The 57671-nt window shown below is 33.4% G+C and carries 43 protein-coding genes and 1 pseudogene (1 of these 44 only partly in view); 27 read left to right on the forward strand and 17 right to left on the reverse strand.

The genetic code is table 11. The features are described from left to right. Positions 1 to 679 precede the first annotated feature (679 nt). Positions 680 to 1474, forward strand: coding sequence for a sensor histidine kinase (locus tag HM982_RS12580; RefSeq protein ID WP_179353595.1), 795 nt, complete (start codon positions 680 to 682; stop codon positions 1472 to 1474). On the opposite strand, the gene HM982_RS12585 is transcribed toward HM982_RS12580, so the two are convergent. From HM982_RS12585 to HM982_RS12610, 6 genes are all read right to left on the reverse strand, one after another. Beyond that, positions 1471 to 2172, reverse strand: a complete 702-nt coding sequence (locus tag HM982_RS12585; protein ID WP_179353596.1) for an RluA family pseudouridine synthase — start codon at positions 2170 to 2172, stop codon at positions 1471 to 1473. The two genes, HM982_RS12580 and HM982_RS12585, sit on opposite strands and share 4 nt — an antisense overlap. A gap of 27 nt (positions 2173 to 2199) precedes the next feature. Next, positions 2200 to 2553: a four helix bundle protein gene (locus tag HM982_RS12590; protein ID WP_179353597.1), complete on the reverse strand. Its 354-nt coding sequence runs from the start codon at positions 2551 to 2553 to the stop codon at positions 2200 to 2202. Positions 2554 to 2609: 56 nt separating this feature from the next. After that, complete coding sequence (panB, locus tag HM982_RS12595) at positions 2610 to 3428, reverse strand: 3-methyl-2-oxobutanoate hydroxymethyltransferase (RefSeq protein WP_179353598.1); 819 nt, start codon at positions 3426 to 3428, stop codon at positions 2610 to 2612. 196 nt (positions 3429 to 3624) lie between these two features. Then, positions 3625 to 5049 carry an L-serine ammonia-lyase gene (locus HM982_RS12600; protein WP_179353599.1) on the reverse strand — a complete coding sequence of 475 codons (1425 nt, stop codon included), beginning with the start codon at positions 5047 to 5049 and terminating at the stop codon, positions 3625 to 3627. A 139-nt stretch (positions 5050 to 5188) separates the two neighbouring features. After that, positions 5189 to 5725 (reverse strand): hypothetical protein, encoded by a 537-nt coding sequence (locus HM982_RS12605; protein WP_179353600.1) that lies wholly within the window; start codon positions 5723 to 5725, stop codon positions 5189 to 5191. A gap of 171 nt (positions 5726 to 5896) precedes the next feature. After that, positions 5897 to 9436: a choice-of-anchor I family protein gene (locus HM982_RS12610; RefSeq protein ID WP_179353601.1), complete on the reverse strand. Its 3540-nt coding sequence runs from the start codon at positions 9434 to 9436 to the stop codon at positions 5897 to 5899. Between the two features lie 269 nt (positions 9437 to 9705). On the opposite strand from HM982_RS12610, the gene dnaK reads away from it, so the two are divergent. From dnaK to HM982_RS12650, 8 genes are all read left to right on the forward strand, one after another. Then, positions 9706 to 11625 carry a molecular chaperone DnaK gene (gene dnaK, locus HM982_RS12615; RefSeq protein ID WP_179353602.1) on the forward strand — a complete coding sequence of 640 codons (1920 nt, stop codon included), beginning with the start codon at positions 9706 to 9708 and terminating at the stop codon, positions 11623 to 11625. A 653-nt stretch (positions 11626 to 12278) separates the two neighbouring features. Next, positions 12279 to 14375 (forward strand): ATP-binding protein, encoded by a 2097-nt coding sequence (locus tag HM982_RS12620; RefSeq protein ID WP_179353603.1) that lies wholly within the window; start codon positions 12279 to 12281, stop codon positions 14373 to 14375. 1 nt (position 14376) lies between these two features. Continuing rightward, the gene (locus tag HM982_RS12625) at positions 14377 to 14796 is read left to right on the forward strand and encodes a response regulator (RefSeq protein ID WP_179353604.1); all 420 of its coding nucleotides are present in this window, start codon (positions 14377 to 14379) and stop codon (positions 14794 to 14796) included. 187 nt (positions 14797 to 14983) lie between these two features. After that, a complete protein-coding gene (locus tag HM982_RS12630; RefSeq protein ID WP_179353605.1) occupies positions 14984 to 15499 on the forward strand; it encodes an outer membrane beta-barrel protein in 516 nt (171 codons plus the stop codon). Positions 15500 to 15556: 57 nt separating this feature from the next. Continuing rightward, positions 15557 to 16123, forward strand: a complete 567-nt coding sequence (locus tag HM982_RS12635; protein WP_179353606.1) for an RNA polymerase sigma factor — start codon at positions 15557 to 15559, stop codon at positions 16121 to 16123. Beyond that, the gene (locus HM982_RS12640) at positions 16110 to 16898 is read left to right on the forward strand and encodes a hypothetical protein (RefSeq protein ID WP_179353607.1); all 789 of its coding nucleotides are present in this window, start codon (positions 16110 to 16112) and stop codon (positions 16896 to 16898) included. Before HM982_RS12635 ends, HM982_RS12640 begins: the two co-directional genes overlap by 14 nt. Positions 16899 to 16918: 20 nt before the next feature. Next, the gene (locus HM982_RS12645) at positions 16919 to 17983 is read left to right on the forward strand and encodes a hypothetical protein (protein WP_179353608.1); all 1065 of its coding nucleotides are present in this window, start codon (positions 16919 to 16921) and stop codon (positions 17981 to 17983) included. A 124-nt stretch (positions 17984 to 18107) separates the two neighbouring features. Beyond that, entirely contained in the window at positions 18108 to 19394 is a 1287-nt protein-coding gene (locus tag HM982_RS12650) for a phenylacetate--CoA ligase family protein (RefSeq protein WP_179353609.1), read from the forward strand. A 1-nt stretch (position 19395) separates the two neighbouring features. On the opposite strand, the gene HM982_RS12655 is transcribed toward HM982_RS12650, so the two are convergent. After that, positions 19396 to 20061: an acetyltransferase gene (locus tag HM982_RS12655; RefSeq protein WP_179353610.1), complete on the reverse strand. Its 666-nt coding sequence runs from the start codon at positions 20059 to 20061 to the stop codon at positions 19396 to 19398. A 179-nt stretch (positions 20062 to 20240) separates the two neighbouring features. Between HM982_RS12655 and HM982_RS12660 the strand changes: the two genes are divergently transcribed. Continuing rightward, positions 20241 to 21467, forward strand: a complete 1227-nt coding sequence (locus tag HM982_RS12660; RefSeq protein ID WP_179353611.1) for a class I SAM-dependent rRNA methyltransferase — start codon at positions 20241 to 20243, stop codon at positions 21465 to 21467. Positions 21468 to 21665: 198 nt separating this feature from the next. Continuing rightward, positions 21666 to 22613, forward strand: a complete 948-nt coding sequence (locus HM982_RS12665; protein WP_179353612.1) for an NAD(P)H-dependent flavin oxidoreductase — start codon at positions 21666 to 21668, stop codon at positions 22611 to 22613. Here the strand turns inward: HM982_RS12665 and HM982_RS12670 are convergent. The 7 genes from HM982_RS12670 to HM982_RS12700 all read right to left on the reverse strand — a co-directional run bounded on the left by HM982_RS12670 (position 22602) and on the right by HM982_RS12700 (position 29291). Further along, entirely contained in the window at positions 22602 to 22961 is a 360-nt protein-coding gene (locus HM982_RS12670; protein WP_179353613.1) for a hypothetical protein, read from the reverse strand. The two genes, HM982_RS12665 and HM982_RS12670, sit on opposite strands and share 12 nt — an antisense overlap. A 153-nt stretch (positions 22962 to 23114) precedes the next feature. Continuing rightward, entirely contained in the window at positions 23115 to 23591 is a 477-nt protein-coding gene (locus HM982_RS12675) for a nuclear transport factor 2 family protein (RefSeq protein WP_179353614.1), read from the reverse strand. A gap of 276 nt (positions 23592 to 23867) precedes the next feature. Next, positions 23868 to 25043, reverse strand: a complete 1176-nt coding sequence (locus HM982_RS12680) for an ABC transporter permease (RefSeq protein ID WP_179353615.1) — start codon at positions 25041 to 25043, stop codon at positions 23868 to 23870. A gap of 3 nt (positions 25044 to 25046) precedes the next feature. Further along, complete coding sequence (locus tag HM982_RS12685) at positions 25047 to 26006, reverse strand: HlyD family secretion protein (protein ID WP_179353616.1); 960 nt, start codon at positions 26004 to 26006, stop codon at positions 25047 to 25049. A gap of 20 nt (positions 26007 to 26026) precedes the next feature. Continuing rightward, positions 26027 to 27400 carry a TolC family protein gene (locus HM982_RS12690; protein WP_179353617.1) on the reverse strand — a complete coding sequence of 458 codons (1374 nt, stop codon included), beginning with the start codon at positions 27398 to 27400 and terminating at the stop codon, positions 26027 to 26029. A gap of 88 nt (positions 27401 to 27488) precedes the next feature. After that, a complete protein-coding gene (locus HM982_RS12695) occupies positions 27489 to 28061 on the reverse strand; it encodes a Crp/Fnr family transcriptional regulator (protein ID WP_179353618.1) in 573 nt (190 codons plus the stop codon). 141 nt (positions 28062 to 28202) lie between these two features. Beyond that, positions 28203 to 29291: a heparan-alpha-glucosaminide N-acetyltransferase domain-containing protein gene (locus HM982_RS12700; RefSeq protein ID WP_179353619.1), complete on the reverse strand. Its 1089-nt coding sequence runs from the start codon at positions 29289 to 29291 to the stop codon at positions 28203 to 28205. Positions 29292 to 29875: 584 nt separating this feature from the next. On the opposite strand from HM982_RS12700, the gene HM982_RS12705 reads away from it, so the two are divergent. From HM982_RS12705 to HM982_RS12725, 5 genes are all read left to right on the forward strand, one after another. Continuing rightward, positions 29876 to 32716 (forward strand): TonB-dependent receptor, encoded by a 2841-nt coding sequence (locus tag HM982_RS12705; protein ID WP_179353620.1) that lies wholly within the window; start codon positions 29876 to 29878, stop codon positions 32714 to 32716. 11 nt (positions 32717 to 32727) lie between these two features. Then, positions 32728 to 34323, forward strand: coding sequence for a hypothetical protein (locus HM982_RS12710; RefSeq protein ID WP_218849840.1), 1596 nt, complete (start codon positions 32728 to 32730; stop codon positions 34321 to 34323). Positions 34324 to 34356: 33 nt separating this feature from the next. Further along, positions 34357 to 35919 carry a hypothetical protein gene (locus tag HM982_RS12715; protein WP_179353621.1) on the forward strand — a complete coding sequence of 521 codons (1563 nt, stop codon included), beginning with the start codon at positions 34357 to 34359 and terminating at the stop codon, positions 35917 to 35919. A gap of 86 nt (positions 35920 to 36005) precedes the next feature. Then, positions 36006 to 37274, forward strand: a complete 1269-nt coding sequence (locus HM982_RS12720; protein WP_179353622.1) for a purple acid phosphatase family protein — start codon at positions 36006 to 36008, stop codon at positions 37272 to 37274. Further along, the gene (locus HM982_RS12725) at positions 37274 to 39307 is read left to right on the forward strand and encodes an alpha-galactosidase (RefSeq protein WP_179353623.1); all 2034 of its coding nucleotides are present in this window, start codon (positions 37274 to 37276) and stop codon (positions 39305 to 39307) included. The genes HM982_RS12720 and HM982_RS12725 overlap by 1 nt, the downstream gene beginning before the upstream one ends. Before the next feature lie 97 nt (positions 39308 to 39404). On the opposite strand, the gene HM982_RS12730 is transcribed toward HM982_RS12725, so the two are convergent. After that, entirely contained in the window at positions 39405 to 42020 is a 2616-nt protein-coding gene (locus tag HM982_RS12730; RefSeq protein ID WP_179353624.1) for a glycoside hydrolase family 2 TIM barrel-domain containing protein, read from the reverse strand. Positions 42021 to 42174: 154 nt separating this feature from the next. Between HM982_RS12730 and HM982_RS12735 the strand changes: the two genes are divergently transcribed. Then, on the forward strand, positions 42175 to 46245 hold the full coding sequence (locus HM982_RS12735; RefSeq protein ID WP_179353625.1) for a hybrid sensor histidine kinase/response regulator transcription factor: 4071 nt from the start codon (positions 42175 to 42177) through the stop codon (positions 46243 to 46245). Between the two features lie 24 nt (positions 46246 to 46269). Here HM982_RS12735 and HM982_RS12740 read toward each other — a convergent pair whose 3' ends face one another. Next, positions 46270 to 47196, reverse strand: coding sequence for a mechanosensitive ion channel family protein (locus HM982_RS12740; protein WP_179353626.1), 927 nt, complete (start codon positions 47194 to 47196; stop codon positions 46270 to 46272). A gap of 286 nt (positions 47197 to 47482) precedes the next feature. Between HM982_RS12740 and HM982_RS12745 the strand changes: the two genes are divergently transcribed. Next, positions 47483 to 48859 carry an alanine/glycine:cation symporter family protein gene (locus HM982_RS12745; protein WP_179353627.1) on the forward strand — a complete coding sequence of 459 codons (1377 nt, stop codon included), beginning with the start codon at positions 47483 to 47485 and terminating at the stop codon, positions 48857 to 48859. Here the strand turns inward: HM982_RS12745 and HM982_RS12750 are convergent, their stop codons facing one another. Continuing rightward, the gene (locus HM982_RS12750) at positions 48860 to 49774 is read right to left on the reverse strand and encodes an AraC family transcriptional regulator (protein WP_179353628.1); all 915 of its coding nucleotides are present in this window, start codon (positions 49772 to 49774) and stop codon (positions 48860 to 48862) included. It abuts the gene before it with no gap. A 171-nt stretch (positions 49775 to 49945) separates the two neighbouring features. Between HM982_RS12750 and HM982_RS12755 the strand changes: the two genes are divergently transcribed. From HM982_RS12755 to HM982_RS12790, 9 genes and pseudogenes are all read left to right on the forward strand, one after another. Then, the gene (locus HM982_RS12755) at positions 49946 to 51445 is read left to right on the forward strand and encodes an aldehyde dehydrogenase family protein (protein WP_179353629.1); all 1500 of its coding nucleotides are present in this window, start codon (positions 49946 to 49948) and stop codon (positions 51443 to 51445) included. A gap of 72 nt (positions 51446 to 51517) precedes the next feature. Continuing rightward, positions 51518 to 51871, forward strand: a complete 354-nt coding sequence (locus tag HM982_RS12760; protein ID WP_179353630.1) for a DUF779 domain-containing protein — start codon at positions 51518 to 51520, stop codon at positions 51869 to 51871. A gap of 201 nt (positions 51872 to 52072) precedes the next feature. After that, positions 52073 to 52171: pseudogene (locus tag HM982_RS18725) on the forward strand (transposase-like zinc-binding domain-containing protein); the annotation flags it as partial. Positions 52172 to 52189: 18 nt separating this feature from the next. After that, positions 52190 to 52492 carry a helix-turn-helix domain-containing protein gene (locus HM982_RS12765; protein WP_179353631.1) on the forward strand — a complete coding sequence of 101 codons (303 nt, stop codon included), beginning with the start codon at positions 52190 to 52192 and terminating at the stop codon, positions 52490 to 52492. A 109-nt stretch (positions 52493 to 52601) separates the two neighbouring features. Then, positions 52602 to 53849, forward strand: coding sequence for a hypothetical protein (locus tag HM982_RS12770; RefSeq protein WP_179353632.1), 1248 nt, complete (start codon positions 52602 to 52604; stop codon positions 53847 to 53849). A gap of 12 nt (positions 53850 to 53861) precedes the next feature. Then, complete coding sequence (locus HM982_RS12775; RefSeq protein ID WP_179353633.1) at positions 53862 to 54122, forward strand: DUF4212 domain-containing protein; 261 nt, start codon at positions 53862 to 53864, stop codon at positions 54120 to 54122. Positions 54123 to 54153: 31 nt separating this feature from the next. After that, entirely contained in the window at positions 54154 to 55920 is a 1767-nt protein-coding gene (locus HM982_RS12780; RefSeq protein WP_179353634.1) for a sodium:solute symporter family protein, read from the forward strand. A gap of 111 nt (positions 55921 to 56031) precedes the next feature. Continuing rightward, the gene (locus tag HM982_RS12785; protein ID WP_179353635.1) at positions 56032 to 56226 is read left to right on the forward strand and encodes a hypothetical protein; all 195 of its coding nucleotides are present in this window, start codon (positions 56032 to 56034) and stop codon (positions 56224 to 56226) included. Continuing rightward, positions 56219 to 57671 carry the 5' portion of a sensor histidine kinase gene (locus tag HM982_RS12790; protein WP_179353636.1) on the forward strand. The gene runs 1235 nt beyond the window's last position, so only the first 1453 of its 2688 coding nucleotides appear in the window; its start codon is at positions 56219 to 56221; its stop codon lies off the right edge, out of view. Before HM982_RS12785 ends, HM982_RS12790 begins: the two co-directional genes overlap by 8 nt.

Consider the following 57671-nt stretch of genomic DNA (forward strand, 5'->3'; position numbering starts at 1 on the left):
ATGTATTGGATATTGTTCGCTTTATAACGCATTTAATTGAGTTAGTCGCCGCATTGTCGGGCTCCTATTATTGGTTAAGAACTAAAGAGGACTCCGTGCTGCCTTTTGTTTGGTTTTTATGGGTTACCGTTTTTATCGAAACGGTTGCCATGTATCCTTATTTATACAATTATTCTGATAATGCATTTGTTAATTGGCTAGAAAGTTCTGTATTGGAAAGGAATGTTTGGTTATACAATATTTATAATTTTTTGACCTTAATTCTTGTGGGTATTTTTATGATAAGAAACACGAATACATCCGTGTCTCATAGAATAATAAAAATAATTATAATTGTTTATTCGTTTTTTACAATTTGCTGCTTCTCAATAACAGGAAGTTTCTTTCTGATGTCATTACCCTATGATTTGGTGATTCAGACGTTTGCAATGTATATTATGCTATTGGTGTATTTACGGGAGTTAATAGCGAGTGACCAAATTTTATATTTCTATAAGTCACATGTTTTTTATCTCATTTTTTCAATTACCTTCTGGTTTATATGCTTAACACCGTTATTTATTTTTGACTCTTATTATAGGGCTATAAATGAAAGTTTTGTAGTGTTTAGAGGGCGTTTTTTATTTGTATCTAATATTTTACTTTATTCATGTTATACCTTTGCTTTTTTATACTCGCTATGGCAGAAAAGACAATTAGCAATGAAATCATTGCGCTAATTGCTTATGTTATTTTTTTTACTTTTTCGCTGTGTATTGTATTTATCATTTTCTTTACGACGTTTCAAAAACGTAAAAACCAATTATTACAAGATAAAATTCAACAACAACAAAAGTTTGATGAGGAGCTGATAAAAACCCAACAAGAGATTCAAGAAGAAACTTTAAAACATGTGGGACGAGAGCTGCATGATAATATAGGTCAAATGATGGTGTTGGCTAGTATGCAAATGAAAGTTGCTGCGGCTACTGTAAAAGATGAAACAAAGTTAAAAGTTGATAATGCTTCAGAAGCTTTAAAAAGCGCTTTAGATGAAGTTAGAGCTTTGTCTCGATCTTTAAATACTGATGTAATTTTTAATTTAGGTTTTCTTGAGACGGTAAAAAATGAAGTGGCACGTATCAATAAAACAGGACTTATAGTGTCTCACTTAACTACGGTAGGTCCCAAGGTTCAGTTTGAAAATAAGAAAGATGAAATTATTCTATTCCGAATCCTTCAAGAGTTTTTTTCAAACACTTTGAAATATGCGGAAGCTGAGTTTTTAAATGTAACGATTACTTATAACGCTGAATTTTTAACGATTAAAGTTGAAGATGATGGATTGGGCTATGATGTTAATAGTTTAAAAAAGGGATCAGGCTTAATAAATATGGAAAAACGGGCTGAATTAATAAATACAACGTTTCAATTAAAATCAGAAATAGAAAAAGGAACCGTTCTTACGCTAGAATATCCTTACAGAACTGTTTAGGCTTGGCAAGCATTCCATAAAGGGTCATTGGGTAAAGGTGCTGTGATGACAATTTCTTCTTTTTTTACAGGGTGTGTAAAGCGTAATGTTCTAGCGTGTAAGCTTATGCTTGCGTCTTTGTTGCTGCGATCAAAACCGTATTTTAAATCGCCTTTTATCGGGCAACCAATGGTGGCTAATTGCGTGCGAATTTGATGGTGTCTTCCGGTTTCTAAATCAATTTCTAACAAATAAAAATTATCTAGCGTTTGAAGGATTTTGTAATGGAGTATCGCTTTTTTACTACCGTCAACTTCTTTTGGGTAAGCTGTAGATTTATTGTTTTTTGGATTCTTTTTTAACCAATGAACTAAAGTGTCTTTTGTTTTTGGAGGCATTTTTTTTACTAAGGCCCAATAGGTCTTTTTGGCCGATTTTTCAGCGAAGAGTTTGTTGAGTCGTGGTAATGCTTTACTTGTTTTTGAAAAAAGTACAATCCCTGTTGTGGGTCTATCTAAGCGATGAACGACTCCAAGGTATACATTGCCCTCTTTATTGTATTTTTCTTTTAAATACGATTTTACGACCTCACTCAGTGGTTTGTCGCCTGTTTTATCGCCTTGTACAATATCTCCAGCACGTTTATTAGTCACAATGATATGATTGTCTTCGTGAAGGACCTGAAGGTTATCTTTATTAGAAAGGATTTTTTTAGACATTTTAGATCTTTAGACTTTTAGAAAACATTAGTTTAAAGTAGATTTAAATTTTGATATCATTTTGATAATTTTACCTAATTCTGAAAAGCATGATTGGAGTTCATTATCAAAAATAAAATTTAAATCAGCAGAAATAAGTAGCTGAGTTTCTATTTCGTAAGCAGAACCTATTGATATATGTAAAAATCGAGCAAAATCTTTATTAGAATTTCTAGAAAATCCTTCAGCTTTATTTGAGGGAATTGAAACAGAGGCCCTTCTTAACTGATTAGTTAGGCCAAATTTTTCTGAATCCGAAAACTTTGAAGTAATAACATAAATTTGAGAGCAGAATAACCTACTTCTTTTCCAAATCTGCAATTCTTTAAATTTATAAGCCATTTCAAGGTTTAGCTATCTAAATAATCTAATAAAGTCTAGGTATCTAAAAATCTATATTAATATTGTTCATTCTCATTAGGGAAATCTTCAGACTTTACATCATCTACATACTGAGAAATAGCATTGGTCATGTCTTCATATAGATTCAAATAGCGACGTAAAAAACGAGGGTTAAATTCTTTGGTCATTCCAATCATGTCGTGAAGTACTAGAACTTGTCCATCAACACCATCACCTGCGCCAATTCCAATGACAGGTATTGATACGCTTTCTGCAACTTCTTTGGCTAAAGCTGCGGGGATTTTCTCTAATACAATACCAAAACAACCCGCTTTTTCTAGCATTAAAGCATCATGTTTTAATTGATCGGCTTCTTGTTCTTCTTTTGCCCTTACGGTGTAGGTTCCAAATTTATAAATGGATTGAGGTGTTAATCCTAAATGTCCCATAACCGGGATTCCGGCGTTGATAATACGCTTTATAGAGTCTTTGACTTCTTTTCCACCTTCCATTTTAACAGCATGTCCTCCTGATTCTTTCATTATTCTAATGGCAGAACGTAAGGCTTCTTTAGGGTCGCTTTGGTAACTTCCAAAAGGTAAGTCAACCACTACTAAAGACCGGTCAATTGCTCTAACAACGGAAGAGGCGTGATAAATCATTTGGTCTAATGTAATGGGTAGCGTAGTTTCGTGCCCAGCCATAACATTACTTGCTGAGTCACCTACTAAAATGACATCAATCCCAGCACCATCAACAATTTTTGCCATGGTATAATCATAGGCGGTTAACATGGATATTTTTTCACCTCTAGATTTCATGTCTATAAGGCTTTTTACAGTAATTCTTTTATAGTCTTTTTTTGCTACTGACATTGTGTATCATTTAATAGGCTGTAAAAATACTGAGAATTGTTAAACTTTTAATGACTTAAAGCCATAAATAATGCCGAATTTGTAATTGGAATATATCTTATATAAAATTTTGAACTCATGTTTTTAAGCTCAGAGTTTTTGCCCTTTTGAAAGAAAGCTTAGCACTGACTTTTTGAGAGGCTGAGCGAAGTTAAAGTTAACAATCCGTCAAATGCACCCCAACGGCCAATCCACCTTCTGAAGTTTCCTTGTATTTAGAACTCATATCTTTTGCGGTTTCCCACATGGTTTGAACGACTTTATCTAAAGGAACTTTTACGTTTTTAGGATTTGTGTCTAAAGCTAATTCGGCTGCATTAATGGCTTTAATGGCTCCCATGGAGTTGCGTTCAATACAAGGAACCTGAACTAAGCCACCAATAGGGTCGCAGGTTAGGCCTAAATGATGTTCCATAGCAATTTCTGCTGCGACTAAAACTTGTTCGGGTGTGCCGCCTAACAATTCGGTGAGTGCTCCTGCAGCCATAGCGGAAGAAACGCCAATTTCTGCTTGACAGCCGCCCATAGCAGCACTAATAGTGGCATTTTTCTTGAAAATACTTCCAATTTCACCAGCGACTAAAAGGAATTTTTTAACCTCTTCAAATCCAGCATCATGATTTTCTATCACTAAATAATACATTAATACCGATGGAATAACACCAGCACTGCCGTTAGTTGGTGCGGTGACAACACGTCCTAACGATGCATTGACTTCATTAACAGCTAAAGCGAAACAGCTAACCCATTTTAATATTTGTCGGAATTTAACTTCGGTTTTCCGAATCGTTTCTAGCCAATCTTGTGGGGTTTTATATTTATAATCGCCGATTAAGTTTTTGTGCATATCATAAGCACGACGTCTAACATTTAGTCCGCCAGGGAGATTTCCTTCAGTGTGGCAACCAGTATACATGCACTCTAGCATGGTGTCCCAGATACGTTTCATTTCAAAATCTATAGCATCGGTATCTCTAATTGATTTTTCGTTTTCTAAAACAACACCAGAAATAGGTAATTGTAATTGGTCACAAAATTTTAGAAGCTCCTCGCCATAAGCTACTGGGTAAGGAAATGTGCAATAGAATATAATTTTATTGGCTTTAGATACTTTGCGTTCTTCTTGAACCACAAATCCACCACCAATAGAGTAGTAGGTGTACTTATAATTTCGGCCATTGATTAGTGCGGTAAAAACCATGCCGTTTGAGTGGAACGGAAGTGATTTGCGATTAAATACGATATCGGTTTTAAAATCGAATGGAATTGCACGCTCATTATTAAACATTAAAACATTAGTTGTTTTAACATCATTGATAATAGTGTTGATGTTCTCAATAGGCATGCGTTCGGGGTCGGCACCCGTTAGTCCTAAAATTACGGCAAAATCTGTAGCGTGGCCTTTTCCGGTTAAGGATAATGAGCCATAAAGATTTACGGTGATTTTTTCAACTTTATCAAAACGTTTTTTGGTTTTTAATTCCTTGATCCAACGTTCTGCTGCGCGCCAAGGCCCTAAAGTATGTGAACTTGATGGCCCAACACCAATTTTTAGCATGTCGAAAACTGAAATACACTCCATTTACAAAACCGTTTTAGATACGTTACAAATATACAGTTTGAAAGTTCACTTATTGAATTTTAACACTGAATAAATGCCATAAAAAAAGTCCGAGAAAGTATAGTTCTCGGACTTTAAAATTTCTTAAATTAATATCAGCTTAAAATGTTTCAAACTCAGTAATGTTGAATGTTTCCATTACACTATTAAGGTTGGAAGTATCTATATCAACACCATTAATAGCATCAGCAGGTAAAATGACGATTCTAAAAACTTGATTTTGAGTAAAATTGCTACTCACTGTAGATAAATCAAAATTTCCATCTATTATTATTTTTACATCAGTAAAAGTGTGATTAAAAACATATTGAATAATATCGGTATCATTAATAAAGAAGTTTTGAGGTAATGGTGACCAAGCATCGGTAGCTTGATTATCAATAGTCACAACTTCATCTAATCGATACACTAAAACTACATCACTATCTACAATATCATAAGGCAATGCAACTAAGGCTTCTTGTAAACCAGTATCATCATAATATTGGAAATTAACTGGTGGTACTTCAAACGAAACAGCTGCGTACTCATCGGCATTTAAACCAGGAGCACCATCAAAACCAGGAGGGCCTTGATCGCCTTCACAAGCCGTTAATAAAAAGGTAAGTGCAAATAATAAAGAGGCTAATTTTCTCATGTTGATATAAATTTTAATTAATTACTAATGTATTGCTATTTATTATCAAACAGTATGCCCTTTTTAGATATTATTAAGATTTAACTCTTAAATGAAAATGAACCGAATTATTACCATAAAAAAAAGCACCTTCAATTGAAGGTGCTTTTAATGGAAATAAAATTAGCAGATTTATTTAATTAAAAGCTTAAAGCTTTCACCATTTATTGTTTTCAAAATATAGGTGCCAGCAGTTAAAGTTGGCAATTGAAAATCCATTGTGTTTTCTTTAGACGCTATTTCACGACCTTGAAGATCAAATAAAGTAACAGAAACAGCTTTATTAAAATATACCGTTTGATTAGATTTTGAAGGATTAGGAAACATTTTTAAAGCTTCAGACTGTAAAGTAAATTCATCAGTACTTAAAGTATTATTATTAAGTGCATAGAAGCTTAATGTAGAACTTACTTCGTTAGCCATAATAACTAAACCAGTATCATTAGGACTGTTTTCAGGAGATACATAAATAATGCCTTCTGGTCCTAAGTCACCACCTTCGTCGTCGCCTAAATCTCTGTTGTTAATGTATTTTTCAAAAATAGCATTGTTTGGATCCGTAATGTTATAAGTCATAAAGCCACCAACACGTTCTAAAGTTACAAAAGCGTACATTTCACCATCAATTTCTGCAACGGTGACACCTTCTGGTTCAGGACCTTTATTGTCACTTCTGTTTTTAAAGTTGTTATTGCTATTACTAGCATTAAATAAACTTCCATAAGTTAGGTCATTTGCCGTAATACGTTCAAAGTCATCTCCACTATCAAACACTAAAGCTCCAGTCTCAGTATTCCAAATACTAAAAGAACGTGAACCTAACACATGAATTTCATCAAAGTCACCATCATTATCTAAATCACCATTTGCATTTGTTACAGTTAGTCTTCCTAAGTTGCTATCTAATTGTAAGAATGCTGCATTAGGGAAGACTGTTGGATCTAAGTTTAGATCGCTAACTCGTTCTTCTTCTTCAAACGTATCATATTCTCTAGCATCTCCTTCGTTAGCGGTTACTAAATAAGTCACACCGCCAACTTCGTAAGACGCCATAGCATCTGGCATATACATTCCTTTTACTGGCCAATTCGCTAAGAAGATAAAATCGGTGTCATCAGATGCATCTAATGTATTACCTTCTAAACTGTGATCTTTTAAACCTAAAGGTAAAATGTCAGTAATAGTGTTACTTGTTAAATCAATAACTCCAATAGCATTGTTTTCTTGAAGCGTTACGTATGCTGTTTGAGAATCACTTGAAAACGTAATATATTCTGGTTCCATATCTTGAGATACTGATGCGTTTGGTCCAAAGACTCTAACACCTGCAGCTTGTAATGACGCTAATTGACTATCGAAGCTATTAAAATTGATGGATTGAACATCAGCTTGCGTAATGTTTCCTAAACCTCCAGTAACATCAATAACAGAAATACTGCCTTCAGGATCTACAGAATAATCATCATTTGGTTGGCCTTCGTTAGCGACCAAAAGTTTTGTGCCATCAGGAGTGAATCCAACCATATCAGGAAGATTTCCAGCAGTCACAGTAAATAAGTTTGCACCATCAATATCACAAAATACAACAACACCATCTTCTAATGGTCCTTTTGAAATTCCGAGAGCAACCATATCATTCATATAAGCTACACTTGTTGGGTCACCATAAGTCGATAAATCAATAGAACTGATTGTAGAAATGGCGTTGATATCAGAGAAATCTATAATCTCTAATTTCTGACCTGTTGAATTCAATACGAATAAACGTTCTGAAACAGGATCGTGAGCTACTATTTCGGCAGAACCAGCACCATCCACTAAATAGCTAGAGAGATATTCAATATCTAATACATTTGTTGGTACAGGAATTATATTGTCTTCATCTAAAATGTATACTCCAGTAGTTTCATAAGCACCAAGTGTTGCATTAACTGGATTAGAAAGTTCTAAAATAAAAAGTTCATCCATTTCTGCTAAAGCATCATTTACAACAGGAATAGTTATTGTAATTGCATCTGATGAATTTGCAGGGAAATTTATGGTTTGATTTGTGAATGTAAAATCATCAGTCTCGGTAGCTGTTAATAATTCAGTTACTAAGCTAATATCTATTGAAACAGCAGCGCTAGGTACAGTAGATAATTCAACAGTAACGTCTATTGCTGTCTCATCTTCATTAACAGCATAAGTGCTTTCTGTAAAACTTATTTGTGGTGTAACATTAGTTACTGCTGTAAAACTTCCTGGAGATGCAAATACATCGTCACCTAACGATTGTCCAACTAAGTTGGTAGCCGGTGTCCAGTTAGTGCCTTCATCAAAATCAGCATCAGGATTTAATAACTCTAAAGAAGGGCCATCACCATCTGCTGTAGTGGGCCAAGGTGCATCATCACTATATTCAACTTGTGAAATGACATCTCCATTAGAATTTTTAATTTCTAGTAATTCGCCACCATTTCCTAAAGCATTAGAAATAGCTTGTGGCATGTCTAGAAATATTTCACCATAAAAAGCTTCAGCAGAGGTTTTGTCAGTTGCTAATAATACCATTTCACCTGTAGCAAGTGTCATTTCAGGAAATGTAAAGATGAAATTCCCTTCGTCATTAACAGTAATACCACCTAAATTTATAGAAGCTGAACTGCTGTTATAGATTTCCAAAAATTCAAGTGCATCAGAATCATCAGAGGGTGCATTATACATGATTTCAGTGATAATTAATCCAGAGGTTAATGTATTGTAAAATAAATCTTCACTTATATAAGCCGTAGTTTGTATATTAGAGAATGCATCTTCAATATTATTAATACTTACATTGTAAGCTACTCCTTCCGTTAAACCTGAATGCGTCACAGTTGCTTTTAAAGTCGTATTATCATAGGTTACTGAATTGATGGCTAATGCAGGAGAGAACACATAATTTGCAGTAGCTTCTGCAGTAGCAGGTGTTACCGCTTCAGTAAAGATAACTTCTAAAGTCGTTTGATTTATTGAATTAACATTAGCAACACTTGGAGGGTTAGTATCTGTTGTTGAGATTACAAATGGAGTTGTATCAAAAGGCAAACTCGCATCATCTTCAAAATTGTAGTTATTCACTGTATTTAAAGCGACAATATAACCGTTAGCAGTAAAACCAGTTCTAGGACCATTATAAGTTGCTAAAGATGTACCGTTGGCATAAGTGATTGCTGTAGAGCCTTCAGTTAATCCAGTACCTGCAAGACCAGTTCCAGCGCCATCATCATAAGCAGACGATGAATTTGCAACAGCAGTTATAAAGGTTGTTGGTGTATCTATATCTGTTCCGTGATAAACAAATATGGCTTCAGACGAGGCTGAAATCCCACCAGGCTCACCAACTATAGTGCCATGTGATACGCTTGGTGTTGCGCTAATAGTGTAAAAGGTAATAATTGTTCCTGCGGAAATAACATTAGAACCGGTTTGCCATTCGTAATTGGCTTCACCTGAATTAAATTCTGTTACTTCCCATTCTTTATCGGAAAAATAAATAATAGTATTTGCAGGAATGTCAACAAATGTGACCATGGCAAAATCATCGTCATCATTCGCATGGAAAGCTGTAAATGCCATGTCGCCAGTGTTTAATTGAGCACTAGCAAAGCAAGTGAAAAAGATAAAAAATAATTGTAAAATGTGTTTCATAATTTTTGGTTGATTTTAGTTTTTGTAAAGCTATCAACCATAGGTGTCTTTATTACAGACTGAGTATTATGAAAGCGTGAAGAATTTCTTAATAACGTTAACCTGAAGTTTTCTTAATGTTGCGTATATATTACGACTTAACAATTTGTTAAAGTGACATCATGTCATATTTTTTGTCATGGCATAATCATTGACTTATACAAACCGAGTATAAAAATAATAATAGTATAATTTCCGTGTAGACGGAAAACGAATAACAAATAAAAATTATGAGTAAGATTATTGGAATTGATTTAGGTACAACCAACTCTTGTGTTTCTGTAATGGAAGGTAATGAGCCGGTTGTAATCCCAAACGCTGAAGGTAAAAGAACAACACCTTCGGTTATCGCTTTCGTAGAAGGTGGTGAAATTAAAGTTGGAGATCCAGCAAAAAGACAAGCAGTAACTAACCCAACAAAAACAGTTTATTCAATTAAGCGTTTTATGGGTAATAAGTATTCTGAGTCTAAAAAAGAAGCAGAACGCGTACCATATAAAGTGGTAAAAGGTGATAATGATACGCCACGTGTTGATGTTGATGGTCGTTTATATACGCCTCAAGAATTATCAGCTATGATTCTTCAAAAAATGAAGAAAACGGCTGAAGATTATTTAGGACAAGATGTGTCTGAAGCTGTAATTACAGTACCAGCATATTTTAATGATGCACAACGTCAGGCTACAAAAGAAGCTGGTGAGATTGCAGGACTTAAAGTTCGTAGAATTATTAACGAACCTACAGCTGCAGCATTAGCTTACGGTATGGACAAAAAAGGTACAGATCAAAAAATCGTAGTATTTGATTTTGGTGGCGGTACACATGATGTTTCTATCCTAGAGTTAGGTGACGGTGTTTTTGAAGTATTATCTACAGATGGTGATACACACTTAGGTGGTGATGATGTTGATGAAAGAATCATCGATTGGTTAGCTGAAGAGTTTATCAAGGATGAAGATATGGATTTACGTAAAGACCCAATGGCTTTACAACGTTTAAAAGAAGCTGCTGAAAAAGCAAAAATTGAGTTATCATCTTCTGCACAAACAGAAATTAACTTACCATACGTTACAGCAACAGCTAGTGGACCAAAACACTTGGTACGTACATTAACACGTTCTAAATTTGAGCAGTTAATTGACGATTTAATCAAGCGTACTATTGAGCCATGTGAATCGGCATTAAAAGCAGCAGGTTTATCAAAGTCAGATATTGATGAAATTATCTTAGTAGGTGGTTCTACACGTATTCCAGCAGTAGTAACAGCAGTAGAGAAATTCTTCGGAAAAGCACCAAGTAAAGGTGTAAACCCTGATGAAGTTGTATCTTTAGGTGCAGGAATCCAAGGTGGTGTATTAACAGGTGATGTAAAAGACGTTCTTTTATTAGACGTAACGCCATTATCTCTTGGTATTGAAACTATGGGTAATGTAATGACGAAGTTAATTGAGTCTAATACTACGATTCCTACTAAGAAATCGCAAGTATTCTCAACAGCTGCAGACAATCAGCCATCAGTAGAGATTCACGTATTACAAGGTGAGCGTCCAATGGCAGCAGATAACAAAACAATTGGTCGTTTCCACTTAGATGGAATTCCACCAGCAAGACGAGGAACGCCTCAGATTGAAGTAACGTTTGATATTGATGCCAATGGTATTATTAAAGTATCTGCTACAGATAAAGCCACTAACAAGTCTCAAGATATCCGTATTGAAGCCTCATCTGGATTAACAGAAGAAGAAATCCAAAAGATGAAAGCTGAAGCTGAAGCAAATGCCGAATCTGATGCAAAAGCAAAAGAAACAGCTGATAAATTGAATGAAGCAGATGCTATGATTTTCCAAACGGAGAGTCAACTGAAAGAATTTGGTGATAAATTATCTGATGATAAAAAAGCGCCAATAGAGTCAGCACTTGAAGAATTGAAAAAAGCATACGAAACAAAAGATATCGCAGTTATTACACCAGCTTTAGAGAAAATCAACGAAGCATGGAAAGTAGCAAGCGAAGAAATGTACAAAGCTCAGGCAGAAGCTCAAGGTGGTGCTCCAGAGGGTGGACCAACAGATGCAGGTGCAGGTGCTAAAGGACAAGCTGCTGATGAAGGTAGTGATGTTGAAGATGTAGACTTCGAAGAAGTTAAGTAAGCAGAGAACCAACTTTAGCTTTTTTGCGAAAGTTGAGTGAATCGCTTATACCAACGCAGGTGGGCATCTCAGAGAACCAACTTTAGCTTTTTTGCGAAAGTTGAGTGAATCGCTTATGCCAACGCAGTTGGGCATCTCAGAGAACCAACTTTAGCTTTTTCGCTAAAGTTGAGTGAATCGCTTAGCCGACGTAAGTTGGCCGTATTTCAATAAAAATTTGAAGTCAAAGCATGATAATGTGAAAGACTTTATAAATAATTAAAAAACGCAACCTAAATTTAGGTTGCGTTTTTTGTTTTATAAGTAATTCTAATGGAATATTGATAATTTGAGCCAAACACAAAATTGTAAAAGACTAAGGCGTAAAATTGAAATTTGTATGCAATTTAATTAAATTGTTAAGGTATTCACTTTTTTTTGTATTTTAACATTCTGTTAAAAAATATTTGTTCCTAAATCGTTATAAATTTTTCTTTATTTTAAGAAAATATTCTTTCTGGCGCGTAGTTGATTAAAACTTGTTGGCCATACGGATACCTATTACCGAGATTGGGAAACAAATATTGTAAGTTTCTTAAATGAGGATATTAAAAAAATCACTGTATCGTAGGTATTTATTATTTTTAAGTACCTTTCTTATAATAATATTAGCTATGCTGTTTATTGTTCAGTATAGTATAAATTCACAAATTTCTGATGCTTATCTAATTAATGTTTCTGGTAGGCAACGTATGTTGAGCCAAAACATTTCAAAACTAGCCTACAAAATAAACTATGGTAATTCTAAACAAAAAGATATTCTAATTTTAGATTCGTTACTTACTGAATGGGAGTTGCGTCATGATTATTTATTAGATATTAATACAGATAATTGGAAAAATGAAACCTTAGATTCCCTATTAACGGTTAATGAACAATATCAAAAACAAATATTAAGGTCAGGAAAGAATATAGTTGTAAATAATGACAAAGAAAATTTACAAAATGATTTTAATCTTATTTCAACATTAGAAGAACCTTATTTACACAATACAGATGTTTTGGTTTTAGAATATCAAAACACAACTCAAGAACGCCTTAGTGCGTTGAAATTTAAAATATACCTCTTTGTTTCGATTGCTTTTATGATAGTGATGTGTGAATTTTTGTTCGTCATGTTACCTAGCCTTAAACAATTATTTAAAAAAAATAGGTTATTAATAAATACCAATAAAGAATTAACCGCATCTAAATCGGAATTAACTCATAAAATTGAAGAGTTAAATAAACTTAAAGCAGAATTAGAATCGCGAGAAATTTTTAATAAAGCTTTTATAGAGCAATTGCCATCTCCCATTGCTATGCTTGATAATAACCTGAATTACATCACTGTTTCAAAAGAATGGAAAAAGGTATTTAAATTAGAAGAAGGCGAGGTTATAGGAAATTATCATTATGATGTCTTTCCAGAAATAGGTGAAGATTGGAAAGCTATTAATCAGAGATGCTTAGAGGGAGAAAGACACCGTTGTGATGAAGCCCTATTTAAGAGAAAAGATGGGTCGATTCAGTGGATATATTGGGATACAAGCCCTTGGTATAATGTTGATGGTACTATTGGAGGAATTATTATAAGCTCGGGTGACATTTCACATATTAAGAAAAAAGAGTCTGAAAAAAAACGTTTAGAAAATATTCTGTCTAAAACAAATGAAGTAGCGAGAATAGGCGCTTGGGAAGTAGATTTAAGAACCAACGAATCCTATTTAAGTGATGTTGTAAAAGACATCCATGCGATACCAAAAGATTTTGACATTAGTTTAGAGAAAGGCATTTCGTATTATAAGGAGGGAAAAAGTAGAGATAGTATTCTTGCAGCAACAGAAAAGGCTGTAAAAGAAGGTATGCCTTATGATTTAGAGTTAGAAATAATTAATTATCACAATGAGTCTGTTTGGGTCCGATCTATAGGTCAAGTTGAAATGGAAAATGAAAAACCAATCATTTTATATGGCCTTCTTCAAGATATTACCTATCATAAAGTATCGGAGCAAAATATATTAAAAGCTAAATCTAGTTTAGAAATGTTAACCCAAAATTTAATTGAACGCAATAAACAGTTAGCAGATTTTGCACAAATTACCTCTCATAATTTACGCGCACCAGTTAGTAACTTAAATTCTCTTCTAGGTTTTTTTAACGAAGCAGAAAGCATGAAGGAAAAAGAGCTGTTAATGGCTAAGTTTGAGGTGGTAATAGATCATTTAACGCTTACATTAAATACGTTGGTTAACGCTTTAAGAATAACAAATAATCATGCTGTAGAAAAAGTAAGTTTGAATTTTGATGATGTTCTACAAAGAACGAAAGCAGTTTTAAGTGGAGAGATTTTAAAATCTAAAGCGATAATTAAATCTGATTTTAGTTCGGTATCAAAAATTAATTACAATAAAATTTATTTAGAAAGTATTTTCCTTAACTTAGTATCAAATGCCATCAAGTATTGTTCAAAAGAAAGACATCCTGAGATAATAATTAAAACAGAGCTTGAAGATGGTAAAATTAAGTTGACTGTCTCCGATAATGGGTTGGGTATTAATTTACAAAGACATGGCAATAAAATTTTTGGACTAAATAAAGTATTTCATAGACACCCAGAAGCTAAAGGTGTTGGCTTATTTTTATGCAAAACTCAAGTAGAGGCTTTAGGAGGCTCTATAACTGTAACTAGTAAAATAAATGTTGGGACTACTTTTAAAATAAATTTTTAATATGAAAAACCATTATAATATTTGTGTTGTAGATGACGATGATATCTATCAATTTACCATAAGTAAAACCTTACAATCTTTAAAGTTAACGAAGAAAATAATGTTTTTTTCAGATGGTGAAGAAGCGATAAGTTTTTTGATAGAAAATCTATACTGTGAAGATCAATTACCAGATATTATTTTCTTAGATATCAATATGCCTATAATGGATGGCTTTCAGTTTATGGAAGAGTACGTTCAATTAAAACCTAAGTTAGATAAAAAAATCATTATTTATATGGTGTCATCTTCTATAGATCCCGTCGATATTGCTAAAGCAAAAAGTATTAGTGATATTTCTGATTATATCATAAAACCAATTCAAAAAGGAGAATTAAAGGCGATTATGGAACAAATTGAAGAGCGTGATGAACTAGCTTAACCTTTATTTGTAATATTATTTAGTAAAAACGCAATTTCCCGATAGCTATCGAGAAATTGCGTTTTTTACTTTTATTTTATTTTTTTTGCGCATCCAACCCTTTTTGTTTTAAAAGCGTTTTTACTAATAGAAGCGAAAACTTAGCAACGTTTCAATTAGAAAAAATAACCTTTTAAAAACAAGAATCATGAGAAAAGTAAACTACATTTTAATTTTAGTCTTAATTTTAAGTGTCAATTTAGTTGCAGCACAAGACGAAGAAACCAATAGATCTAAGTTTTCCATTGGGTTTACATTAAGCGAACAGTTGGTTGGTAAAGATTCAGGAGAGAATATCGAAGGTACTTTAGGGTATGCTATAAATTCTAATATGAGCTTATATTTATCAGCCGCGAATGCTACCATGAGAAGTGATGCATTAGATACCAATTATAAATTAGATAAATATGCAATTCAAGTGGCCTATGATTTTTTAAAATCTGAAAATACGAAACTCGAATCTCTATTTGGATTCTCATATCTTAATTTTGAGGAAAACATTCTTGAAGAAGATAACAATGGTTTAGGGATAGATTTAGGAATTCAAACCACCTTTAATTTAAGTGGACAACTTAATTATGGATTACGAATAGTGTCTACGTACAGCAGTTTTTCGCCAGGTGGAATTTTAAATGCGGGCATCAATTTTACTTACAGAATATAAAATCACTTTAAAAAGTAGTCGTTGGTAGCCAACTTACTAAATTACAACTATAAAACCATGTCAAAACTAGTATCAATAAACCAAAACGTGAGTGATTTGGTTGGATTAGCACAAGCATCCAATCAAAAAGCGCAGCTGGCACTTTACGATACGTTTTCGGCAAAGATGCTTGGTGTGTGTAGACAATATATTAAAGATTTACAATTTGCTGAAGATGTAATGATCACAGCGTTTCATAAAGCCTTTCAAAATATTCATAAATACGAACCTTATGGTAGTTTTGAAGGTTGGTTACGGCGTATTACGGTCCGCGAATGTATTTCGTATTTACGTATTCAGAAAAATAAATTTAATGTGGTAGAAATAGGCGATTACTATTTTTCACAGGCAGCGACCACATCTGATTATTCTACCTCAGAACTCATACAAAATGCCATAGATCAACTTCCGGTGGGGTGTAAGACCATATTTAATCTTTATGTGATTGAAGGTTATAAGCATCGTGAAATAGCAGACTTACTAAATGTTAGTATTGGGACATCAAAATCACAATTAGCACATGCCAAAACATTGTTAAAAAATAGGCTTTCACAATTAAATTTAAAAGACAATGGAACCAGATAATATAGAAAAAATAATTCAGGATAACTTTAAAGAACGCGAAATAGCACCTTCTTCGGAAGCCAGGGAGCGCTTAATTGTGGCCTTGAATACAAAACCTAAAAAGAAGCGAAAAATGTGGTTACATTATGCTGTCGCTGCGTCTGTATTATTAGGATTGTTTTTTGTGGGTAGCCAATTTGTACTAAAAACGGAAAATAACGAACAGCCCTTACAAATAGGTTATGATAATGATACTTCAGAAGAAACAGATGAGGTGAAGCATAATGTAACACCCGAACCTAAAGTAATTAAAGAGGTTTTAGTTTTTGAAACAGAAGAAGATTCTCGGAGTCCTTTACAATCTAAGAAAGAGGAACAGCACCCCACATTAAATTCTAATGTTACGCCTTCTAAACAACAATTAGCAGAAACATCTAATCGTATTCAAGCGAAAAAAGAATCACTTCCAGTTGAAGAATTTATTGATAAAAGCGCTACGGATGAGCAGATGATTACAGACAATAAAGAACAACTAGCAAATGCTAATACGTTAAATCAGACGCCCTATATCACCGTAGAAGAACTTTTACAGATAGCAACAACAAAGCGTCCTGTAGAGCAGCAAAAAAATAAAATAGCGCAACCAAAAACCTATTTAGAATCCGATGCACTTTTAGTAGAAATGGAAAAGGAATTATTTGATGAAAAAAACAAGAGTATTTTTAAGCGAGCATCCAAACAGCTAAAAGGATTTAAGGAAGCTGTTGCGAATAGAAATTACAAACCTAGTCACTAATTATTAATCACTAGTTTATTATGAAACATTACATCTTAATTGTCGTCCTGCTATGCTGTACAACATATACAATGGGACAGACCAACACTTTTGAAGCTCAGGCAGCACTTATCGCTTCCAGAATTGATTCTATTACTAGGGTTGAAAAGAGCACCTTAAAAAAAGCACTTCAGAAGCTTGATGAACAGGTAGAAAATAAGGAAATGACTTTTGAGGCTGCAGAGGTTGAAAAAAAGGAATTGGCAGTCTACCACGCCAAAAGAATTAATGAAGCCGTTTTTAGAGAAGAACAAAAATTACAAGCTTTAATAAAGGATAAAGTTAGTGGTAAATTAGAATGGAATGATGAAGAAAACGAACGAACTAAGCCATTTATAACCGTTTTTGAAGAAGAGAATTTCTATAAAGATTCTCTCAGTGGTTTAAAGGTTGAAAAACGTTTTACAACACAGTTTGTTATAACTTTTGGCGCTAATAAAATTTTAAACGATGATAGTGGCTATTACGGTGAAGGATTTAAATCAAATTTACTAGGTAATAGTGAACTAGGTTTTACGTTTAAATATAGACTCAAAGAAGAGACAACCTTTTGGAACTTAAAATTTGGACTTTCTATGATGGTTGATGAATTAAGACCAAAAGAAGATAATGATATGTTTGTAACTGATGGAGACGTAACAACGCTTCAAGATAGTGGATATGATCTTAAACGATCTCGGTTAGATAATATTTCAATGGCGCTTCCTGTACACCTAGAAATAGATTTTTCAAAACCACAATACCACAGTAAAACAGAGCAAACTTATTTGCGTTCGCAACGTGGTTTTAGAATGGGTTTAGGCGGTTATTTTGCCGTTAGAATTTATACCTCTCAATTTTTAAGGTATGATGATGAAAATGGATTAAACACACGGGTAACACAGCAAGATAATTTTAATTTGAACAATATTAATTTTGGACCAAGTGCTTATGTTGGCTATCGAGATGTTAGTATTTACGCTAAATATAATGTTAATCCGGTATTTAAAGACAATCCTGATGATATTAATATAATTTCTTTTGGTCTGCGATTCGATTTTAATTAAAGCACAAAAAAATACAATAAGAAGACGCAACCTTAATTAACTCAGGTTGCGTTTTTAATTTAGAGTATTTCTAATTAATCGACTGTAAATCAAAATTTAATTAATTTTACAGAAACGCATTAAATTGAATTTAAGACGAAATATTTTTTGGTTACTAGATTTTTTCAAAGGAAACTCTTTAAAGAAAACATATCACTTTACTATAGCTATTTTAGAAGCAAAAGATAGGCGTTGGGTTAAAACTGAAAATGCTAAAAAGTTAGATGAACTCTTAAGTCATGCTACTCAAACCACACAATATTATAAAGATAAAGCATTTAAAACTTTAGAAGATTTTCCGGTTGTGGATAAAAATATGATTCGTAATCATTATGATGAATTCTTTTCTGATAAGTATGATAAAAAGGATTGTAAGTTAGTAGCTACAAGTGGGTCTACAGGATCACCATTTCGTCTGTATCAAAATAAAGAAAAGGTTCGAAAAATTCAGTCGGATAATCTCTATTTTTCTGCAAAATCAAATTTCAAATTAGGACAATATTTAGTGTTTATAAGAATATGGCCAAAAAGCTTATCCACTAAATTAAAATTGAATTTTTGGATTAAGAATTTTAAGCCATGGAACATTTTAAATTTATCAGATGCTGCCATAGCGAAACTAATAACGGAACTCAATCAAAAAAACAAAACAATTAGTTTTTTAGGCTATCCAACAGCATTAGAAAAAATTTGCAATTATATCGCTGCTTTAGGGGAAAACCCAATCCGATTTAAAACCCAATCTATTATTACCATTTCCGAGGCTTTAAAGCCAACAACTAAAGCGCAAGTAGAACAATATTTTGGGGTGACGCCCTTGTCACGGTATTCTAATAATGAAACCGGAATTATAGCACAGCAAATAGAAGGAAATACAAATAAATTTAGAATTAACGATTCTAGTTATGTTATAGAAATTCTAAATTTAAATGAAGATACGGTAGTGCCTTTTGGTCAGCCTGGCCGTATTGTTTTAACCGATTTATACAATAAAGCAACATTATTAATTCGGTATGACACAGGAGATATAGGTTGTATGGATTTAGATGAAAACGGCATACCCTATTTTACTGAAATTTCAGGACGAAAAATAGATCAGCTTTACAATACTAAAGGGGACTTAATTTCATCACATTTGTCCTTAAGGGTTTTAGATTATGGAAGCTTTAAGCAATACCAATTGGTTCAGAAAAGTAAAAAAGAATACCATTTCAACTTCAATACGGATGCACCAGTAGCTGAAGCAAAATTAATTGCCGATTATAAAACGTATTTTGGAGACGATGCGATTATAAAAATTAATTATGTAGATGAGGTGCCGTTGCTCGCTTCCGGAAAACGCCGCGAAGTGGTTAATGAGTTTTATTTGTAGATTAACCTAAATATTTTGAATCCTTAGCCCTGTCTTTAATTGTGTGAATGGGATTTCCGAAGGCTAATTTAAAATCCCCAATTGGTTTTAATACTAATGAGGCTGCACCAACAACGGTGTAATCGCCAATACTTATATTTTGAATTATAGTAGCACTAATGCTTATGGCTGAACCAAGTCCTATATATACATTTCCTCCAACATGAACACCAGATGCTAAACTTGAAAAATTGGCCATAACAGAATCGTGTCCCAACGTAGAAGCAGTATTTAAGATGCAAACTTTACCAACTTTTGCACTGGCATTAATAACTGCATTGGCCATAACTACAGTGCCTTCTTCAATTTTAACATCTTTAGCAATAACAGCAGTAGGATGGATTATAGAAAAAAATTGTAGTTGAGGCGCTATGTTTACAATGTTATTGTAAGCCATTTGCCTAGCGTAATTATCGCCTACAGCAATTACGATACCTTCAATATTATGGGTTTTTATAAGTTCTGGAAGGCTATCTAAATTTCCAATTATTTTATAATTATAGACACTTAGATGTAAGGGTTTATAAGAGTCAATAAAACCTTTAATAGTATAATTATTCTGTTTTTCAATGCTATCAATAATCATTTTAGCATGACCCGAAGCACCATAAATTAAAATATTTATCATAAGATTTTAAAGATGTTAGAGTAGAGACTACCTCTAATAGTTTCGGCATTAATATACACAAATATAGGGTTACAAACAGCAATTATTTAAATTTATACGAATCAACTTGATGTCACACTTATGTATCGTTTTATATTATTAAGGTTATTTTTGCAGCTTTAATAGGTTAACTTATAATTATGACATTCAATATCGCCTTAACTAAAATTCAGGTTAAAAATTTAGCCGTTAAACTCAATGCCAAAGGCGAACAATTTGTGGTTAAAGGTCATCCTTGGGTATTTTCAAATAGCATTGTTAAAATTAATGACAATGCAAAGACAGGAGATTTAGCGATTATTTTTAGTAAGAATAAAAATAAAGTTATTGGCATTGGTCTGTACGATGCTGAATCACCTATTAGAATAAAAGTTATTCATAATGCAGATACTAAAGTTCAAATTAATGCTGATTTTTTTCAACATAAAATTGAATTAGCTTATGGTAAACGCTTAGAATTATTACAAACTAATACCAATAGTTATCGTTTATTATTTGGCGAAAATGATGGTTTTCCTGGTCTAATTGCAGATGTTTATGATACTGTATTGGTGGTGAAGCTTTATTCTGAAATATGGTTGCCGTATTTAAAACCGATATTAAAGTGTTTACAGCAAATCTCTAAAGCTAAAACTGTGGTGATGCGTTTAAGCAGAAGCTTAGAAAACAGCAATAACCATAGTTTAAAGGATGGCGATGTGATTTTTGGAACACTTGAAAATGACGTTGTAGAATTTGTAGAGCATGGTATTAATTTTTCGGCAAATGTTATTAAAGGGCATAAAACGGGTTATTTTTTAGATCATAGAGCGAATCGAAAACGTGTTGGAGAATTAAGTAAAGGGAAAACCGTTTTAGATGTGTTTTCTTATGCAGGCGGATTTTCAGTACACGCTTTAGCTAATGGAGCAACCGAAGTAACTAGTTTAGATATTAGTAAACAAGCTTTAGATATGGCTCGTGAAAATGGCAAATTGAATGACTATCCTGGGCGGCATAAAACCATCTCAGGTGATGCTTTTGAAGAAATGAGAGCTTTAATTTCTAAAGGAAAAACCTTTGATGTGGTGGTTATTGATCCTCCAAGTTTTGCAAAACAACAGTCGGAAATAGAGTTAGCGAAAAAGAAATATGCGCAGCTTGCGGAGTTAGGGGAGAAGCTGACTTCAAAAGAAGGTATCTTGGTTTTGGCATCTTGTTCTTCTCGAGTTTTAGCACAATCGTTTTTCGATTTAAATTCTAGAGTTTTAAACGCTCAGTCACGACTTTTTGAAACAGAGTTAAAAACGAAACACGATAGTGATCATCCTATTGCTTTCCCTGAAGGCGCTTATTTAAAATGTGGTTATTATCGATTTTTAGAATAATCAAGGACCAAAATCCTTAAAGTTAATTTGTGATAATTTAATGGTTTTAGGGTTTGTTTTTTGGGGTTATCTTAATTTTGAGGCTTAAATTTTAGCAATTCGTAATTTGTTATTATGCATGCATAAGAAATTACAGTATATTTGTAAGTGTAGAATTAAGTTGAATCAATGATTTTTTCATTTTATTAAGTTAGAACAATGCAAACTAAACTCACTGAACTCCTCAATATAAAATACCCTATTATACAAGCGCCCATGTTTTTGGTTTCTAATATAGCGATGGTTACTGAAGCTATGAAAGCAGGGATAGCAGGTTGTATTCCGGCGTTAAATTATAGAACTTTAGATGAGTTAAGAGTTGCTATAAAAGCATTGAAAACGGCAAAAGTTGAAGGAGGTTCTTTCGGTTTTAATCTAATTGTTAACAAATCAAATGTAAAATACAAAGATCAGTTAGAGGTGTTATGTGATGAAGGTTGCGACTTTATAATTACATCGTTGGGAAGTCCAGAGGAAACCATTAAACAAGCTCATGCCGCAGGAATTAAAGTATTTTGTGATGTCACAGACTTAAGATTTGCTAAAAAAGTAGAACAATTGGGAGCAGATGCTGCTATTGCAGTAAATAATGAAGCTGGAGGTCACAGAGGTAATTTATCGCCTGAGGAATTAACACGTTTATTAGATAAAGAATTATCGATTCCTGTTATTTCTGCAGGAGGTGTTGGTTGTAAAGCTGATATTGAAAAGATGTTAGGTTATGGTGCAGCAGGCGTTTCTGTTGGTAGTCCGTTTATTGCCTCAGTAGAAGCAGGTGTTACAGACGAATACAAACAAGCTTGTGTCGATTACGGTGCAAAAGATATAATAATGACCGAGCGTATTTCTGGTACACCGTGTACGGTAATTAATACACCTTATGTTCAAAAAATAGGCACTAAAGCCACTTGGATAGAAAGCGTATTGAATAAGAGTAAAACACTGAAAAAGTGGGTGAAAATGATTCGTTTTTCAATCGGGATGAAAGCCACTGAAAAAGCGGCTAAAAAGGCAACTTATAAAACAGTTTGGGTGGCTGGGCCAAGTATTGAGCACACCAAAGCAATTCGTCCTGTTCAAGAAATTATTCAATATTTAACGGCTTAGGTTGTACTCCCTTTTTTTTCGTCGTTTTCGTTTTTTTCTTGTAAAAATATTAAAAGTGTAACTAGCAATTAAACCTCCAGAAATAGTAGCAACAGCTTCACCTGTGTCAAATTGACCTTTAATGATATACCCATCATACACTTCTTTTGAAAGCCCGGCTAAGGTAGAAATTCCTAGACTGTACCAAAATGCTTTTTTTAAGTTTTTAGTTTTCGAATAGATAATTGTATAGCTTGCTGCAGAAATTCCTGCACCAACAGCTCCATGTAATAAATCATCTTCAGATATAAACTGTGCATGTCCTAAGCTAATTACAGTTAAAGCTAAAATTGTAGTGATGGTTTTCATAGGCTTTTCTTTAAAGCCTTGAAGTATCGTTTTAAATGCTTAATTATCAAATGTATTTGTTTGAGTTGTAGTTTTTACGATGAACTGTAATAATTAGTAGCTGTAAACATGACTTTTAATGAAAATGGTGTGTTTTAGAGGGGCAGAGGGAATTCAATTTGTTGATTTTTTTCTTTCAATAAAATCATCTAAAAGTAAATTGGTCTGACTCTGAAGCTTATTTTTAAAGAACTGCATGCCTCCAAAAAAAATACCTTTAATGCCCATGGCTTGTTTTGCCCATTTATGCAAGTCAAAGGTGTCCGTGTGTTTAATGATCAATCCATCTTTAAATTCAAATTGAGCTTCAATAACATTATGAACTTTTCGTCCTGTTTTGCTAAAGGTGTAAAGTGCTTCCCAATGTGCTGAACCTGTAGTTTCGTTAGCTTCTATATTTGAAAATTCAACTTTAAAATCTTTTCCTTTTTGAGATTCGCAAAGCATTAACCACATGGCTTTTGCGCGTTCACCTTCAAGAGTTCCAAAGGCTGAGTCTTCAAAAACGATGGCATCATGATAACAAGAAGCCATAAGATTACCATCATGATTGTTCAATGCCGTATAAAATTTTTCTATAATGTTTTTCATTTTTTTTTAATTAAGAAAACCGAATAGCTTAAAGATACGTAAGTATAGTGCTATTAATTCATATTTATATTAAAATGGAATTAATTGTTATGAAAAGTAAAAAAGCCATCCTTAATATGATGGCTTTTTTTGTTTAAAGAAATAACTTCTTGCAGATTTTGTAATTTACTGTTTATACACAACTAAAATAAAAGTATAGGCTAACAACATCTACAAGAATATTATTTCAGTTTTATTTTGAAGGTCTTAAAATAAAGACACTTCAAATCGTTTTTTTTAGTTCTCTAAATAGTCTTTTTGTTTTTTTACTGAAACATTAATTTTGTACTGAAGCAATAGTATCATGGCTATAAAAGTGACCACGATTATTAATAGCAAAATTCTTATTTCAGGACCAGCATCACTTAAATCACCTCCGTAAAAAGCAATTTTTCTAAATCCATTTAAGTATTGTGTCACGGGAATATATTGCGCAACACTTGTAATAAAATCAGGTATGGCTAAGGTTGGCCATGTAAAACCACTGAGTATAAATGCTGGAGTAGAAATCACCATTAATAGCTCCGTTGCTTTTAGTTGATTAGGAATCGCAATAGAGAATAACATGCCAATACCCATTGAGGCGAGTGTTAGCAATAGAGTCATAACAATCATTGGGGTATTAAAAATACCAGCCGTAATATTAAAATAGGGAAATAGCAGGCTTATTAATAACCACATACCTGGGAGCATAATTAAAAAAGGGGTTGCTTTTAATATAATGTGATAGAATGCTGATTTACTTTCTTTAGTTAAAATGATAAAATAGCCATCTTCAAAATCTCTTGAAAATACTAAAGCCATAGCTAAGAAAATTACCTGTTGCATAATGGCAGCAAGTAAGCCAGGTAGCATAAATGTAATATAGTTTCCAGTAGAATTATAGAGCTTATTAAAATTTATTTTAAAACTTTCGTAGGTTACCTGGGCTTGTTTTGGATGTAAACCTTGTTTCTTAAGGCCTTCAATCTCTATACCTGCATTCATAGTCATTAAAACAGTACTTATATTTTTACTCGCTGTATTTGCATTCAAAATATTTGCCATATTGAGGTCAATACGTATTTCAGGATGTTTTTTCTGTAATAGGTTTTTTTCAAAATCTGAAGGTAAGGTAATCACTGCTGCGTATTGTTCTACAGGCATTTCATTAACAATGTTTCCATCAGAAGCGCGAACATCAACAACGAGTAAAACTTCATTATCCTCAAATGCATCAATAATTTTATCTGTAGCCGGACTTTGATCTTGATCTATTATTACAATAGGTAAATCGATAACTTTTGCTTGCTGATAGACAAAGCCAAACAAAATACCATAACCAATAGGAGCGCCGAAGAAAATGGCAAGTAAAACACCATTTGAAAAAATGCGTTTAAACTCAATCTTAAGTAAGCTTATAAATTTTTTCATGGCTTAGCTTTTTATAAGAATTGTAGCATTGGTGAAAAATGTTTGTTCAGAAACATCGGTTGTAGGTACAACTTTTAACTCATATATAGATTCTGATAACTGATATAGAGGTGCCGTACTTGTTATGTCTGCATATTGTGCCAATTGTTTTATTGCAACTATCTTGGCTGCTGTTTCTTCTTTGGTGTAGGGATTAACAAGTGTCAGTGCTTTGCCAACTTCAAAATCATAAATTTTAGATTCCGGAATGGTAAATCTAAAATAGACACTGTTTGTTTTATAACCATTAAATAAGGTAAACCCGGGCGTTAGCAATTCACCTTCTTCTAAACTTATGGTTTCAATAGACATGGCTGATGGTGCAATGACATATTGTTCGTTAGAAGCTGATAAAACTTCTTCTTTTGCACCAAGCGCACGGTCTAATTGGCCTTCAGCTTGTTCTATTTGTTCAGAGCGTGTTCCTTTTTTTACTTCATCGCGTTTGGCTTCTAAACTAGCGACTTGTGCTTTTGCCATGTTGAGTTTCATCTTTACTTCGTCAAATTGCTGTTGGCTTACTAAAGAATCCTGATACATGTTTTGTAATCTTCGGAATGATTCTTGAGCAAATTCCAACTGTGCTTTTCCGGCTGCTAATTGGCCTTCTATCTGGCTGAATTGTTCGGATGTTGCGCCATTAAAGGCCATGTTTAACTGCCCTTGAGCAGCTTTAATTGCTCCTTCGGCTTGAAGCATTTTAGCATTCACTTCAGGAATATTAATCAATGCAAGGGTATCGCCTTTTTTTACGGTTTGGCCTTCTTCAACATAAACAGCTTGGATTCGACCCGCTATTTTACTGCTTATCGCAATGGTTTCAAACTTTACTTTACCTCGGTTTGGAGTGATTTTTTCATGATTACAAGATTGTAAAAGGAAGAGTGTTAAAAAGCTTAATGTTAGAGTTTTATAAGTGTTCATTTTATGTCGTTTAAGATTGATTAATAAGTGAGAAGGCCTTTAGCATGAAGTAAGTCTGCAACAGCTCTTCGTTCGTTATAATAGGATTCTTGAAGTTTGAAATTTGCTTTTTCTACATCGTTTAAAGCATCGAGTACATCATTAATTGAGGCTAAATTGTTTTTGTATTGTTGGTCAACAAGGTTGTAGGTTTCACTAGCTAATTCAATTTCTTTTTCAACTATTTTAGTGTTTTCTAAGGCGGCTTCATAAGTTAATTGTGATTGTGTAATACTTAAAGCTATCTTTTCTTCGGCATCTTCGATTTTTTCTCTGAGAACTTGACTTTCTAATTCCGCTTTTTTCTTTTTTAAGCGGGAGGAATTACCGTCAAAGACGTTCCATTGTATACCAGCGCCAATATACCATTGAGGGTCTAATAAAGATAAATCATCTTCTATAAATTCGTAATGTCCTTTTAAAGCAATTTTAGGAATAAAGCTACTTTTTTCCATTTTTACCTTATAATTTGTAGCAATCTCTGCTTCTTCTAAGGCTTTTACTTCATTGCGTTTTTCAGCATTTGAAGCTGCATTATAAGTAAATAACTGCAGTTGTGGTTGAAGCAATTTTAAGCTGGCTTTAGGTTCTCCTGTCAGCTGATGAAGCACTTCTATTAAGAGAATATTTTTATGGTTAAAATCGAGTTGTTTTGCAGCGAGCTGTTGTTGGGCAAGTTCAATTTTTTTTCGACTTATAGGTGTTGCTAAACCATTCTCAATCGCTTTTTTGACATAAAAAGTCTGTTCATTGAGATAGTTTTCTGTGGTGGTTAATACCCTTTTAGAGGCTTTAACAAGTGCGAGTTTATCATAAGTTTCAATAATTTGTAATGCAATTTTATCTGCTTCGGCAAGTCCGGCATATTTTACTGAGGATTCTTTGTGTTTACTGGCCTTAAGAGCGTTGCTAGCCTCAAAGCCACTAAATAAAACCCAGTCTAAATCTACTGAGGATTTTAGAATGTCTTTGTCTTGCAAGTTTGCGGCTTCTTGCAAAGGAATATTATCAGGAAACTCGGAATTAAATGGCAGTCCTAAGGCATCTTTAATAATTAGTTTTTGAGTTTCTATTAGTAAAGTTTGTGTGTCGTCATCAAAAGTGATATCGTCATTTAAGCGTGTGTAGCTTCCATTAAAAGTAATTTTAGGTAAGAATACAGATTTTGCCATTTTTTGGTCAATTACGGCTTGTTCTGATTCTATTTGATTACTTTTTAGAGTATGATTTTTATTGAGTCCTTTATGGATTAAATCCTTTAATGTCGGGTCTAATTCTTGTGCTGAAAGTGTGGTTGTAAATCCGACAAGAAATACCAGTAAGACACAATTTAATGCGACTTTTTTTAGGTTCATTTTACATGGCTTTTAATTACTATACAAAGGTATTATTGAAATTAGAATTTATTTTTGACCTATATCAAAAAGTGATGCTATTTACGCTTTAATTAATGGAATCTTGGCTTCTGATGCGGCTTAAAGTTTCTTGTGCCATTCCTAAGTAAGAAGCAATGTGTCCTAACGGAACTTGATAGGCAATATCTGGAAATTCAGCCAGCATATAATCGTAGCGTTCTCTTGCGGTTTGAAATTGAATAGCATTGAGTTTGTTGAACACATTTGTTAACATTTCGGTAATGACGAGACGGCCCAATTTTTCCATTTTTGGGTATTTAGAAAATAAGCGCTCTAAGTTTTCTTTAGAAATAAGGAATAAAACGGAATCTTCAAGAACTTCTAAATAGTATAAGCTTGGTTTTTTTTGAAAAAAGCTATCAGCACTAGACATAAATTTACCAGTCCCAAAAAACCATTGTGTAATTTCTTTTTGGTTATCATTGAGGTAATAACTTCTTCCCATACCTTGTTCTACAAAATACAAGTATTTACAAATTTCACCTTGTTTAACGAGTATTTCATTTTTAGAGACTGATTTCATTGTAAAATGATTGAGAATATCATGTAATTCAGCTTCTGAAAATTGTACTAACTCATTTAAGGTATCGGAAAAACTCATAAATAGGATGGACTTATATGATAATTTATAAAAGCTAAGCTAATTGAATTTTAGACTAGAAACAAATGAAATAGAAGTAGAGTAGAGAAGTCCGTTATTGCGATATTTAGTATCCTCAAATTTTAATAAAACTTATGGAATTTAACGTCTGATTTTATCCATTAATTTTTGCAAATTAGAATATACAAATACATTCGTTTTGGCATAGTAAAACGAAATAAAACAAACCACAGACAAGAAGATAATAGCACCAATAATGGCTTGCCAAGGTAATAGTGTTCTGCCAATAATTGTATTTAAACCAAGACCTGTAAAACTTCCATATATAATAATAAAGTGAATGACATATATCGATAAGGTTTTTTGCCCAATTTTTAAAATTAGTGGTTTTTTTAGGTAATTCTCAGCCAAATAAAATAATGAGAATATGACTAAAACATTTCCTAGCCTAATAAATAAATAATTATAGTTAGCAACGGCTGTAAATATTGGTAAATTAAACAGATTGTCAATTAACAGGAATAAATCAGAAGACCTATTTACGAGAAGCATACCAATGATAAAAAAACTAGACACTATGGCAAACTTAAACTTAGGGCGCTCAACATACTTATAAAATAGCGTAGAGATAAAAGCACCAAAGGCCACATAGCCAAACCAAGGGATGATAGTAAAAACAGAACCATTTTCTTTGGTTAAGTAGTTTGAAAATACAACCGGAACTTCAGGTAATTCTAAATAACGATATAAGGGTTCTGTCATAAAAATCACAAAACCTAGAATGAGCATCAGTAAAGAGAAAAACAATGTTTTTTTAAAGGTTAACTTATAAATAAATACAACAAGTATTAGTGATAAACCTATACACTGAAGAACATCAACGACTAAAAAATAGGTATTGAATCTTCCTAAAAGCCATTCAAAAATAGGAGCACGCAATAAATAACCAATGCCAATGAGCATCAAGCCTCGCATTAGCCCTTTTTTCATACGTGCTTTAATCTTGCCACTTTGTTTGGCTCTAATTAATAGATAAGAAAAGATAAGTCCAGATATGGTGAAAAAAGTTGGCGCTGTTATACCTCTAAAATATTCCCAAACTCTATATGCGGTGTTCGTTTGGTCTCTGTAAGAAACATCTAATAAGGTGTCAACAAAATGCCCTTGCAACATCATTAAGATGGCAAATGCTCTTACGGCATCGATAAAATATAGGCGGTTGGTACTCAAAAATTAATGTTTGGTTGGTAAAGGTAGTTTTTTTGATATAAAATGAAATTATTTGCTTTCTATTTTAATAGTTACCCCTAAAAAATGATATTGTTATTAAAAAATATAGATTCTCTTTTAGGAGCTTTTATTTCAAATTAGCGTTATAGCGCTTTCTTTTTATAAGTGGTACTTCAAATTTTAACATTATACGTACCATTTTTTTTCAATCAGGTAAGTGCACTATTTTTTTATGCTATAAAAATGAATCTTTTACTCTAGATTTTGACAAAATACAAGCTATAATATTAGGATTTGTTTATAAGACATCAACAGAATGTTATCACAATATTAAGGATCTTTATTTCATAGTCTACATGGCTCTCATGTAACAAATCTACCCCGTTTTTGTATCATATTTACGCTTTAAAACTACGCTATTTCTTGAATTTTGAATCAAATAATTAATCATTGTTTGAATTAATGAAGTTTAAAAAACTTTTTAAATCAAAAAAGCTAACAAGGTATCAGATAAGGGAACTTCTCTTTGGAGTTCTCTTCCTGATTCTAATTTTATTCTTAACAACTATTATTTAATCAAAATGTTGAAAAATTACTTTTTCATTTTACTCACATTACTTATAACTTATACTATAAGTGGACAAGATTTCATCGCTATCACAGGGAAGGTAACTGATGCTGATTCTAAAGAAATTTTATCTGGTACCTATATTGTGTTTAAAACACAAGACAACCAGGTTATTAAAGGAACTAGTACTGATGATTTTGGAAACTTTACGTTAAATACATCACGTAGAGGTGATTTTAGTCTTGAAGTAAGTTATTTAGGATTTCAAACTAAAGACATCGCCATTGATATTGAAGATAAAGATATTAATCTTGGAGACATAGAACTTTCTGCTCAGGCAGATTCTTTAGATGAAATTACAATTTTAGGCAGCTTAGAAGAAAAACAACGTGCCCTAAATGAACAACGTAATGCTGACAATATAAAAAATGTAATTTCTGCTGATTTAATCGGAAGATTTCCAGATTTAAATGTAGCAGAGGCACTTCAGCGTGTGCCTGGTATAAATATTCAACGCGATAAAGGAGAGGGCTCTACGGTTAGTGTTAGAGGAACACCTGCGCATTATACAACCATACAAATTAACGGTGAGCAGATTCCGAGTGCGCAACAAAGTGGTGCTAGAAATGAAGCTTTAGACCTTATTCCTGCTGATCAACTTTCAAGAATGGAAATAACCAAAGCACCAACACCAGATATGGATGGCGATGCTATAGGTGGTGTGGTTAATTTACAAACTCCAGTAGCGCGAAAAAAGAAAATCCGATTAAAGGCGGAATCTGCACTAGGCTATGGCGATTTATCAGGCGACCTTAATGGCATTGGTAAATTGAGAATAGATAAACGTTTTTTTAGTTCAGAAAACGTAAAAGAAGGTAAGTTGGGCGTCATCTTAGGCGGCAGTTTTTATCAAAACAATAATGCTGAAGATCGCATTGATGCCGCGTGGGGAGGAACAGAAACACCTGTTGAAAACTTAGAAAATTCCATTCTTACTTTAGATGATTACCAATACCGAGTTACACAAAATTTACGAACAAGAATCGGTGCTACAGCAACTATAGATTATAAGTTTAATGATAAACATAATCTGGTTTTTAATTATATGTATAATCGACGTGAAGATAATGATCTTAGAAACCGTTTACGATTCGATATGGATAGAGGCGGAAGTGTTTATGAAACTTTAGATTCTATTACGGATGGACGCATACGAAGAGATATCAACATTTTTGATGAGCTAAAAGAGAATCACACGTATAATTTACAAGGGAATCATGCTTTAGGAGCTTGGTCAATAGATTGGGGCGCTTTCTATGCAAAATCACAGCGCGAATTTACGTCAGATAGAGGTGATTTTGCTAGAGATGAAGTCACGATAATTGCAGATAATCCGGGTGGAATTTATAATGATGTTCCCTATTTCCGATTGTCTTCGGAAGATGAAAGCATGTATAATCCATTTTTATATAATGATTTTAGACGTTACGAAGAAGATTTTGAAACCACAGATGCCGACCATATTGTTGGAAAAATTAATATCCGTAAAACGTTTAACTTTCTAAATGAATACGCAGGTTATTTCAAATTTGGTGCAAAGGTTAGAAGTCAGACCAACTCAAAATATAGAGATAATCAAGTTTTTGCTTTTAATGACCCTAATAATTTACTCAATTTAGAAGAATCTTTTTTACGTGTGCTAACGGGAAAAGAACCAGACGAATTTTTGAATGAAGACTATCGTTTTGGACCGTTAATTGGTCGCAATGAATTTCAAAATTATATTGAAACAAATAGACGCTTATTAACCACTTCTGATGACGCGTGGGATTCGCAACGTTTGTCTTTAAGTGATACTTATGATGCTTATGAAGATATATACGCTGCCTATGCGATGTTTCATTTACAATGGAATAAGTTACTGATTCTAGGAGGTGTTCGTGTAGAACAAACGGATGTTAATTATGATGCTTTTGAAGTTGTAAGAGTCGGTATAGATGTGCAAGGCCAACCCATAAGTGGTGGCAGTAATTATAATTTTGTGTTGCCTAATCTTCACTTAAAATATAGCTTAGATGACTACACTAACCTAAGGTTATCGGGAGTGTTCAATTATGCCAGACCTAACTTTGTGGACTTAGTTCCTTATGTAAATTATGATGCAGATGCTGTTACGTTATTAATTGGGAATCCAGAATTACTTCCTGCAGAGGCTTTTAATTTAGATGCCATGTATGAAAAGTACTTTAGTAACGTCGGTGTCATTTCGGTAGGGTTGTTTTATAAAAAGATTAATAATTTTCAGTTTACAAGAATCGATCCTTCTTTAGCTGCAGATTTCCCAGGCTATCCAAATACACAAGGCTTTCAATTTGAACAAGAACAAAACGGAGAAGAAGCTTTAGTAGCAGGTGTTGAAGTTAATTTTGTACGGGCTTTAAATTTCCTGCCAGGATTTTTAAAACACTTAAGTATTGATGGAAATTATACTTATACGTATTCGGATGCTTTTACGCAAGATAGAGATAATATCAGTCTGCCAGGTCAAGCTGAACATACCTTTAATACAGCTTTATCGGGTGATTTTGGGAACTTTACAGGGCGTATTTCTGCCAACTATAATGGCACGTTTGTAAACTCTTTAGCGAGTCAGGCTCAAGATGATATTTTTCAAGAGCACCGCTTACAATTAGATGCTAATGCTTCATATCAATTCACCAAACGTTTACGAATTTTTACAGAGTTTACCAATATTACAAATGCACCTAGTGTAAGATACCAAGGCGAAAGAAATCGCATTTCTAGAATAGCCTATTTTGGTTGGTTGGCAAGACTTGGACTAAGCTATAGAATATAAATAAAGCAAAAATGAAAAAAATTATACCAATTATTTGTCTTGTATTAAGTCTCGTAGCTTGTGAGCGCGAGTCTGACTTTACCTATGCAGCGCCTAGCCTTATTACATCGTATGAAGGTAATACAACTGTAATTCAAGAACCTGGTAATGAAGTCTATTTAGATTTTAAGTTACAAGCTGCTTCAGGTTTATCTTCATTTGTAGTACACAAAGATGGTGCTCTTTATTATGAACAAGCTTTTATTGAAGGTGAAATTAGCTATGATTATGAATTTAATTATATAGTGCCAGAAGATTCCGAATTAGGAGACGAATCTACTTTTACCTTTTTATTATTAGATAATGAAGGCAGAGAAGTAAGTTATAGTTATACTATTCAGGTAAATGTTACTTTTTCGGAAACGGAAGAAGATATAAACGGTACATCTGTCATTAAACTTAAAGGAAAATCTAACAATGACTATTTAATGGAGGCCAATTTGGTGTATCTCATTGATAGTACATTTTCAATTGAAAATAATAGTAGACTCACTATTGAACCTGGTACTAATGTGTATTTTAAAACGTACGACAATGATATTGTGTCTAGATTGATGATTGCAAGAGGCTCTCGAATTCAAGCTGAAGGCACGGCAGAATCGCCAATAATTTTTACAAGTGACAAATTATTATATAATGAAACACCAACTACAGAAGATTGGGGTGGCATATATTTATTTGGACAAGCACCTACAAATGCTGGTGCTACCATACTCGACGCTGGTTTTCTGTATGGTGGTAATATTCCCAATGATAGTTCAGGGCGTTTGTCTTATGTAAGGATAGAATACACAGGTAAAGATGGTTCTAATGCGTTAAATATGTTTGGCGTAGGTTCTAATACTCAAATAGATCATATCCATGTGTATAGAAATGAGAATATTGCTTTCCGATTAAAAGGTGGTCGTGTTAATTTAAAATATATCGCAGGTATTGGTCATGGTGGTTACGGCGTTTGGGCCGAACATGGTTGGCAAGGTAATGGTCAGTTTTGGATTTTTCAAACAGATATTGCAGCAACCTTAGTGCCTGTTAATTACTGGAATCAAGCTCGATCTATTGAAATGCGAAATGATGAAGGTAATTTCTTAAAAGAACCACGTACACGGTTTCAAATTTCTAATGTAACGCTTATCGGAAATGGTTATACAGATGATGTCGATTCGGGGACACGTCGTGGTGTTCGTATTCGCCGTGGTGCTCATGGTGTATTGCAGAATTTAGCCGTTACCGAGTTTCCTAATGACGGTGTTCGTGTTGAAGATTTAGATATCGATGAGTTAGGTGATACAATGATTTTAGACCATACTAGAGCTTTTAATAACAACATTAATTACGAACAAGAAGCGGAATCTTTTTTCTTAGATAATCCGGACTTTGATGTCACTACAGGTAACTCAGGTGTCACTTTAAATAATTTTGTAGGCTCTGTGGAATCGTCATTCAATCCAATAGAATTAGGGAATTGGTTTTCTGAGGCCTCATTTATTGGTGCTGTTGAAAACACGTCTAACGATTGGACAACAGAAGGCAATTGGTTTAAAAATTTAGATGGAACAATTAGATAAACGTTAAAACAATAAAAATTAGAACATTAAATTATGAACACAAACAAAACAATTGGAAAAAAAATAGTGATCCTTTTCGGATTAGCTTGTTTATTATCTGTAGCAAGTTGTAGCTCAGATGATGAAGGCGGAACTGTTACACCTTCTGCGGCGTTACCAATAATTAGCGTTAATGGTGATTCTGAAGGCATAGTGCGAAGCGGTTCAGCTATTGAAGTCGATTTAAACTTTGTAGCAGAAGCAGGTAACCAATCTTTAGTCGTAAACAGAAATGGAGGCTTATTAGAAGAAATTTCATTAGATGCAGCTGCTGATAGCTTTACATATAATACACAAGTTATTCCTGATGATGCTGAAGAAGGCGAAGTATTTGAATTTGAATTTATTTTAGTAGATACTCAAAATCAAGAATCAACACCAGTGTCTTACAGTGCTAATACTGCAGTGTATGATACGATTGAGATAGGTGGAACTTCAGTTTATGAGGTTACTATTCCTGAATTTGGTATTGTTAGCTCAGGTACATCTATTAAATTTATTGAAGGTCGAGATTATTTTATAGGTGGTTCATTAGATTTTGATAGTGGTTCTAGTTTTACAGTAGAAGCAGACGTTACAATTTATATGGCAGCTGGTTTAGAAGACAGCGCAGGTATAACTGCAAACAGTGGTTCTGTTGTTGCCATTGAAGGTTCAGCTTCAAACCCAATCGTAATAACGTCTAGCAATGTATTAACAGGAAATGCAGAATCTGGAGATTGGGATCGTTTTGAATTAGAAGAAACAGAAAATGCTATTTTGAGATATGTACGAATGGAATATGCTACTACAAGTCTTAGATTAGATGCTGTAGATAATAGCAACACAGTAGAATATATTCAATCTTATTATTCTTCTGAAGAAGGTTTTTATACTAGTAATGGTAACGTAAATTTTAAATATTTAATCAATACAAAATCTGGAGATACAGGTTTCCGTTTTGGAGATGCATATACAGGTAAGATGCAATTTATAATTACCCAAGGTGAAGATCATGATGAAACAGAATTTTATGTAAGAGAAAATGCGTCTATCATTGCTTCCAACCTCACTTTATTAGGACCAGGAGAAGATGCTGAAGAAGGTGGTGATATTATAGAAATTAATTCCTCTGCAAATACATTTAAAATCTATAATTCAATTATATCGCAATCTGTTGATGAAGATATTAAGTTTGATGGTGATATGCCAATTTCAGATTTACAAGGTGATAATGTATTAGCGTATTCTTATTTTTTCAATAATGACGATCCATTAAAAGATAATGCTATCGATTTCTTTGGAACTTTTGACGAAGACGGCACGTTGCTTACAAATCCGTTTTATAATAACGCAATTACAGGAGGTAGTGACCCTGATGACCTTGATTTTGAAGAAATTGATGGTATCGACGTTGATCAATTTGTACCAAATACAAGTGTCACGGCAAAAGAATCATTTAATCCTAGTACGGTAGATGCATTTTTTACTTCTGTAACTTTTGTAGGTGCCGTTGAAAATGCTGAAAACGATTGGACTACAGGTTGGGTAAAGAATGTAGACGGCTCTATACGATAATTAAATTAGTTTTTTAATTTTTTCTTTTTAAGCTGAGCGATTCATTTCGTTCAGCTTTTACCTATTAACGTATTAATCTATTACTTATGAAAATTATTTTTATTGGCTTACTGAGTTTATACTTTGGTATAGCCTTTTCCCAACCGCCAGAAAAGAATAAAGCACCTAAAGTTCAACAAATAGCTTATAAAGCGTCACCAAGACCAGATCGCATTATTTTAAGTCATGGCGAAAATAGCATTTATGAACAAACCGTCACTTGGCGAACAGATTATTCCATAACTAATGCTGTCGCAGAATTAACAGAACTGACCTCTGGTATTGATTTTGACGATGATGTAAAGAAATTTAAAGCGATTTCAGAAAAAGTTATAACTATAGATGAAATTGTACAATATCACCACGTCTCTTTTTCAGACTTAGAAGCCGATACTTATTATGCTTATCGCGTTGGAGGTAATGATTATTGGAGCGAGTGGATTCAGTTTAAAACACCACCAAATAAGGACGAAGCCTTTAGCTTTATTTATATGGGAGATGCACAAAATGACTTATTTACCAAATGGTCTCGCGTGGTTAGAGAAGCTTTTATGGCACGTCCTAAAGCAAAATTTATGTTGCATGCAGGTGATCTTATTAATCATGCTGAAAATAATTACGAATGGGGAGAGTGGTTTCAATCCATCTCGTTTATTTCTAAAGTGATGCCACAGTTTGTGGTTGTTGGAAATCATGAGTATGTTAAAGTAGATGGGCATAAAACAGGAATATCCTCTTTAGTGGATCCACAATTTAATTTCCCAAAGAATGGTATTGAAGGTTTAGACGATACAAATTATTTTATGGATTATCTCAATATGAAATTAGTGGTTCTTAATTCTAATGAAAAAATAGAAGAACAAGCCATTTGGTTAGATGAGGTATTATCAAAAAATGATAAAAAATGGATTGTGGTAAGTTTTCATCATCCTATAATTTCTGGTGCTGAAGGCCGAGAAAATAAAGGGATAATGGAACATTGGAAACCAATATTAGACCATTATAAAGTAGATTTAGTGCTTCAGGGACATGATCATGTTTATGGAAGAGGGCGTTCAATCGGTTCAGAGGAAGCGCTATCGAATAAAGATTCAAAAACAGTTTATGTGGTATCGGTTAGTGGTCGTAAAATGTATGATGTAAGTAATCATCCTTGGATGGAGAAAAAGGCACAAAATAAACAATTCTATCAGCTTATAGATATTGATGATAACCAGTTAGAATATAGAGCATACACTACAGATAATGAGATTTTTGATGCTTTTAGACTTACGAAATCTAATGGTAAAACAAAATTTAAAGTCCTTAATAACTAATGAAACCGATACGGCTTTTAAGAATTATATTTTCCTTTTGTTGTGGTTTGTTTTGTCAGATACATACGGCTCAAAATAAGAGTACTATCATTAAAGAGAATAATAAATTAGTAATCTCAAATGCTAAAGTTAAGTTCACTTATCTATTTAATGATGGTAAATTAGCCTTACAAAGTATCACGGATTTAGAGAATAATTCTGAATTGCTATTAATAAAACCAATATCAGATTTCTATTTAATAGATGAATCTACTGAAACCTCTGATGTTCAGTTTAAAATTCAACCAAGTTCAAAAGAAAACAACTATGCTGAAGCTGAGATAATTTATAGGCAAGATTTACTTTGGGTAAAACGAGTTCTACGTCTTTACGACGAAGCTTCAATGCTTAAAACAACGTATTTCTTAAAAGGTCAATCAAGCGCAGTAAAGTGGGAATCAGTAGTTGAGTCTGATAACGAGCTGATTGAAAGTCAACACGAAACGGTTCAACAGAAAAGTCATTTAGCCCAATTACAACTCAATTTTAAACACGCTAAATTTAAGAGTGTTGCCTTTAATGATGCAACAGACCATAATGATAATCTTGTTATAGAAAACGAATTTATGGCTTTTGGTGAAGCAAAGTATATAGCTGCAAATATGTTATTCGTTGAGTTTTCTGAAGCAAATCAGTCTATTTCCATTTTAAAAGAAGCACCACTTGGTTTTAGTCAACAAGCCTATCCTGGATTTGATTTTACCATCAGTAATTCACAAATAAGTTTACATGGTTTAGGAATCACACCACAAGATTTAGACACAGATGAATGGGTGAGGGGTTATGGTTATGCGATTGGGTTGAGCAGTAATATTACCTCTCAGTTGCATCTAAATTTATTACAATATCAAAAACAAGATACCTTCAATAGATTAGATAATAAAGCGTTTATAAGTTCAAATACTTGGGGTGATCGCAGTAAAGATGGGAGAATGAATGAAGCATTTATTTTTCAAGAAATTGAAAAAGCGAAAACATTAGGAATAACCGATTTACAGTTAGATGATGGTTGGCAGCAAGGCTTATCTAAAAATTCATTTTCAGAAGCAGGCAGTATTTGGGACGATTGGCAAAAGAACGATTGGCAACCACACCAAGAACGATTTCCTAATGGTTTTCTGCCTATCATAGCTAAAGCCAAAGCATCAGGTATAAAATTAGGTTTATGGTTTAATCCAACAAAGACAGATGATTACATAAACTGGAAAAGAGATGCTGAAATATTAATTGATTATTATGTGAAATATGGCTTTACAAATTTTAAAATTGATGGTGTTGCACTTGGAAGTAAACTAGCAGAAATTCGTTTTAGAAAATTTTTAGATTATGTAAAAGAAAAGACGAATCATAATGCGGTTTTTAACTTAGATGTTACGGCAGGAAACCGAGGTGGCTACTTTTATTTTACAGAATATGGTACCATTTTTTTAGAAAATAGATATACGGACTGGGGTAATTATTATCCCTACCGAACCTTACGCAATTTATGGCATTTAGCAGCTTATGTACCTAGTGAAAACTTTCAGATAGAATTCTTGAATGTCAATCGAAATCTACATAAATATAAAAAGCAACAATTTGCACCTGCTATTGCAGGTTTAGATTATAGTTTTGCGGTTACCATGGCGGCACAGCCTTTAGCTTGGATGGAACTAAGTGGATTAGAAACTATTTCTCAAGATTTTGTTGAAATAATAAGCGACTATAAAAAAATAGCACCAGATTTAAATAAAGCCGTAAAATTACCCATAGGTGAAGCACCTGATGGACGTTCATTTACAGGGTTTCTTGCTGTAAATGATATGGCTTCAAATTATTTAATAGCTTATCGTGAAGCGACTGAAAATGCATCTTATGATTTTGAATTACCAACTAATATCAACTCAGTAAAGCAACTTTTTGGTGATGCTACTGCGTTTGAATTACTTTCAAAAAATACTATTAAAATCACATTTAAAGCGTCATGGGATTTTGCTGTGTTTAAGGTTGATTAATTATAATAAGACCTCAAAGGTTTTCCTTGCCTTCGTTTAAAGTTACGAAGAATGAAGATAACCTTTGAGCTCTTTATAAACATTATTAATGATGTCGCTAAAGTGGTTTCAATTGAATACCACTCAAAATAGCTTTTCCTTTTATAGAATCAAAAGTTACTTTTATGCCTTCACCATTTTTAGCCGTAATTGTTTTCTTAATACGTAGCGGATAATTATAACCATAATCTTTAAGTAAATCAATCGTTTTAATTTTGTCTTCGTTAATAATTAAGTCAAAATACCGAATACCACCTTTATGATAAGGCGATTCATTTGTAATGAACTTTCTAGGATAGGGATAAGGTTCCATAAAATAAAGTTCGATTTCGTAACTGCCGTCTGGGACATCAAATTGATAAGCTTTAATATCAACAAGCATGGTTTGATATAATGGTGTTAAATTCGTTATACCTTGCACATTCTCTTTAGTGCCTATTTTATTGCCAATATATAAAGGTTGTCCGCCTATAGAACCCCAACTTCCTGCTTCATAGGTTTTATTTGATATCCAAATTTCATCAGTTTGCTCGTTATAAAAGCTATGATTACTTCCAAGGTTAACCCGAATTGTTTCACGCTGTTGGGTTGAATTAAAAGGCAGTGTTTTGTGCTCTAATTCTAGCCGGTCAGAAGTGTTTTTGGTTACGGCTTCTAGTATAAACTTTCCACTCGCAAGTTTCGGATTAAATGTTGTTTTATAATTTTCAACTTTTTTATTTTCGAATAATTCTCCATTTATAAATAGTTTTACATAGGGTTCATTGCTGTAAATATCAATAGCGACTTCTGCTGTGCTGTCTTTGGTTATTGAGGTTCTCTTTTTATAATTTGTTTCTGCAATTTTAACAAAAGGTGTTTTCAATAAATAGGCTTGAAACAAATAGTATGGATCTTTTAATTCGCGTTCAGCAGTTAATAATCCTTTTTGATTCCAATGCGATTTTGTATCCATACGACTTTCAGAATTAAAGTCCGATAAAGCCCATACCGCCGCACCTGCAACAAAATCTCGTTCTTCAATTTGTTGAAGAAAACTTTCCATCATTCTTTTCTGACCTTCCATTGTAAAATCAAACCGTTCGGGGTGTTGGCTGTGTAATCTGGTATCACTTCCTGCGCCAAACTCACTAACAATTAAGTTGCGTTCTGGGTAAAGTTCATGTTGTCGATCTAGAAACGTTCCAAAATCTTCAAAATCGTCATAATACCAACCATGATAAAGATTCCAACCAGCAACCTGTGGAATGGTATCTAAACCAGATGCTTCATATAAAGGATAATTGTGCATGGCCATAGCTGTATATCGCGACGGATCTTCTTTACGAGCAATACCATCTAATGTTTTAGCTAAATTTAGTGTTGCTTCTGTGTGTTTTTCTACTAGGCTGTCTTCTAAAAAGCGATGACTCCAAAATATTTCATTCATATAACCCCATAATATTACGGAAGGATGATTATAGTTTTGCCTAATCATTTCTTTTAACTGCGTTTCAGAATTTTGATTAAATTCATCTGATATTGTAATTTCATTAACTAGCGGAATTTCTTCCCAAACCAATAAACCTAATCGGTCAGCTGCTTTTAATATTGCAGGATCTTGCGGGTAATGTGCTAAACGCAAAAAATTAGCACCCATAGCTTTTAATAATTTTAGGTCGCGTTGATGAAGTCCGTCTGGTAAAGCATTTCCTAAATTAGGAAAATCTTGATGTCGGCTAGCGCCTATCAATTTTAAATGTTCGCCATTGATAAAGAAACCCTTATTGGGGTCAAAATGAAATTCTCTTATGCCTGTTGTAATAGTTAAATTATCTATGGGTTTATTGTCTTTCAAAATTTTTAAAACCACACGATACAAATTTGGGGTGTCTGGATGCCATAATTCTGGTTGTAAAACTTCTATTGTTTCAGAAAAATGAGTGGTTTTAGAATTTAAGGTTATTGACTTTGTTTTACTTAATAAAGTTGTTCCTTTAGGTGAGATAATGTGATATTCTAAATCGTATTTTGAAGTCGTTTCAATCTCATGATTTATAGTGCCTTTGAGCGCTAAAGTAGCTTTATTTTCGGTTAAGGAATCTGTATTAATAAAAACACCAGAGCTACCATAATTATCCAAGGAGAAATGCGTTTTAGCAGTTTTTATAAGGTATAAATCACGATAAATACCACCATAAAATGTAAAGTCAGCAGAAAGTGGTGGTATGTTTTTATTATGTGCATTATCAACTTTTATCAGTATAGTATTGTCTTCCTTTTTTAAATAAGGGGTAATATTAATACTAAAGGCTGTGTAGCCACCATGATGTTCTCCTGCTTTTTGGCCGTTAATGAATACAGTTGTAGATTGATTTGAACCTTCAAAATGTAAATAATAATTATACTTTTCAATATCTGTTGAAATATGTAATGGTTTAGAATACCAGCCTTCACCTCTAAAATACCCTTTTTTGCCATCGTTCAACACATCTTCTGCATTCCAAGAATGAGGTAAGTTAATGATAGACCAGTTTGAAAAATTAGATGGATTAGTAGTCGATAGCTTTCCCTGATGGAAATACCAATGCGAATTTAAAGTCTGTTTACTGCGTTGTTGTGCGTTTGAGCCAATGTAGCTTAGGACACAAAAAAATAAGACCATAAGAGTCTTATACGTATAAGAATTAGTCATAGAGTTCAGTTACAATCACATATCTGAACTAATGAAGAAAAAAATATATTTAAATAAAAAAGCTGTTGCGAAGATATTAAATTAATTTTAAGAATGACAAATTGATGTTAGATATTAAATTAGTTTGCTTAGTTTTCGCAAATTTTAATTTTTAATGAAACCATTATTAATTCTACTATTTAGTTTTTTTTATTTTGGTGTTTCTGCTCAAGAAACAGCATTAGAGGATGCTTATTTTGATAAATTAACGATTGAAGATGGCTTGTCACAAAGTACCGTTTTAAGTATTTATCAAGATTATTATGGTTTTATGTGGTTTGGAACACGCAATGGACTTAATTTATATAACGGCAATAAGGTTGAGATTTTTAAGCACAAGGTTGGAGACTCTACAAGTATTTCTGGGAATATTATAAATTCAATTGTAGAAGATTATAGAAAGCGAATCTGGATGGCTACAGAGAGCGGTATCAGCGTTTATCATAGAGATACAAAACATTTTGAAAATTATTATATTCAAGATGAATTTTTGAGAAATGGCGATTCAAAAATCAATAAACTTTTCTTCGACTCACAGCAACAATTATGGGTAGCAGGTGCATTTGGTTTCCTAGGTTTTGATGAAGACACGAAGATGTTTTTTGAACCCAAAGCGGTAAAAGCTCATAGAGAAACAAACGGTAATATTTACGTTAATGATATTCAAGAAGATAAAAATGATAATTTATGGATTGCGACAGGTAGTAATGGTTTTTTAAAACTAAATCTAAAATCTAATCGCGTTGAGTCTATAAACTTATTAAATGATGTAAAAAACCAACCTCGGATTGAAACAATTCAATTTGCAGATTCGGGCAATGTTTGGGTAGGAACTTATGGCGATGGTGTCTTTTTAATTACTAGTACAGGCGACGTTGTAAAAAGGTATCATACAGCATCAACGGGTAACAAAACAATTTCTAATGACTTTGTTCGCTGTATGGTTAAAGACTCTCAGAACCGTTTATGGATAGGTACTTTTAATGGTTTAACCATTATTCATCCTAACGGAAATTCAGAATTTATTAGCTATTCAGAAACCAATTTAAAAGGGCTCAATCATAATAGTATTCGTTCGTTGTTTCGCGATAGAAAAGGAAGTATATGGATTGGTACTTATTTTGGAGGTCTCAACATTTATGATGAACACAACCAACAATTTAATCATTTTTATCATAGTGAAGGCAACTCTAATTCTATTTCATATAATGTTATAGGTGCATTTACAGAAGGCAAACAGGATGAATTGTATATTGGAACCGAACGAGGCGGCTTAAATACATATAATCCTTCAACTAAAAAATTTAGTCAAATTAGGGATGATTTTGATAATAAAAGTACTATCAAAGCTTTGTGTACTACACCCGATGGAAAAATTTGGGCAGGCTTATTCAATCGTGGTTTATATGTGTATAACCCACAGCAACCCAATTTAGAGCTTCAAAAAGTTATAGGTAAGGACCATTTTCCTGAAAATCCAATCATCAATTATCTATACCATCACCAAGGAAAATTATGGATTGCCACAGATGCCAATGGCGTATATTGTTTTAATCTAAAAACAAAACAATTTGAAGATTATAAGCATCAAAATACGTTAAATAAAGCTATCGGTTATTCGCCTGTGAAGCAAATTTTTTATTTAAAAAACAAGATGGTATTGGTGACCAAAGGTAAAGGGCTTATCTTTTTTGATTCAGAATCTGGAGTTACTAAAACCATAGTAAATTATAATATCGATGGTAAAATAGTAAAACTAAATGAGTTGAATTCTGCTTATTTGAAAGGAGCTAATTTGTGGTTGGCTTCAAATGGCGAAGGTGTTTTGGTTTATAATTTAAATACCGAAAAAACCATTCAGATAGAAGCCAGTAAAGGCTTAAGCAGTAACACTATTTATGGTTTTTTAGAGGATAAACACTACAGCATATGGACGGTGTCTTTAAACGGTATAAGTTTATTGAATACTTCAGAAATGACTGTTGAAAAAAACTATACTTATAAATCCGGAATGCCACTATATGAAGTAAACGAAGGTGCTTTTTATAAAACAAACAATGAAAGTTTTCTGATTGGAGGAAATAATGGTTTTACCAAGTTTAACCCAGAGCAGCTTCAAGATAATAATTATAATCCTCAGCCTGTACTCACCGAATTAAAAGTGATGAATACTATTGTAACACCAGGGGATAATTCTGGTGTACTTAAAACCTCTATTCAAGAAAGTGAACACATCACCTTAAGTTATTTTCAATCTGTTTTGAGTATCAGTTTCGCTATGCTTAATTATTTACATCCAGAAAATAATGAATATGCCTATCAACTCGAAGGTTTTGATGAAGATTGGATAGAGTCGCAACAGCAGCAAATGGTAACTTATACAAACCTAAAAAGTGGTGATTATAAGTTTATGGTAAAGGCTGCCAATAATGATGGCGTTTGGAGTCAAAAACCACGAATTCTCAGCATTACAGTGTTGCCTCCACCATGGCAAACTTGGTGGGCTTATGTAATTTATACATTATTAATTATTGGCGGATTTTATTTAATTCGTTACAACGCGATTAAGAGTACACAACTTAAGCACGACCTAAAAGTAGAGCAGTTAGAGAAAGCGAAATGGAAAGAAATACATGAGCTTAAACTAAAGTATTATACAGATGTGTCGCATGAGTTCAGAACACCTCTAAGTTTAATTTTAGCACCCATGGAAGAGTTGCTAAATTTTAAACAAGAAAATACGTATGCAAGTGCTTTACTAAAGCGAATTTTCTATAATGCTAAACGTTTAAAATTGTTAATAGATCAGGTTTTAGAAATTAGAGAATTAGAAACTGGGCATACAGCACTGAATCTGTCTCCCATTTATCTAGATACCTATATTGAAGATATTTTTTATTCCTTTGAAACCTTAGCAAAAAATAAGAAGATAAAAGTCGATTTTAAAGTTAAGAAACCATTAGAGATTCCGGTGATGGTAGATAAGGATAAAATAGAAAAAATCTTTTTCAACTTGTTTTCAAATGCGATTAAATTTACAGCGAAACATGGTTTGGTAAAAGTTATCATTAGAAGTAATAAAATAGCTGCTGTTATAAACTATAATTTTGAAATTATAGATACAGGAGTTGGAATTCCTGATGATATGAAGGCAAAAATATTTGATCGTTTTCAAAAAGGTAAATCAGAGGAAAGTGGAACGGGTATTGGGCTTTCCTTAGCAAAATCTTTAACGGAACTTATGTCTGGTACCATTAAAATTAGTGATAACCCCAATGGTGGAACTATTTTTAATGTTAAATTACCATTACAAGTGGTAAATGATATAAATATCAGTTCTGTAAAGCCAACCTTAGAATATACACCGCTTGTTCCTGTCTTGCCAGAAAAAGGAAGTACTTTAAAAAAACAAAAAGCGAAACAAGATGATGATTTGTCAAAGTTGCTTATCGTTGAAGATAATAAAGAGCTGAGAACTTATTTGCGTGATAGACTAAAAAATAGTTACAACGTAAAAACAGCTTCCAACGGAAAAAATGGTTTTGAAAAAGCAAAGAAATTTGGTCCAAATCTTATCATTAGTGATATTATGATGCCAGAGGTTTCAGGTATAGAACTTTGTAAAGCCATTAAGGCGAGTAAAGAATTAAGCCATATTCCTGTAATTCTATTAACTGCCAAAAACACAGAAATAAATAAATTAGAAGGTCTAGAGTTTGGCGCCGATGATTATATCACAAAGCCTTTTAGTTGGGTTGAATTACAATTTCGGATAAAAAATATTCTTAAAAACCGAACATTATTACAACAACGCTGGAAAGATCTATCGTCTTCACCTATAAAAGATTACGGATCCATAAATAGTTATGACGAAAAGTTGATGAAAGAGATTTTTCAGGTTATAGAAGAAAAAATTGAAAATCATGAATTTACTGTCGAAATTCTAGCAGAAAAAATCGGAATGAGTCGTGTACATTTATACCGAAAGATAAAATCTCTAACAGGTGAAACACCTAATAAGTTGATACGAACGGCACGTTTAGATAAAGCTAAAATACTATTAAAAACGGGTAAGTATAAGCCAGCAGAAGTGGCCGATCGGGTTGGTTTTCAAGATGTAAAATATTTTAGTAAAAGTTTTAAGAAATTTACAGGGCAAAATCCTTCCGAATTTCACAAACAATAAAATAAGAATAAATTTATAGCTGTTTTAAACGGTTTTATCTTCCAAATATACACGAGTATGTGGCAAACTTTCAGGATAGTTTTTTTGAATAAATTCAATCATTTTTTCTCTAACATGAACGCGTAAATCCCAAGCCGTTGGAGAATTCTTAGCACTGACTAATATCCGAGATTCAACAGTGCGCTCTTTAGCGTCGGTAACCTGTAGTACGTTCACTTGTTTATCCCATAGTGGGGTGTTTTCTAATACTTTAGTTAATTCTTTTCTTAATTCATCAAAAGGAATACGATAATCGGTATTCAAGAAAACAGAACCGATAATATCAGCAGAGGTTCTGGTCCAATTTTGAAAAGGGTTTTCTAAAAAGTAGGTAGAAGGTAAAACTAATCTTCTTTTATCCCAAAGTCGAATCACAACATAGGTTAAGTTGATTTCTTCAATCCAGCCCCATTCATTTTCAACAACAACGGCATCATCAATTCTAAAAGGCTGTGTAAATGCAATTTGAATTCCTGCTAACAAAGCCCCAACCACTTTTTGTGCGGATAAACCAATAATGATTCCGGCTAAACCAGCAGAAGCAAATATACCGTAACCAATTTTTTTAATATTATCAAAGGAGAGGAGAATAAAACCTGTAGCAAATAGGAAAATTATGAAAATAATAATTTTTTCAAGCAAATTAATTTGCGTGTACATTTTTCTGGCTTCCAAATTATCTTCGGCAGAAATATCATAACGTTTTAAAAAGAGTAACTTGCCTTTTCTTAGTAAAATTATAAATAACCAAGCAAAACAGGCAATTAAGAAATTGTTTTTCTGAGAGACAAGTATTGAGTTTTCTAATCCTTCGACTCCTGATAAACTACTAACGTAACTAGCAATACTTTGAATATTGAAAAATAACAGAATTAATAAAATACAAATAATAATAGGAGCGTACTTTTTCATAAAAAAGAAACGTTTTTTGGTTCATCAGTAATTTATTTGATTTTAGTTAGACACACAAGTATAACACCGATAAATCTAGATTTATAGGCTGTTTTTATAATAATGAAAAATTAAATTCTTGTAATTACAGATATTATAATAGATACATTTGTTTATTAATGAATATGTAATGGCGCTATGATTTATACTTTTTAAAGCTATAACAATATTATTTTAGTTTATTATTGGTGAATAAGCGTATAATTCAATAGTTCAAACGCTATCCATTTTATTACATTTATAATTTATGAATAAACTCAACGATGTACTCAACAGTTTTTCTTCCTTAGCTTGGGGATTACCTTTACTTATTTTGTTAATTGGTGGTGGCTTGTATTTATTAATACGTTCTCACTTTTTACCATTTCGGTATTTAGGACATGCTTTAAATGTGCTCAGGGGGAAATATGATGACCCTAATGATCCTGGTGAAATTTCCCATTTTCAAGCCTTAACAACAGCCTTGTCGGCAACTGTAGGTATGGGGAATATTGCAGGTGTTGCTGTGGCTATTTCTATCGGTGGACCAGGAGCTGTGTTTTGGATGTGGATTAGTGCTGTGGTTGGGATGTCAACAAAATTTTTTACATCAACGCTCGCTATAATGTATAGAGGTAAAGATAGTGCAGGTGAAATTCAAGGTGGACCAATGTACTTCATTGTTGAGGGGTTAGGAAAGTCTTGGAAACCATTAGCTGTATTTTTCAGCCTTTGTGGTCTCATTGGAGCCTTACCGGTTTTTAATGTGAATCAACTTACACAGGCTCTAAATGATATTTTATTAATCCCAAATGGTGTTGAAGTAGGTTTAAAATCGAATCTAATTATTGGTTTCATATTAATAAGTATTACCGCTCTAGTTATATTAGGTGGTATTAAACGCATCGGAACTGTGGCATCACGATTAGTGCCAAGTATGGTTGCTTTATATTTTGTATTGGTTATTATCATTTTGGTAGCGCATAGCGATGTTTTATTATATTATTTAAAACTCATATTTACAGATGCATTTGCTGCTAATTATTATCCAGAAGATGATACGTTTTTAGGCGGTGTTTTAGGGGCTTTAATCCTTCATGGTATAAAACGTGGCGCATTTTCTAATGAAGCCGGAATTGGTACAGCACCCATGGCGCATGGCGCAGCCAAAACAGATGAACCCATCCGAGAAGGTTTGGTGGCTATGTTAGGACCTGCAATAGATACATTAATTGTTTGTACGTTGACGGCTTTGGCGATTTTGGTCACCGGAGTTTGGGAAACCACCTCAGATAATGGAGTAAGTCTTACCGCTTCTGCTTTTGCTGATGTAATACCTAGTTACGGTAAGTACTTACTACTGATTTGTATTACTGTTTTTAGCATGAGTTCCTTGTTCTCCTATTCGTATTATGGCACAAAATGTATGTCGTTTCTGTTTGGTGCAGATAAAAAACACTACTACAACTATTTCTATATTTTAAGTATTTTGATTGGTGCAACCACAAGCTTAAGTATGATGATTAACCTCATTGATGGCGTGTTTGCCTTGATGGCAATTCCAACAATGCTAGCAACAATACTATTAGCACCAAAAGTGACAAGGGAACTAAAAAGTTATACCAAGCGCATAAAAAATGAATGATTATTTGCTAATAGAGGCCTTAAATTGTTGTGGTGTCATCATTTCCATTTTCTTAAATTGTCTGTTGAAATAACTTGTATTATTAAACCCAGATTTGAAGGCAATCTCAGACATTCTTAAATTTTGAGAGGTTTTAATCAGTTGTTTTGAAAATTTAATCTTTTCAGAATTAATATAGTCGATAGGTGAAATGCCTAAAGTATTTTTAAATTGCTTATGAAAGTGAGAGGTGCTCATATAAGCTTTCTTTGCCAATTGATCAACACTGATATCTTTATTTGTTAAATTATCTTTAATAAACTTTATAACGGTACCAATTCTAGTATCCGAGAAAATAGGAGAATCATTTGTAATTAGGGATTTAGCCTTAGTTTGAAGCAACCTTACAATTAATTCTTGGATCATTAAGTCCAAAAGGACATCTTTAGAAGTATTGGTATTAGTAAAGGTGTACGTTAGACGTTCAATTAAATGATTAACGGCTGTATTATTTATTAAATGAGAGGTTGTAGCATCTAAATTCCAAGTATTATTTTCATTTTCAATAGTCACATTATGGTTAAACTTACCCACAACCTCTTCAATTTTAAAAGCATCAATACCTAAAGCTAAACATTGGGTTGGTTTACTTTTTGTTGCCACTGGGAAATCTATAACCATTTCCTTATGAGTTGGCATTACAACGGATTCACCTGGAAAAAAATCAAAAGCATTAAACCCTTCTAAGTGCATTACTTTTTTTCCTGTAAGCATGCTAGCAATAATAGGAAAGTCGAATTTAAGAGATACTTGCTCTGCAGTTATATGGGTTTCATAGATGTTTAACTCTGCATATTCGGCATTGTAAGTTGTTCTGTTTTCAACTAAAGTGCTTAGTTTTCTATTGCTTCTTTTATGGTTTATTAAGGCTTTCATATTCAATGATACTAAAAAATAGTCTTAAAAATAGTTAATAATAGATATGTTCAAATATATAATAAATATGTTCAGTATATTTAGAATATGATAAAATAACTTTGACAAAATTATTAAATAGTCAATATTTTGGCTTTTAAATTATAAACTAATAAATAAACACATTAAGGTATGAGTTATTCTAAACCAAAATTTAAAGAAAGGTATTCCAATTTTATCAATGGAAAATTTGTGCCACCAGTAGGTGGAGATTATTTTAAAAACACATCGCCTGTCGATGGAACTTTAATTTCAGAATACCCCAGATCGCAAAAAGAAGATGTAGAAAATGCTGTTAATGCAGCTAATGCCGCAAAAGAAGCTTGGGGAAATACTTCTGCTGCTGAACGCGCATCCCTATTAAATAAAGTAGCTGATATTATAGAAGAAAATTTAGAAGAGTTTGCAATCGTAGAAACTTGTGATAACGGAAAACCAATTAGAGAAACACTGAATGCAGACATCCCTTTGTCGGTAGATCACTGGCGTTATTTTGCAGCATGTATTCGGTCTGAAGAAGGCAGTGCTACAGAATTAGACCAAAACACCTTGTCCATGAATATTAAGGAACCATTAGGGGTTATTGGTCAAATTATCCCATGGAATTTTCCTCTGTTAATGTTATCATGGAAATTACCACCTGCTTTAGTAACTGGTAATTGTGTGGTTTTAAAACCTGCAGAACAAACACCAGCATCAGCAACCTTATTAATGGAAAAAATAGCCGATGTATTTCCTCCAGGGGTCTTAAATATTGTTCATGGTTTTGGACCAGAAGCTGGTAAACCATTAGCATCGAGTCCTAAAGTAGATAAAGTAGCTTTTACAGGTGAAACAACAACCGGACAGTTAATTATGCAATATGCCTCTAAAAACTTAAATCCTGTGACTATGGAGTTGGGAGGGAAGTCGCCTAACATATTCTTTAATAGTGTGATGGATGAGGATGATGCGTATTTAGATAAAGCTATAGAAGGAGCCGTATTATTTGCTTTTAATAAAGGGGAGGTTTGTACTTGTCCATCAAGAATTTTAGTGCAAGAAGATATATATGATGCGTTTATGGAACGTGTTGTAGCTAGAACCAATGCTATTATTCAAGGTAATCCTTACGATGTAAATACTCAGGTGGGAGCTCAAGCCTCTAATGATCAGTATGAGAAAATTCAATCGTATTTTAAAATAGGAAAAGAAGAAGGTGCAAAAGTCTTAACTGGTGGTGAAGCTAATAAATTAGAAGGTGATTTTTCAAATGGGTTTTATATTAAACCAACCATTTTAGAAGGACATAATAAAATGCGCGTTTTTCAAGAAGAAATTTTTGGACCAGTCGTTTGTGTAACTAAATTTAAAGATGAAGCCGAAGCTTTAGAAATTGCTAATGATACGATGTACGGATTAGGAGCAGGCGTTTGGACGAGAGATGCACACCAGTTGTATCAAATCCCAAGAGCGATTAAAGCAGGACGTGTTTGGGTGAATTGTTACCATGCCTATCCGGCACATGCACCATTTGGTGGCTATAAAAAATCAGGATTTGGTAGAGAAAATCATTTAATGATGATGAGCCATTATAGACAAACAAAAAACATGCTAATTTCTTACGACAAGAATAAATTAGGGTTCTTTTAGAAATTATTAATAGCAGATTAAGGCTGAATTTGTAGGAGTAATTCAGCCTTATTTTTTAATAGCCACTGATATATGAAACGCGTAGAAATAACAGATAAAGCAGTTGCAGTTGTCAAACAGTTAAAAGCCAAGCATGGGGATTTAATTTTTCACCAAAGTGGCGGCTGTTGTGACGGTTCTGCACCAATGATTTTTGAAAAAGGAGAGATGTACTTAGATGAAAGTGATATTCATTTAGGTAATGTTTCAGGTGTTGATTTTTATATGAATCAAGATCAATTTGAATATTGGAAACATACCCATTTAACCGTTGATGTAACAGAAGGTCGAGGCGCTAGTTTTTCGTTAGAAATTCCTTTAGGGCTTCGGTTTATTATTCATTCGCGTTTATTAACCAAAGAAGAAGACACTTATTTTAATAGTTAAGTGTAAACATTGTTTCTAATTTTAATCCAAAAGGGCTTATATACATGGTGTATAAGCTCTTTTTTTTATTTTAATATTTTTACGAGGTATAATAGTGAATTTGATACTTTTTGATTGTTATTTTTAGTAAAGTGTAAATATTTTAACGATTTAGTATGATTTTTATTGCTAATTTGATATATTTATGCTAAATAAGTATATATGACTATAGGTTTATGTCCAAATTGTGGTAGTGATCAGTATGTTAAGAGCGGAATAGTTAATAATAGACAACGTTTTAAGTGTAAAAAATGTAACTATTATTTTACGGTTAACAAGATGGGGAAGAAGATAGATGATTATTACGTTAATAAGTCCTTACAACTTTATTTAGAGGGACTCACTTATAGAGAAATTGAGCGCATTCTTGGAATTTCTCACGTTAGTGTGATGAATTGGGTAAAAAAATACAATATTAAGCGGCCTTATAATACTAATTACCACCCAACGTATAAGATTTTGAATGCTAGTGAGCTTGGGCGATATTTTTCAGAAACAGAAAATATAAAAGGCGCAGGGGTTATTGTTACTGAGTTAGGCGATAAATTTATGTTGATTAAATGGGAGCGATTTAAAGATTAGTATATCAAATTAACAAATAAATATATAAAATATTAATTAAACCCATGTTTTTAAGAGCTTAGTAGTGCACACAGAACTAATTTTAAGTACTAACTAATCTTTTTTAACCATGAAGAAGTCTACCTTTCTATTGATAGGACTATTTATAATGTTCTTTCAATTTATGATTGCTCAGGGTTCACCGGATTATTCTGGTGGACTTAAATTTAAATTCAACGAAGACGGCACTAAATATCTGCGCCTAATTTCTTGGGCTCAAGTCCAAGCGAATTACAACACCGATGAAACCTTTGATAGTAACGGAAATGAAAACAGTAAATTAAACTTCAATTTACGTCGCGCACGAGTCTTAATGTTTGCTCAAATAAACAAAGACTTTTTAATTCTCACCCATTTTGGTCTAAACAGCTTAACAAGTTCTACATTAAGTCCAACTGGTACAGGTGATGGTTCTCAACTCTTTTTTCATGATGTTTGGGCACAATACAGTTTAGCTGAAGATCATACGGTGGGTGGTGGACTACATTATTTCAATGGAATTTCTAGACTTAACAATCAAAGCACACTTAATATCATGACGCTAGACAATAACCGTCAGTCTTGGGCAACCATTGGTCTTTCTGACCAGTTTGCAAGACATTTAGGGGTGTTTATGAAAGGTAAATTCAATAAACTACAATATCGAGTCGCTATAAATGATGCTTCAGTATCTTCATTAGATGGTCGTACAGCGGTTGCAGGAGGTGATGCGGTTTATAATGGTCGTTCAAGTCTTGGATCTAAAGCCGCAGGAAAAACTTATGCAGGGTATTTTGATTATCATTTTTTAGATCAAGAATCTAATTTTTTACCTTATAAAGTGGGAACTTATTTAGGTGAGAAAAAAGTTTTCAATATCGGTGCTGGTTTCTTTTTACATCCCGAAGGGGCAGTAATTGACACTGGTACTGCCATAGCGCCAAATCTTGAAGGCGAGGATGTATCCATATTTGCAGTAGATGCTTTTTACGACAGGCCAATTGGTGAAAAAGGAAGTGCACTTACAGCTTACGCTGTCTATCAGAATAATGACTACGGAACCAACTATTTGTATAGTGCTTACGGCACAGGTAGTATGCTTTACGGCCATTTAGGTTATGTGCTTAATGGTGATAAATTAAAAACAAGATTTCAACCTTACCTCAGTTACGGTACGCATAGTTATGATGCGGTTGGTGATAACAGGTCTACTTTAGGTGTGGGAATCAACGCTTATATGAGTGGACATAATTCAAAATTAACTTTAGAATACATGAATCAAAGTTTCGGTGCGGTAGATACAAATACTATTTCGCTTCAGGCCATGATTTACCTATAAAACAAAGAAACTATGAGTGATAAACAAAAACACGCAACAGCGTATTGGAAAGAAAACGTCAAGTATTTATTTATACTTCAGGCCATTTGGTTTGTAGTGTCCTTTGGATGCGGCATACTTTTTAGAGAAGAACTTAACCAATTTAAACTCGGCGGATTTAAACTAGGGTTTTGGTTTGCGCAACAAGGATCAATCTATGTATTTGTAGTATTAATATTTGTTTACGTAAGAATTATGAACAAACTCGATAAAAAATACGGTTTCGACGAGTAAGCCTTAACTAACAACATTAAATAAAAATATTATGAGTGTACAAACATGGACATGGTTATTGGTCGGCATTACTTTTGCGCTGTATTTCGGAATCGCAATATGGGCTAGAGCTGGCTCAACCAAAGAATTTTATGTTGCAGGTGGTGGTGTTTCGCCATTAGCAAATGGTATGGCAACGGCTGCCGATTGGATGAGTGCTGCCTCTTTTATAAGTATGGCAGGTATTATTTCCTTCGCCGGTTATGATGGTTCGGTTTATCTTATGGGATGGACAGGTGGCTATGTGCTTTTAGCTTTGCTCTTAGCACCTTATTTACGGAAGTTTGGGAAATTTACAGTTCCCGATTTTATTGGTGATAGATACTATTCAAACACCGCAAGAACAGTGGCTGTAATCTGTGCTTTAATTGTTTCGTTTACTTACGTAGCAGGTCAAATGCGAGGCGTTGGTATTGTCTTTTCACAATTCTTACAGGTTGATATCACTTTAGGCGTGCTTATAGGAATGACCGTAGTTTTAGTATTCGCCTTATTAGGGGGAATGAAGGGAATTACCTATACCCAAGTGGCTCAATACTGCGTATTAATTTTTGCTTTTATGGTACCAGCGTTCTTTATTTCATTTCAAATGACAGGCAATATTATTCCTCAAATTGGTATGGGTGGTAAAGTTGAAGGCGGTGCATTTCTTCTCGATAAATTAGATGCTTTACACACGGAGCTAGGATTTCATGAATATACTAGCGGAACCAAAACTACTTGGGATGTATTTGCTATTACTTTAGCCTTGATGGCTGGTACGGCAGGTTTACCACATGTTATTGTGCGTTTTTTTACTGTGCCTAAAGTAAAAGATGCTCGTAAATCTGCTGGATATGCTTTATTCTTAATCGCTATTTTATATACAACAGCACCTGCGGTGTCTGTTTTTTCAAGAACTAATTTAATCGAGACCGTAAGTAATCAACGTTATGATGAAATTCCAGTGTGGTTTAAAAACTGGGAAAACACGGGTCTAATTGCTTGGTCTGATAAAAATGGTGATGGTAAAATTCAATATGTTGCCGGAGATGCTTTATCGAGTAGTAAGCCTATTTATGCAGATACTAGAGGTGAACATGGAGAGCGAATAGTAACTAATAATAGTGATGCTGTAAATGAATTGTATGTCGATAGAGATATTATGGTATTAGCAAATCCTGAAATTGCAAACTTGCCAAATTGGGTGATTGGTTTAGTAGCTGCCGGTGGATTGGCCGCAGCGTTATCTACGGCAGCAGGTTTGTTATTAGTGATTTCCACCTCTGTTTCTCACGATTTAATTAAAAAACAATTAAAACCAGACATCTCAGAAAAAGGGGAATTGGCCGCAGCAAGAATTTCAATTTTTGTAGCTATTATAATTGCAGGTTACTTTGGGGTTAATCCACCAGGATTTGTCGCCGCCGTCGTCGCGCTCGCCTTTGGGCTTGCCGCCGCCTCCTTTTTTCCTGCCATAATTTTAGGGATTTTTGATAAACGAATGAATAAAGAAGGCGCTATTGCAGGTATGGTGGTCGGTATTACCTTAATGATGTATTATATGATGCGTTTTAAACTCGATATGTTTGGCGGTGGAACTAGTGAAGATTGGTGGTTTGGTACTTCCCCAGAAGGTTTTGGAACTATTGCCATGTGCGTCAACTTTGTTGTCTCCGTAGTCATTTCAAGGATATCATTGGCGCCACCTCAAGAAGTTCAAGATATGGTGGAAAGCATTAGGATTCCATCAGGTGCAGGCGAAGCACAAGACCATTAAGAATTTTTTATTTTAATTTTAATTAGTTAGACAATCAGTATTGCAATTTTTGTAATACTGATTTCTTATATTAGTAAATATTTAAGTGGTTCTATTTATAATTACGAATTCATGAAAAAACGTCACGAGCAAAAATTGGTGGTTTTATCAATAGCCTTATTTTTTGTATTCAATATTCCTTTTGTCCTCATTTTTAATTTTGAAGGCGCTATTTTCGGGATTCCTACGTTGTATTTTTCTTTATTTACATTTTGGTTGATATCTATAGTGATTTCGTATATCGTTCTAAAACGTCATTATGAATAGTTACGCTGTAGTCATTATCATAATCATCTATTTGGCAGTGTTATTTTACATTGCTTTTCTTGCTGAAAAAAAACGTCAAAGTAAATGGGTTAATAACCCTTATGTATACACCTTGTCTTTGGCGGTTTACTGCTCGGCTTGGACGTATTATGGTAGTGTAGGAATCGCTGCAAATTCCGGAATTGATTTTTTACCTATTTATATAGGTCCTGTTATCGCAGCACCTTTGTGGATTTTATTATTGCGGAAAATTATAAGAATATCTAAACAGCATAAAATTTCATCGATTGCCGATTTTATTTCTTTGCGCTACGGTAATAATCGATTTTTAGGAGCTTTAGTCACCGTTATTTGTCTCTTTGGAACCTTACCTTATATCTCATTACAATTAAAGGCGGTTTCCGAAACCTTTGGGATTTTATCTGTTGATAATAATTTTATTGCCACAACGGTAATTGACGATTCAACCTTCTACATTGCTTTATTGCTTGCTATTTTTGCTGCTTTTTTTGGGACGCAGAATACGGATGCTTCAGAAAAACATAAAGGAATCGTAGCAACAGTAGCCTTAGAATCCATGCTGAAATTGGTGTTTTTTTTAGCAATAGGAACTTATATTACATTTTATTTGTTTGATGGAACGACTGATATTTACAATAAAATTTCTGTAACAGATAACTTTAAAGAACTAACATCGCTAGGAGAAATAGAAGAGGGCTTTAATTGGTTTTTTATGATTGCCTTATCGTTTATGGTGATTTTCTTATTACCAAGACAATTTCAAGTGTCCGTTTTAGAAAATAATAGAGAAAAACATCTTAAAAAGGCCGTTTGGTTGTTTCCGTTGTATTTATTGCTTTTTAATATTTTTGTCATTTTTATAGCATGGGCAGGTAAGCTAACTTTTGGTGATACCGAAAATGCAGAATATTATACGCTGTTATTACCATTAGAACATGGTAATATGTTCTTAGCAACACTTGTGTTTTTAGGTGGTTTTTCGGCAGTGATTTCTATGGTTGTGGTGTCTACTTTGGCCTTATCTACGATGGTGAGTAACAATTTGGTGATTCCTTATGGTTTCTTAGATAAATTCATAAAAAACCAACCCGAAAGAAATTCAAAATATATTAAGAACATTCGACGGATTTCTATTTTTACCATTATTATATCAGCGTATTTCTTCTATGTTTTATTTTCAAAAGCGCTGTCTTTATATTCTATTGGTTTAATTTCTTTTGTCATTATTTCACAATTAGCACCATCCTTTTTTATCGGTTTATATTGGAATCGTGGTTCTTCAAAAGGCGCAATTATAGGTATGGTTGTAGGATTTTTTATTGCTTTGTACACATTAGTGCTGCCATTTACTTTAGAGGCCTATTTGGGTACGGATGATTTTCGTCAGTATGGATTAATGGGTATTGAAGCTTTAAAACCGTATG

It is taken from the genome of Winogradskyella vidalii, from assembly GCF_013403955.1.
Taxonomy (GTDB): Bacteria; Bacteroidota; Bacteroidia; order Flavobacteriales; family Flavobacteriaceae; genus Winogradskyella; species Winogradskyella vidalii.

Excerpts from the sequence above, each read along its gene's own strand:
- HM982_RS12785 (WP_179353635.1), top strand. The coding sequence starts at position 56,032 with ATGAAAAAACGTCACGAGCAAAAATTGGTGGTTTTATCAATAGCCTTA.
- HM982_RS12630 (WP_179353605.1), top strand. The coding sequence starts at position 14,984 with ATGAGAAAAGTAAACTACATTTTAATTTTAGTCTTAATTTTAAGTGTC.
- HM982_RS12680 (WP_179353615.1), bottom strand. The coding sequence starts at position 25,043 with ATGAAAAAATTTATAAGCTTACTTAAGATTGAGTTTAAACGCATTTTT.
- HM982_RS12685 (WP_179353616.1), bottom strand. The coding sequence starts at position 26,006 with ATGAACACTTATAAAACTCTAACATTAAGCTTTTTAACACTCTTCCTT.
- HM982_RS12585 (WP_179353596.1), bottom strand. The coding sequence starts at position 2,172 with ATGTCTAAAAAAATCCTTTCTAATAAAGATAACCTTCAGGTCCTTCAC.
- HM982_RS12745 (WP_179353627.1), top strand. The coding sequence starts at position 47,483 with ATGAATAAACTCAACGATGTACTCAACAGTTTTTCTTCCTTAGCTTGG.
- HM982_RS12670 (WP_179353613.1), bottom strand. The coding sequence starts at position 22,961 with ATGAAAACCATCACTACAATTTTAGCTTTAACTGTAATTAGCTTAGGA.
- HM982_RS12605 (WP_179353600.1), bottom strand. The coding sequence starts at position 5,725 with ATGAGAAAATTAGCCTCTTTATTATTTGCACTTACCTTTTTATTAACG.
- HM982_RS12660 (WP_179353611.1), top strand. The coding sequence starts at position 20,241 with ATGACATTCAATATCGCCTTAACTAAAATTCAGGTTAAAAATTTAGCC.
- HM982_RS12645 (WP_179353608.1), top strand. The coding sequence starts at position 16,919 with ATGAAACATTACATCTTAATTGTCGTCCTGCTATGCTGTACAACATAT.
- HM982_RS12740 (WP_179353626.1), bottom strand. The coding sequence starts at position 47,196 with ATGAAAAAGTACGCTCCTATTATTATTTGTATTTTATTAATTCTGTTA.
- HM982_RS12770 (WP_179353632.1), top strand. The coding sequence starts at position 52,602 with ATGAAGAAGTCTACCTTTCTATTGATAGGACTATTTATAATGTTCTTT.
- HM982_RS12695 (WP_179353618.1), bottom strand. The coding sequence starts at position 28,061 with ATGAGTTTTTCCGATACCTTAAATGAGTTAGTACAATTTTCAGAAGCT.
- HM982_RS12655 (WP_179353610.1), bottom strand. The coding sequence starts at position 20,061 with ATGATAAATATTTTAATTTATGGTGCTTCGGGTCATGCTAAAATGATT.
- dnaK (WP_179353602.1), top strand. The coding sequence starts at position 9,706 with ATGAGTAAGATTATTGGAATTGATTTAGGTACAACCAACTCTTGTGTT.
- HM982_RS12675 (WP_179353614.1), bottom strand. The coding sequence starts at position 23,591 with ATGAAAAACATTATAGAAAAATTTTATACGGCATTGAACAATCATGAT.
- HM982_RS12620 (WP_179353603.1), top strand. The coding sequence starts at position 12,279 with ATGCTGTTTATTGTTCAGTATAGTATAAATTCACAAATTTCTGATGCT.
- HM982_RS12625 (WP_179353604.1), top strand. The coding sequence starts at position 14,377 with ATGAAAAACCATTATAATATTTGTGTTGTAGATGACGATGATATCTAT.
- panB (WP_179353598.1), bottom strand. The coding sequence starts at position 3,428 with ATGTCAGTAGCAAAAAAAGACTATAAAAGAATTACTGTAAAAAGCCTT.
- HM982_RS12725 (WP_179353623.1), top strand. The coding sequence starts at position 37,274 with ATGAAACCGATACGGCTTTTAAGAATTATATTTTCCTTTTGTTGTGGT.
- HM982_RS12755 (WP_179353629.1), top strand. The coding sequence starts at position 49,946 with ATGAGTTATTCTAAACCAAAATTTAAAGAAAGGTATTCCAATTTTATC.
- HM982_RS12750 (WP_179353628.1), bottom strand. The coding sequence starts at position 49,774 with ATGAAAGCCTTAATAAACCATAAAAGAAGCAATAGAAAACTAAGCACT.
- HM982_RS12730 (WP_179353624.1), bottom strand. The coding sequence starts at position 42,020 with ATGACTAATTCTTATACGTATAAGACTCTTATGGTCTTATTTTTTTGT.
- HM982_RS12710 (WP_218849840.1), top strand. The coding sequence starts at position 32,728 with ATGAAAAAAATTATACCAATTATTTGTCTTGTATTAAGTCTCGTAGCT.
- HM982_RS12640 (WP_179353607.1), top strand. The coding sequence starts at position 16,110 with ATGGAACCAGATAATATAGAAAAAATAATTCAGGATAACTTTAAAGAA.
- HM982_RS12765 (WP_179353631.1), top strand. The coding sequence starts at position 52,190 with ATGGGGAAGAAGATAGATGATTATTACGTTAATAAGTCCTTACAACTT.
- HM982_RS12775 (WP_179353633.1), top strand. The coding sequence starts at position 53,862 with ATGAGTGATAAACAAAAACACGCAACAGCGTATTGGAAAGAAAACGTC.
- HM982_RS12780 (WP_179353634.1), top strand. The coding sequence starts at position 54,154 with ATGAGTGTACAAACATGGACATGGTTATTGGTCGGCATTACTTTTGCG.
- HM982_RS12720 (WP_179353622.1), top strand. The coding sequence starts at position 36,006 with ATGAAAATTATTTTTATTGGCTTACTGAGTTTATACTTTGGTATAGCC.
- HM982_RS12635 (WP_179353606.1), top strand. The coding sequence starts at position 15,557 with ATGTCAAAACTAGTATCAATAAACCAAAACGTGAGTGATTTGGTTGGA.
- HM982_RS12735 (WP_179353625.1), top strand. The coding sequence starts at position 42,175 with ATGAAACCATTATTAATTCTACTATTTAGTTTTTTTTATTTTGGTGTT.
- HM982_RS12580 (WP_179353595.1), top strand. The coding sequence starts at position 680 with ATGGCAGAAAAGACAATTAGCAATGAAATCATTGCGCTAATTGCTTAT.
- HM982_RS12610 (WP_179353601.1), bottom strand. The coding sequence starts at position 9,436 with ATGAAACACATTTTACAATTATTTTTTATCTTTTTCACTTGCTTTGCT.
- HM982_RS12690 (WP_179353617.1), bottom strand. The coding sequence starts at position 27,400 with ATGAACCTAAAAAAAGTCGCATTAAATTGTGTCTTACTGGTATTTCTT.
- HM982_RS12590 (WP_179353597.1), bottom strand. The coding sequence starts at position 2,553 with ATGGCTTATAAATTTAAAGAATTGCAGATTTGGAAAAGAAGTAGGTTA.
- HM982_RS12665 (WP_179353612.1), top strand. The coding sequence starts at position 21,666 with ATGCAAACTAAACTCACTGAACTCCTCAATATAAAATACCCTATTATA.
- HM982_RS12600 (WP_179353599.1), bottom strand. The coding sequence starts at position 5,049 with ATGGAGTGTATTTCAGTTTTCGACATGCTAAAAATTGGTGTTGGGCCA.
- HM982_RS12715 (WP_179353621.1), top strand. The coding sequence starts at position 34,357 with ATGAACACAAACAAAACAATTGGAAAAAAAATAGTGATCCTTTTCGGA.
- HM982_RS12760 (WP_179353630.1), top strand. The coding sequence starts at position 51,518 with ATGAAACGCGTAGAAATAACAGATAAAGCAGTTGCAGTTGTCAAACAG.